The sequence below is a fragment of the Mesorhizobium sp. M00.F.Ca.ET.216.01.1.1 genome, assembly GCF_004010325.2.
In the GTDB taxonomy this organism is placed as follows: Bacteria; Pseudomonadota; Alphaproteobacteria; order Rhizobiales; family Rhizobiaceae; genus Mesorhizobium.
The window spans coordinates 1-54,276 of sequence record NZ_SADR02000032.1 but is presented as its reverse complement, the minus strand read 5'-3'; the positions used below and the strand labels follow the sequence as shown (position 1 = coordinate 54,276).

The window sequence follows — 54,276 nt, the reverse complement described above, 5'->3', positions numbered from 1 at the left end:
GTACGGGCTCGCCCGAACAGGTGGCTGAAAGCTGACCGCAGCAACATTCTGCGCGGCGCGTGACCATGGCTGGCTCCTTTTCAGACTCCTGAAATGGCATCACTACGTGCCGGCATGGGTGCTCAGCTGAGTCCTTTTCTCGTCGGCGACCACCGCAAGGTCGAGCACCTTCTGCAGCTCGGCCGCGTGGCGGAACGATGGCTCGGCCTGAACGCCGTTGCGCACCGCATCGACAAAACGCTGGTAGTTGGTCGGCACCGAGCCGGCATCGAGGACCTGCCATCTGGCGTTCTCGATGTTCTCGCCCATGCACGCTTTCAGCTCCGAGCCGTTCAAATTGTGCACGACCTCGATGCCGCCCTTCTCGCCATACATGCGCAACCGCAATTCGTTGAGATGGCCGGTCGCCCAGCGGCTGGCATGGACGACGCCGAAGGCGCCGTTGTCGAAATCCAGCGCCATGGTGAAGCTGTCATTGGCGTCGAGCTCGTATTCGCCGATCCGGTTTCCCGGCGCCTTGTCGAAGGTTCCCAGCCGGCAGAACACATGGTCGATGCCGAGCCCCGCGCCATAGCTGGCGAAATCGAGGATGTGGATGCCGACGTCACCAAGCACGCCATTGGAGCCGTGGCCGCGCGACAGGCGCCAGAGCCATTTCGGATCGGTGCGCCAGTCGCCCCAGAATTTGGAAACCAGCCAGCTCTGCAGATAGGACGCCTCGATATGCCGGATCTGGCCGATCTCGCCGGCCAGCACTATGGCGCGCGCCTTCTGCAGTGCGGCGATGTTGCGATAGGTCAGGTTGACCATGTTGATGATGCCGGCCCGCTCGGCGGCATCCGCCATCTCGTTGGCTTTCTCAAAGTTTTCGGCCAGCGGCTTCTCGCACAGCACAGGCTTGCCCGCTGCAATCAGCGCCATGGTGGTCGGATGATGGATGCGGTCCGGCGTTACGTTCGCCGCCACGTCGAACTTGTCCCACGCAAGGGCTTCCTGCAGCGACGTGAACCGATTGGGGATGCCGTAGGTGTCTGAAAATTCGTCGACACGCTTGCGGTCGAGATCGACGGCGCCGACCAGTTCGACGCCTTCCATCCTGCCGAACTGCCTGGCGTGCTCCTGCGCCATCCAGCCGGTGCCGAGTATCAAAAGCCGCATGATATCTGTTCCTTAGGGCCTGTTGTGAAACTTCGGATAGAGCCGCGCTGCTGCCGATGTTCGTCGCTTCAGGGAAAGCGGTTAGCGGTAACCGGCTTCGCCGGCGGCATGAAGTTTTCCGCCGCGCTCGACGATCGGCTCCAGCGCCTTTTCCACCGGCACGTTCGGTGCATCGAGGATGGCTGGACGGGAACCTTGCGGGTTGTGCGCCCATTTCACGGCGTTGCGCAGCACCTTCTGCACGGTGGCGTCGTGGTAGGTCGGGTAGGTCTCGTGGCCTGGCCTGAAATAGAAGATGTTGCCGGCGCCGCGACGATAGGTCAGCCCCGACCTGAACACTTCGCCGCCCTGGAACCAGGAGATGAACACCGTTTCCAGCGGCTCCGGCACCGCGAATTGCTCGCCGTACATTTCTTCGTACTCGATCTCGAAATACTCGCCGATCCCCTCGGCGATCGGGTGGTTGGGGCTGGTCACCCACAGCCGCTCGCGCTCGCCGGCCTCACGCCATTTCAGCGTGCAGGGCGTGCCCATCAGCTTTTTGAATATCTTCGAGAAATGGCCGGAATGGAGGACGATCAGCCCCATGCCTTCCCAGACGCGGCGCGCCAAGCGCTCGACGACCTCATCGGCGACGGCGCCATGGTCCTTGTGTCCCCACCACAGCAAGACATCGGTCTCGGCCAGACGGTCGGCCGGCAGGCCATGCTCCGGCTGCTCCAGCGTTGCCCAGGTTGCGGAAATGCCGGGATCGGCCTTCAGCGCATTGGCGATCGTCGCATGCATGCCCTCGGGATAGATGCCGGCGACCACCTCGTTGGTCCGCTCATGGATATTCTCGCCCCAAACGACAGCGCGTATTGTCATGACATCCTCGTATTTGCTTGAAGCCGCCCCGATCGGGTCAGTCATAATCCGCCCGGCCGCGAATGGAAACGTTTTCGAGGCCGATAATCTGTTGGAAAGGCATTGGGGCAGAGCTCAACGTTGTTCCGGTCAAATTCCGATGTCGGCGGGACAGCGCCCCCCTCTGTCCTGCCGGACATCTCCCCCACTTTGGGGGGAGATTGGCAGCTGGGGCGGCAGCGCTCCTCTTGCAAGCTTTGCGATTGGCGAAAGCGGCGGTGACGGCCAATCTCCCCCCAAGTGGGGGAGATGTCCGGCAGGACAGAGGGGGCGCGAATGATCGCTACAGAACGGGTTCTTTCTGCCGTCGCCTCGAAACGACCTAGGCGCCGCGCCCTTCCTGGGCGACCCGCGTCAGCGGCTTCGACAGGCGCGGCACCACGACCAGGCGCTTGATCTTGCCCTTCTTGTAGGCGGCGAGAAAGCGGGCATAGTCCTTGAAGACGAGGCAACCATTGGACTCGGCACGGCCGCCGCGCAGCATGTAGGTGTGCGCAAGCAGGCCGTCGCGGCCATATTTGTTTTTGCCGTCGACAGGGGTGAGCCGGATCGCCTCGACGCCGTGGAAGCGCGATTCGCGCAGCCTCAGGTCGTAAGTGTTGGGCGGCGTCGGGCCGACGTTCTTGCGGTCGACGTAGCGCGGCTGGTCGACCATCGAACCGTATCCTGAATGCGCCTCCAGGCGCGAGCCGTCAGGCAAATAGACGGTCTTTGCCGAGATGTCGTAGACGGCGACGCCATTACCCAGGGAGGGCCTGTTGAACAGGTTCTTGAAGGCGCCGCCAAGCCCGCGCTCAGGCATGTCGGGCTTGGCATAGGCCAGCACCTCTTCGGCCTGCGCCTTCGGCCGCTTGCCCGGTTTGCCAGGCATAGCCGCTTGCGAGGCGCTGCGAAGCGACAAAGTCCCTTGGGGCGCCTCGGCCGACGGGGCATCAGCGGGCTTGCCTGACTGGGTCTGGCCTGGCTGGGTTTGGCCTGACTGGGTCTGGCCCGACTGGGTCTGACTTGCCTTCGCCCTGGCCGCCTGCGACTTGGGCACCTGGACCTGGGGTGCCTGGACCTTTGGCGCCTCGACCTGTGGGGCCTCCGCTGGCTGGTCGACTTCCGCCTGCGGACGCCAGTTCGGCACCGGGGCGCTGTCTGGCATGTCGTCCTGCTGCGGCAGTGAGGCCATCTGAATCTCAGCCTGTTGCGGCTCTTGCTGAGGGTCGGCCGTCGCCAGTGCAACCGAGGGCGGCGGCGACAGCATGTCGACGGTTTCTTCAGGCAATGCATTCGCCAGCGCCAGCGCCAAGCGCGACGAGCGTTCGATCTCCGCGACCTCCGGCCCGAAGCGCACCGAGGCCGGGCCGTTCCGGTCGGGCAGGCGCACCGGTTCGGCAAAGCGGGCGGCCGCCGGAAGACTGGCAAGCATGAAGGGAGCGCCAGAAGCATGGCCAAAGGGGTGGGAAGAGGCGTTGGCAAAGGCGGCGGCCAGCTTTTGCGGCGACAGTTCTGCTTTCGCCACCACGCCGTCGAAGCGCGACTGGCGCGAAGTCACAAGTGCTACACTGTCCGGGTGCAGCGCCGGCTTGAGCCGCGCCATCTTGCCGTCACGGGCGAAGCTCGATGCCGCGCGCTGGCAGCCGGCATCACACCGATTGAGCAGCAACGCGGCCTGGTGCGGCCGGCTTCCGGCCATCAGCGACGGCGCCAACGGCGATCTCGCCAGTGTGCGTTGGGGATCGGCAAGCGCGATAGTGCGCGGCGCGAGCAGGCCTTGCGGCAGACCGTTGGACGCAGCGGTGAGCGATGTTCCCACCGAATGAAGCCCGGCCATGGTCGCCACCGACCACAGGGCGATCGCAACGCCGACAACGGGAACCGCGACCCAGCGCAGGCCGGGTCTCATCGAAGTCAATCCAACAGCAGGACTGTCCCCCCGGAATTTCGCACTCACAAACGCCATTCAACCACTCTCAATCGGCTTGCCGGCGTGCGGTGCTCGCATCCGTTACGATCACAGTTCGCCGTGCCCCCAGCACACTTCGCGTCTGTTGCCGATTGATTCAAAAGATGGACAAAGTTGGTTAACCAATCCCTCTACCGGTCGCCGATTTGGCGACGGTCATTCCGAAAAAAGCACCCTCCCCGACTATCAATTTGGCAAAATTTGCTCTCCGACTACGACTTTGCTGCCTTTTTGGCTGCTGAGTCAATCAAATGACGCTTTGGGCTTTTGTAAGGCAAGGGTCTACCGAGGGCTACAAAAGGGGAAAAGCCCGACATCCTGTGCCCGCGCTCCATATACGGCGCGCCGATTTTCTTTCGGCCGCAAATTCTGGTCCGTGCGGAACAAGTTCAACGGGGCGTGATGCTTTCTGTACTACAGCGCCGCGCGTGCTTTTGGGCGCGCGTAAGGACGCTGTAGCACTTTGATTTTACACAGCCAAAGACAGGATTTCGTTGCAGAAATGCTTCACCACGGCTGCAATCGGGCAAGCCGACCGGCCACGCTCATTTCTTTTTACTTTTATTACCCGCCGCGTGTTAGCTGCATCGATATCCGAAATGCTTGGGGTCACATGCAGCGTTTTCCAATTGTCGTCGCGTCATTGATCGTGGCGACGTCTGCCTACGCGGCGGATATCTTGCAGCCGATCGCAGAAGAGACAGTGGCCACGCCGCACATCTCCGGCTACGGCGAACTCTACCTTGGCGGACTTAGCTTTTCCGATGAGGACGACACGTTCTGGGCTGCCGGTGGCGCCGGCCGCGTCAACATTCCGGTTGCCGGGCGCTGGAACCTGCAAGGCGACCTCACTTACGACCGCGTCTGGGACGACAGCCTTTATCTGGATGGCATCGGCACCGCGATCCATGGCTATTATCGCGATCCCGACAGCTTTGCGGCCGGCGCTTTCGCCACCTACAAGTCCTACGGCAGCGGCAGCAACGGCCCGACCATGTACGACTATACGGTCGGTCCGGAAGCCCAGGTCTATTTCGGCAATTTGACTCTTTACGGCCAAGCCTATTACGGCAAGTTCCACATCAATACCTTTCGTCTCGACGAATGGGGTGTCCGCGGTATCGCGCGCTTTTTCGTCCAGAAAAATCTTCGCCTGGATGCCGAGCTCATCTTCGACCGAACGGACCTCCCGTTCGGGAACACCGTGGACATATACGGCGCCGCCGTTCAGGCCATGTACCGGTTCGATGATACGCCGTGGTCTGTTTTTGGACGCTATCAATTCGAGCGGACAAAGATCGACGCATTCGAAGACCGCGACACCCAGAAATTCGTGATCGGCCTGCGCGCCAGCTTCGGCAGCATGTCGTTGTTCGATGAGGATCGTAACGGAGCGACCATGGACACCTACCGGCCCAATACGCTGATAACCTTCATCGACTGAGACGCACCGGTATCATCGCCTTTATCGGCGCCAACAGCCCCGGCCTCGCGCCGGGGTTTTCGTTTCGTAGCCGACCATTCCGGCGAGTAGCCCTCGATATCTGCGGGCATTCCGCCCTCGGTTGCCGGGCTCCGTCGCTCGCGGGTTGAGCGATGGCGTCAGGATCGCGCAGTCGCTCTGCCTTGCCGCCCCGCCAAGACGAAGGCCGGCAGCGAGGCGAGCTGCGCGGCGACCGCAAAGACAATGAGCCCAACTAACGAGCGCTCATAGAGCAGCCCTGTCGCTATGCTGCCGATCAGCCAGCCGACGCCGTAGCCGGCATAAAACAGGCCGAAAGCGAGGTTTCTCTGCCCCTCAGGCAGTTCGCCGGCGACCACGGCCTTTAGCAGCGTATCCTGCGTCGCGTAGCCAATTCCCCACAGCAGCATGCCCGCGAGAGCGACTTGGAAGCCGCCGAGGAAGACGAGCGGCGAGAAGCCGGACGACAGAACGACCGCGACCAGCACGACAGGCAGCCCAACACGGTCGTACAGCCGGCCAAGGACGAGGCTCACGATCACGCCGAAGCCGGTGGCGATGGCTAGGAAAACCGGGATCCAGTGGTCGGGCACCGTCTTGCTGACGGAGAGGTGGTACGAGATCAGCTCGAAGCTCATCAAGCCGGCCGCAAAACAGGCACCGGCGAGCATGTAGAACCAGTAGGCTGCCGTGAACCCTTTTGCCTCGGCGGTGCGACCCTGTTCGAGGCGAGACGGAAGCGGGTACCTGATCCGGGCGACAGTGAGCGAGGCGAGCGCCAGCACGGCCGAGATCGACAGCAGGGCATAGCCCGTGCGGTAGTCGCCGTTCAACAGAAGGACCAGTGCAATGACGAGCGGCCCGACCGTCGCGCCGATCTCGTCGAGCGCGGTGTTGACCGCATAGGCCCAGCCTCTGCCGAGTTCGCCGGTGGTGTAGGACAGCATCGCCTCGACCGTCGGCTTGCGCATCGCGCGGCCGATACGCTCGGCAAGGATCAAAGCCGCCGCCGCTTGCCAGCTGCCGGCCAGGGCCATGGCCGGCACGGCCAGGAGGTTGATGGCGTAGCCGATGAAGGTGACGAGCCAGTACTTTCCGCTGCGGTCGGCGACGTAGCCGGCAACGGAGCGCAGTGCGTAGCCGAGGAACTCCCCGGCGCCGGCGGTTATGCTGATGATTGCGGCACTCGCCCCCAAGGCACCCATGAACGGACCATTGATGCTGGCGCCGCCTTCATAGGTGATGTCGCCGAACAGGTTGACGACGCCCATCGTCAGCACGAAGGTGAGCGCCGGCGATGCCGGTCCAAGCCATCCTCGCCATCCTCGCGATACGGCCATGGCGGTACCTTTGGCTCTCTAGACGCGGAAGGGAACTGGCCACATCGGCCATAATTGACGAACGAACGTTCCCCGAACAGAATCGGTTCCCGATGACGATAATCGAATACGGAAGCCTGCGCCGGGGGCAAAGGAACATCAGCAGATCCGTCCGGCCAGGCCCGCATGGAGGAATGTCATGACTGTCAGCGTGCGTTACATCGTCGACGACGTGGATGCGGCGATCAGCTTCTATACGAAGCATCTCGGCTTTTCCGTCGCCGCACATCCCGCGGCGAGTTTCGTGATTTTATCCAAGGGCGATCTCCGTCTGCTCATGAACGCAACGACCGGGCCTGGCGGAGCATCGCAGCCGATGCCGGACGGCCGCAAGCCCGAGCCCGGCGGCTGGAACCGGATCCAGGTCGAGGTCGCCGATCTCGAGGCGGAAGTCGCCGCCTTGCGCAAAGCCGGAGCGCATTTCCGCAACGACATCGTGCAGGGTGTGGGCGGCAAGCAGATCCTGCTCGATGATCCGGCAGGAAACCCGATCGAATTGTTTGAAGCGCCGAAGAAATAGCGCATCCAGCGATGCGGCCGGCGTGGTCCAGCGGATACGAAGCCCTACATGGTCTTAGGCTGCCAGCAGGGAAAGTCTGCGAATACCCCGTGTCATTGAGATGCTGCCGGATCATGACCAGTGGTAACGCAACTGATGCACGACCCGCTGCCTCCCCCGATGAACCGAAGGGAGCCACGCCATGAGCTTCTATCAGGACTACATCCTGCCGCATCTTATCAATCTGGCGATGCGCAACGCGCAGCTTGTGCCGTACCGGGAACGCACTGCTGCCGCGGCCGAGGGCCGCGTGCTGGAGATCGGCATCGGCTCGGGCCTCAATCTGCCCTTCTACGGCCCGCAGGTGCGAGAGGTCATGGGCCTCGAGCCATCATCGCGGCTGATCGAGATGGCGCGAGGCGTGGCAAGGGAGTCACCCTCGCCGGTGACTTTCATCGAGGGCTCGGCCGAGGCGATCCCGCTTGAGCGAGGAAGCATCGACACCGTGGTGACGACCTGGACGCTCTGCACCATTCCGCATGCGATCCCCGCACTTGAGGAGATGCGTCGAGTGCTAAGGCCCGGCGGGCAGCTTCTGTTCGTCGAGCACGGCCTGGCGCCCGAAGAAAGCGTACGCAAATGGCAGAACCGGCTGACACCCTTCTGGAGGCCGATTGCCGGTGGCTGTCGCCTCAACCGGCCGATCAGCAACCTGATCGAGACAGCGGGATTTTCGATCACGGCGCTTGAAAACAGCTATGTGCCGAAAGCACCGCGGATGATGGGCTACCTGTATCAGGGCAGAGCAAGTCCGTAAGTCGGGCGAGGTGATGTCCTGCCCCGTAATTTTGACCAAAGGGCAGCCCCGGGGAAATGGGCTTATGCCCATGTTGCGGGATGATGCGCGCTGCTCGCCCCGTTCGCATCCGATCTGGAACTCCTGTATGCTTGTGGAAGCACGGAGGTCGCAATGGGCGCGGAATGTTGCAGACTGGAGCACGAGCCGTCGCAGGAAGACGCATCATATCGGCGCGTTCTCTGGACGGTACTGGGTATCAACGCGGCAATGTTTGCGGTCGAGATCGGCGCCGGCGTCGCGGCGGGATCCGCCTCGCTCCAGGCTGACGCTCTCGACTTCCTGGGCGACGCCGGCAATTATGCCATCAGCCTGTTCGTAGTTGGCATGGCTTTGCGGCATTGCGCCGTGGCGGCGTTTGCCAAAGGCGCAACCATGGGCATCTTCGGCCTCTGGGTGATCGCTGTCACCATCTGGCAGGCAATGCATGCAACGCTGCCGGAAGCTTCTACCATGGGCGCGGTCGGGCTTGCAGCGCTGCTGGCCAACGCGACCTCGTTCGGGCTACTGTGGGCCTACAGGGGCGGTGACGCCAACATGCGCTCGGCATGGATTTGCACCCGCAACGACGTGCTCGGCAATCTGGCGGTGCTGTTGGCCGCGCTGGGTGTTTTCGGTACCGGCGCCGGCTGGCCGGACATCATCGTGGCAGCCATCATGGCTGGCTTGGCCCTCCAGGGCGCGATCGTCGTCCTGCGACAGTCGCTCGCCGAGCTCAAGTCGGGCAAGCGCGGTCTTTACGAAAAGCGCGCCGCCTGGATTTCAGACACATCATGATCGGCGCGACGCAACTCACGTCCATCCTTACCTGTCCCCACTGCGGACATCGGGTTTCCGAAGTGATGCCTACCGATGCCTGCCGGTTCTTCTACGATTGCAAGGGCTGCGGGACATTGCTTCGGCCGAAGGCAGGGGACTGTTGCGTCTTCTGCTCCTACGGCGATGTGCCGTGTCCGCCGGTCCAGGAGGCGCGTGCGGCAGGACAGGTCGCGTCCTGCTGCGACGGCGCTTGCCATGGCTGACGAATGCGACCCTTTTGGCTCGCGATTGCAGCGCTGGTCAAATACCTGCGAACCTGAAGGGGCAGACACGGTCAGGCCTTGAACTCCCCGGCTTGCTCGTCCCGCTGAGACGGTCGACCGAAGGCATAGGCGGTGAGCGGCCCGACGAGCAACCATTGCACGACCGTGAATGCCGTCTCGATCGCAAGGTAGTCCGGAACCGATGCCATCACGTTCTTTGCGGCGACGGCGAGCGTGGTGAAGCTCCACGACAGAACGGCGCCGAAGGCTACGTAGGTCAGTCCGCGCGACAGCAATGTACCGCTCCGCCGCGCAAATGCCTGTTCGTAGATCCAGGCGAAGAGGACCGCTTGGATCAGCATCGACAGGAAACCAAACGGGATGATGATGTCGCTGCGATAGATCGCAAGCTCGGCGTAGTAGCGCTCGAAAAGGACCAGATGCCAGACAAAGCCGAGCGCGAACGTCGGCACGACATAGGCAAGAACAGCAAGGAAAAATCGTGTCATTTGCGTTTTCCTTTCGTCTGCGCCGGCTTCTCGCCGGGCAGCTTTGGCGGCAGGGTTTGCACGAAGGCGATCGCCGTCTGCAGCCACCTGCCTACTGCTTCATCGGTTAGCGCCGGAGGATCGACGTAGATGTAGCCGTCCATCATCCTGCCCCTCATCTCCATCGGATGCGCCCCGGGCCAAGCAAGCGCTCCGTGCTGGCGGTCCTTGCCGACGCGAACCAACAGACCGCGCCGGGACGCACCCGCGACCATGTTGCCGTTCAGCATGAAACCTGTCCCGCCGAACATCTTGACTTCGCGGATATCACCGGCGCCCGCGAGGGCGGCACGCACGCTTGTGGCAAGCTCGTCAGCGGTCATGCCGTAACTCCCTGTGCTTCGAGCAACGCGGCCAGATGGTCCAGAGCACCACGCCAGCCCTGGGCGTGACGCGCGATTGCGTCGCTGCGCATGAGCTTCTCATGGCGGATGACGAGTTCACTACCTGCGCCATCCGGTGTGATGATCGCCGTCACCTCGGATGCGATGCCTGCATGCTCGTCTGGCGGCTCGATGACCCACGAAAAGACGATCTTCGCAGGTTGCTCGATCGATAGAAAAGCGCCACCGACGATGACAGCTTCTCCTAGCGGAGGCTGGTAGGCGAAGCGATAGGCACCGCCGATGTGAAAGTCGAACTGCAAGACGGTAAGCGTGATTTCCGGTGCCGGCTTCAGCCACCTTCCGACCAGGTAGGCGTCGGCAAAGGCGGCGAACACTTTCTCGGGCGCGGCGCTGAAACGCCTGCGCACTTCGGCAACGGTTTTACCGGCGGTCATCGCCTGCTGCCTCCGATAAAAGGCGATCGAGCAGCTCGACCGCACCCGTCCAGAACGCTTGATGACGCGCGATCCATCCTTGCGCATCCTGCAGAGGCTCCCGGCGCAGCCTGAACTGATGGACGCGCCCGTCAATGGCGCGCTCGACAAGCCCGGCCTTTTCCAGCACTTTCAGATGCTTCGAGATCGTCGGCTGGGCGGAGCGAAATTGGCGGCCGAGTTCGCCAGCACTTCTGGCCTCGCCTCGAGCAAGCGCCTGAATCATCGAACGGCGGGTCGCGTCGGCCAAAGCGTGAAAGGTTCGGTCGAGACTGGATGCATTTTGCATAGCCAAATGGCTATATATAATTCGAACGGCAAATGCAGGCGAAGCTGGCTGGATTGAAGGCGATGCGCCGATCCCGCCCCGTCAGGCGAAACCAGGAACCGGCTTTGTCTTGCCGCTCAGTTGCGCGCCCAGTGTCAGCACCTGCGGGAAGTTCCGGACCGTCGCGCGCATCAAGGCTGCGCTGCCGGGGCGAAGGGCAATTTTGGCGATGACTGCAGCGGCGTGGACCCGCGTTGAAAACAGATGCCTCCAGGCCGCCTCGTAGCGTCTGGCGGCAGCCTCGCGCCCTGCCCGGCCGCGTGGCGCATCTGCCAGTTCGCAAGCCAGCAGCCAGCCGGACTGAAGCGCCATCGAGATGCCCTCGGCAATGACCGGATGTGACTCTCCGGCTGCATTGCCGACGCGGAAGATATCCCGTTGGTAGCAGGAGCGGATTCCCGGCCGGATCGGACCGGCGGCAAGCCATGAACCTTTGAGCTGGGCTGCTTCCAGGGCATCGCTGACGCCCCGGCACGATTCCATGAGTTGGCGAACGACCGCATCTGCGGCCGACACATAACTATGGTGTTCGGGGCTATTGTGTATGTGGCCATCGTGGCCGTAGTGCTTGCGCAGCCGCGCCAGCATATCGCGCCGGATGCAGCACGAGACCGACAACCGGCCGTGATCCGCCCAGACCATGCCGCCATAGCCGCCGGGAAACGCCAGCAGAGGCATCAGATCGGGCGCCAGCGATGACCCGATGAAATGCGCCTTGAAGCCGAGCAGGTCCGACGGGCGGTTGGTCTTTGCGAGCTGGCTGGGCAGCGCTCCCGGCTCCCAGGAGCCGTGTGCGGCAACGATCACCGGCGCGCGCAACATCGTCGTTTCCTGTTCGTCCTTGGCCTGAATTTCCACCATTTGCATGTCGCCATCCGGCTCGATGGCGACGGCGCGGCAGGGCTGGAAGATTTCGGCGCCCGCCGATCTCGCCGCCTGCAAAAGCAGAAGGTCGAGAATGTCGCGGCCCAGTGCCCGGCCGAAGCCGTCCTTTCTGCTCGGCCCTTCTTTTGCGTGAGGCATTGGCGCCTCGACGCAGGCCTCGCCGGAAAAGAAGCCGACACGGCGGATTTCGGGGCCGGCACTGGCGCGCCAGGCATCGCCGATCTCCAGCCGGTCGAGAAGCGCAAGATTGCTTGCCGAGATGTATTCACCGCAGACCTTGCGGCGCGGGAATTCGCTCTTTTCGACAATCGCCACCGCCCATCCGCGCCGGGCCAGCGTCAGTGCGACGGATGTGCCGGCAGGGCCGGCGCCTATGATGATCGCGTCATGGGTCGATAGTCGCGTCATGGGGATATCAAACCAGTATCGGCGCTGGCGCTGGCGCCGACGAAGACGTGGCAGAAAAGGCCGGCGCGCCGCTCCTCGATCGGCTTGCCGTTCACTGCCCGCCAGAGATCGGAAAGCTCGCTGCCGCGAAAGCCGGCGCGCACGCTCTGGGCGGCATCGTTGCGCGTAACGTCGTTGGCGCCGATTGCCGGCAGCAGACGGGCAGCAGTCAGCGCCAGCTTCGCCCGCAGTGGCTCTGTCGCCAAGAGCAACGGGGCCTTCGGCATCATCAGCGTAAACAGCCGCACGAGCTGCGCATCATCGAAATGATGCAGGAACAGATTGACGGTGATCGCGTCGAAGCGCTCGTCCTCGGCCGCCTCCGCCCAATCGAAGACATCGGCGGTGATGCCTTCGATCGTCCACCCCAGCCTGTCAAAATCACTGCGCAACTCCGCGGTGACGAGGTCGACCCGGTCGAGCATCACCAGCTCGACCTCAGACCACTGTCCGGCCATGCGCCGGGCCACCGCGAGCATGAAGGAGCCGTCGCCGGCGCCGATCTCCAGGATGCGGCGCGGCGGCTTTGGCACGAATTTCCTGAGCAGCGAAGCCATGACATTCGCCTGAAACATCAGCGCATTGATGCGGCGGAGGTCGCGGCGCGAGGCAAGCGCTCGCGGATCGCCGGCGGCAAGTCCGTCGAGGATTTCGGGCACCAGCTGGCGGTGCTCCAGGCCGCTCATGACACGGTTCGAAACAGCATGGTTTCGGCCGTCAATCCGGGTCCGAACGACATGCCGCAGCCAAGCAGGCCTGGAGGCGCCTTCAGCATTTCTTTCATCACGAACATGACGGTCGCGGACGACATGTTTCCGTATCGGCGCAATACCTCGCGCGATGGCGCCAGCGCCGTGGGCGCGAGTCCCAGCGTACGTTCGACGGCGTCGAGCACCGAACGTCCACCCGGGTGCACGGCCCAAAGGTCGATCGCTTCCGCCGGCCGGCCGCCGAGGATGGCGTCCTGGTTTTTCCGCAACGCCTCGGAAATCGCCGCCGGGACCTGGCCGGAAAGGACCATTTCGAAACCGTGGTCGCGAATGCTCCAGCTCATCAGATCCCGCCGCTCCTGTGCAACGATACAGTGAAAGCTATCGAGCTCGATGCCGGACGGCTCGGCGGTGATCAGCGCGGCCGCACAGCCATCGCCCCAGAGGCAGAACGACAGCAGCTTTTCCAGCTCGCTGGTTTCCCGCAGATGCATCGTGCAAAGCTCGATATTGACCAGGAGCACCCTGGCCTTCGGGTCGGAGCGGACGATGTGGTGGGCAAGCTTGAGTCCGTTGATCGCGGCGTAGCAACCCATGAAGCCGATCATCGTGCGTTCGACCCTGTCGGGCAGGCCGCAGCGTGCAATCAGGTCGAAATCGATGCCCGGCGCTGAAAAGCCGGTGCAGGTGGTGACGATGAGATGGGTGATGCGGGAGACGTCATCGCCGAGCTGCAGTCCATCGACGCCTTTTTGCGCCAGGACAGGTGCGGCATCGCCGAACATCGCCATTCTCACAGCGGTTCCGGGAAACGCGCCGCGGACGAAGGTCCCGGCAAGATCGGCAGACGGTCCTTCGGGGTCGAGGGCGGGTGCAAAGCAGGAATAGCGGTGCTCTATGCCGGCAAGATCGGCCATGCGTTCGAAAATCCTTCGACGATCAGCGGCGAGCATGGAGGCGGCAAAACGCAGGTAGAATTGATGAACCTCGTGGTCCGGAACCGCTGTCGCGATCCGGTTGATGTAGGCTTTGGCGGGCATATTTCTGTCTCCTCGGCGTCGTGCACGGTGTACCGTGAGGCCACCGCCGGAGGGCTTTGCTCTGTGGGTGTCGGACACCAGGTTTTGAGCGTGTCAGTTCAGTAAACGCTTCTGAAAACTGATTTCTTCCCGAGATCCAGGATGCGGCTATTCCATTGGTCGCCAGGCGCATGAACATCGCATCAGCCTGCGCAGGCGGCGGCCTCGCGCCCCGATCGAGCCACCAGGTCGCACGCAAGCGCGCGGGAAGTCTAACCTATCCATCAATACCGATGGACGGCGGCGTGCGGAAACGTAAAGCAGCAGTCCAAGCGCTGCACGAGCATGATGCGGTCTCTTGCGCTATTCAATCAGATGGCAGGTTATACCAAACCGCCGCCGATGAACGCGGCCGGCGCAGCAATGATCCGCCGCCGGACTCTGCGCCAATATTTTGGACAGCACTTGACCTTCCAGTTACTAGAAGCCTTAGCTAGCGTCATGGCGCACCTCCGGCCGGTGCGACCGTGGCGCAGGAGACAACAGATGCATCGACGTGGTTTTCTGGCTGCTGGCCTTGCCACCGTTCTTGTGAACCGGCGCGCCGCCGCTCAGATGAAGATGGACAACATGCCCGGCATGGGCGGTCACGCAGGCCATGACATGGGCGCAGCGCCGCAGGGTGCGGCCACGCTGCCCGAAGGCGAGGCGCTGCGCGAGCTGCCGTTGCTGGCCAACGAAGCCAACACTCCCGGTCTGCTCAAGGCGAAGCTAACGGCCGAGCCTGCCACAGCGCGCTTTGCGGAAGGGATCGACACGCCGATCCTCGGCTATAACGGCATGAGCCCAGGTCCGCTGATCGAGGCGACCGAGGGCGACCGCGTCGAGATCACTTTCGCCAACCGGATTCCCCACGAGGCGAGCACCATCCACTGGCACGGCATGCCGGTGCCGGCCGACCAGGACGGCAATCCGATGGACCCGGTGGCGGCGGGCAGCGAGCGCAGCTACAGCTTCGAGCTGCCCGAAGGCAGCGCCGGCTCCTACTGGTACCATCCGCATCCGCACGGCAAGACGGCCGAGCAGGTTTATCGCGGCCTCGCCGGCGCGTTCCTGGTTAAGCCGAAGGCCGATCCCATTCCGGCCGAGTATGGCGATACCGTGCTGGTGTTCACCGACCTTCGGCTCGCCGCAGACGGCACCATGCCCGACAGTACTATGGTCGACCTGATGAACGGGCGCGTCGGCGACCATGTGCTGGTCAACGGACAGAAGAATCCAGCGCTCACGGTCCCCTTTGGTACGAGGCGGCGCTTCCGGCTCTACAATGCCACCAACGCACGTTTTTTGCGGCTCTCTTTCGACGGCGCGCCGATGACGATCATCGGTACCGACGGCGGCCTGCTGGAGGCGCCGGTGGCGGCCGACGACATCCTGCTCAGCCCGGCGGAGCGCCTGGAACTGGTCGTGTCATTCGACAAACCCGGCCCCGCCACACTTTACACGCTCGATTACGACCGCGGCTGGATGGGCGCAGGCCGCCCTGCCGATACAGGTCTGACACTGCTGACGGTCAATGTCTCCGAGACGCCCGCCGAGCTGGTCCCGCCACTGCCGGAAAAGCTCAGGTCGATCGCGCAACTCGACAGCCCGAGCGTCAACCGGCGCTTCGTGTTCACCGAGACGATGACGATGGGCGCGACCGACATGGAAATGGGCTTCCTGATCAACGGCGCCGCCTTCGACATGAACCGCGTCGATATCGTCGCGAAAGCAGGCGAGATCGAGCTGTGGGAGATCGTCAACAAGGCGGACATGGACCATCCGTTCCACGTGCATGGCACGCAGTTCCAGGTGGTCGAGCGCGAACGCGACGGCCAGGTCTCGAAAGCGCCCTATCTGGCCTGGAAGGACACCGTCAACGTGGCGCGCGGCGAGACGGTGCGGCTGTTGCTGCGGCAGGAGCGGCCGGGGCCACGCATGTATCACTGCCACATCCTGGAGCACGAGCAACTCGGCATGATGGGCATCGTCGACGTACAGGCATAGCTGCCGGATTCACTAACCGCGCCGAACCCGTCGGACGCTTGCGGCGGATATCCAGAATTGCCATATCAGGTTGACCTTCCAGCGACAGGAAGGTTTACTTCCCCTTCTGACCAAGGAGATTTCGATCATGAACATCGGCATCGCATCCGAGAAATCCGGCCTGCCGTCCAAGACCATCCGCTATTACGAGGACATCGGCCTCGTGCGTCCGGCGCGGACGCACAATGGCTATCGCGATTATTCGGTCGCCGATATCCATCGGCTGCGCTTCCTGCAGCGCTCGCGCAGCCTGGGATTTTCGGTCGACGAATGCCGCCAGCTGCTGTCGCTCTATCACGACAAGGAGCGTGAGAGCGCCGACGTCAAGGCCATTGCCGAAGCCAAGCTGGCAGAGATTGACCGCAAGGTCGCCGAACTTATGGGATTGCGTCATCTGCTGCATCATCTGGTCGAGCACTGCCACGGCGACGACAGGCCGGCCTGCCCGATCATCGACGAACTGGCGGGAGAAGGCATGGTGCAGTGAAGCGAGCCGCCACTAGCGCGATGCTGGCGCTTGCCTGTACCTCCGCGTTGGCCGCAGCTGCCGGCGATGCCATCGTCACCACACGCCAGGCCTCGATGAAGGAAATGGCGGCAGCCGCGAAAATCATCGCCGGCATGTTCGACGGCAAGCTGGCCTATGACGTCGTTGCCTTCAAGGCGGCGGCCAAGACCCTGCGCGCTCGCACCGGCCCTGCCCTGATCGCCGAATTTCCTAGCACGACATTGGGCGCGCCTTCAGGCGCCAAGCCAGAGATCGAGTACGCCCGCCCGGAATTCGAGGCTCTCGCCCGCCACATCGGCACGCTGTCCGGCGTTCTGGCCGCCAAGGCCGAGCGGGCGCCGGCCGGCATCACCGACGACATGAGGATGGGATCCGGCCTGATGATGGGCGGCGGCAGCCTGCTCGGCAAGCGATCGGGGGCGGCGGAAGCCGATCCCGCCAAGCTACCGGCGGAGCACCTGCTGCATCTCATCCTGCAGGATTGCTCGAGCTGTCATTCGAAGTTCCGGCAAAAGGTCGAGTGATGGGACGACATGCCGGCTTGCGGCGGCGCACGACCTTCAGGCCGATGCAATCTGCAAAACAGCAACGCAGGCAAGCACCAGCCCGGCGGCGCCCTCGATGGTTCGGGAAGCGGTTTCGAACAGCTTTGGCCGGCTGTCGAAAAAATGCACCAGCCGTTCGCGAAACAGGATCGACAACACCGCGACGCAGGACAGCGTCAGCGCCACGCCGACCATCATGGTGATGGCAAACAGAATGCCCGCGGCCGGCACGCCTCTGGATATCGCGAAAGTCATCGCGAACAGCGTCAGCGGGCATGGGATCAAGCCGGCCATGACGCCGACGGCCTCGCCCTCGTGCCTGTGGTGATGGCCGTGGCCTAGCGCGCGCCATACCATCCACAGGCCGATGAGGCCGAGAAGCGCGCGGCTGATATCCTCCAGCAGCGGCGCGCGTCCGACGCTGCCCAAGGCAAGCGATACGAGCGGCAAGGACAGGGCGGCAATCAGCACCGCCATCGTCACATGGGTTATGGACAGTGTGATAGAGAAGAGGAGGCCGCGCGAAACCTCTACCTCCGAACCCGCTAGATACGTCGCCAGGACGGCCTTGCTGTGTCCTGGCGTCAATGCGTGGGCAGCACCAAAGACGACGCCCATGGGCAGGAAGGCCGTGAACGCCAGCCAGCCGCCCCCGTCCGAAAGCAGTTTGATCTGCTCGGCGAGCGCGAGGTAGATCGTGCGTTGAAACTCGATAAGCGTTTGAAACATGATGGCGACCCTGCTCGGCTTCGGAACGGACAATCAAGTCAAGCCGCGCTCATCCCGACGTTCCTCGGGCGGACGCACCTTATGAAACATTGCAAGCAGGAGGATATCGTAGACGATCTTCAAGGCGCCGGCGATGAGCAGCGGCCAGCCAAAACCGGAAACAGCAAGCAACGAGCCGGCAAGCATTGGACTAGCCGCCGACGCGAGGCTTCGCGGGACTGCGGTAACGCTCGCAGCTGCGGCGCGCTCACCAGGCGTCACGACCGCCATTACGTATGAGGTGCGGGTCGGTACGTCCATCTGCGACAACGCGCTCCTGATCAGCAGAAGTACAATGACTGGACCGAGGCTCGTCATAAAGGGAATGAGCAGCAAGCAAAGGCTCGACGGGAGGTGAGTGAACACCATGGTGTTCACCAACCCGATCCGCTTTGAAACTTGAACAGCCACCAAATATGACAGGGCTGAAAGTACGCCCGTGCAGAAGAAAATCGCGCCCGTCGTAGCAAGGGACAGGCCAAAGCGTTGGTACAGCCACAGAGCCAACAACGACTGGACTACGAAGCCACCGGCAAAAGCGTCAAGGCTGAAAAGTGCGGCCAGTGTGAGTACGATAGTTCGAGACTTGCGCAATGGCTCTGCTGGCGCTGCGCTCGCCCCAACAGACTCGTCCGGCAGCCGCCGATACAGGAGCAACGCTCCCACTCCCAGGAAAGCATAGAGCAGAAAGGCAGTCTGGAGAGCCTGCTTGATCTCCAGGCCGACAACCTGTCGGAGGAAGTCGGGTGCGCCGGCCGCCAAAGCCCCGACAGCCCCAACGAGTGAACCAACGAGGCTGTAGCGGGCAAAGAGTGCAGTGCGGTCGCGATCCGTGACGCTATGGGCCAGTTGCGCGTGCTCCAACGGCAGAAACACACTTACGTCGCCAGAGGATGGGTTCAACGTTCCGACGAATGCAATCAGGAGCAGCGGCCAGAAATCCGTGGCCAGCGCGAAGGCGACTCCCGTGGCGACCATCAGCACGGCGGCTGCGATCAGCAGAGAGCGGCGGGAGAAATGGTGCGCGACAAACCCGACTGCCAAGGTGAGCGCCGCCGAACCCGCGAGCGTTGCGGTGGCGACGCTTCCGATCTCAAAAGCGCTGAAGCCGAGTGCTGCCAAATAGGCGGGAAGCAGAAGACTGACGAGGCCGTCGCCAAACGCCCGCAATCCTCTGGAAGCCAGCAGATAACCAGCAGCCGGGCCGGCCCCGGGAGGCAGAAGCGCAAATCTCCGCTTCGGATCGTGCAAAGCATCCATCGGTCTTTGGGCTGTGACGGGTGACGGCATGGCGTCCGCCTCAAAAAGAGAGCTTGGACGCGAACATTGGGCTGACGCCTCACGGGGTCGTCGCGATTAAACCCCTGCTCTCATGCTGGTTTGATCTCCGGTCTCTGTCAAGGATTGCCCGGCTCATCGCGCTGGTGACGCTGATCGTGAAACTCTCCGTGGCCGTGGTCATGAGGATGATCGTGCCCGTCACGCTCAGTCGAAAACCGCACGTTTGCCGCCGCCAAGGCCGGCAGGTGTTCGAACAGCTCGTCTTCGATTGCCGCCATGATCTTGTTCGCCTCGGAGAGCGGCAAGGTTTCGTCTGCGGCAATGGCAATGTCGGCGTGCAACTGGTGACCGATCCAGCGCGCCCTGGCGTCGACAATATGGGCTCCCGGCACATGCGCGGCGGCATGCTCGATTTCGGCGATCACGCCGGGTTCTATCCCGTCCAGCATGCGGGTGAGCACCGAGCGCGCCGACTGCCAGACGATGCCGAAGATGGCGATCGTGATCAGCAGACCGACGATCGGGTCAGCCAACGGAAAACCCAGCCAGACGCCGGCAGCGCCGATGACCACGGCAAGGCTGGTGAGGCCGTCGGTGCGGGCGTGGTAGCCATCGGCGATCAGCGCCGCACTGTTGATTTCGCGGCCGACACGGATGCGGAATACCGCGACCGCCTCATTGCCGAGAAAGCCGATAATGCCTGCCGCCGTGAGCCAGCCAAGATGCGTCACCGTCTGGTGATTCATCAAACGATCGATGGCCTGATAGCCGGCGACGACGGCGCTGAACAGGATGATCAGAACGATCACCATGCCGGCCAGGTCCTCGACCCGGCCGAGGCCGTAGGTGAAGGTCGGCGACGGCTTGCGCCGGGCCAGCATGAACGCGATCCACAGCGGAATGGCGGTGGTAGCATCGCCGATGTTGTGGATCGTGTCGGCGAGTAGCGCCACGCTGCCCGAGAGAAAGACCACGACCATTTGCAGTGCCGCCGTGATCGCCAGGATGACGAATGACCATTTGATGGCCCAAATGCCGCGGTCGGTCGTCGCTATGGTCGCATCGATGACGCCGTGGGTATGGCCATGCGGCCCGCTGCTATGGTGATGGTGATGACCGTGCGCGCCATGATCGTGCAAGCCGAAGCCAAACCAGTCGAGAACGCGCAACCCAAGACTGCTCATAGGTATTTCGCCAGCTGCTTGAGTTCTGCCAGGGAATCGCGGCGACCACCCGGTTCGGCGGTGTCGGTCAGGCAATGCTCGATGTGATCGTGGATCAGCTCGCGCTTTGCACTGCTGATGGCGCTTTCCACGGCATGGAGCTGCTGCGCCAGGTCAACACAGGGACGGTGCGCCTCGAACATGGACAGCACTGCCGCGAGGTGGCCCTGCGCACGCTTCAAGCGTTTCACGATGGTGGGGTGCGACGTGTGAATACCTTCTGACATGCTAACTTCATATCCTCCCCGGGAGGATATGGTCAAGCCAATTGGAAGGCGCACCGGCCGGAGCGGGCAACGCTCGGTCGCACCGCCGTCATTCGCAGAAAATTAATCAGCACGAGCTAATAAAGCGGATCAACCGGCCAGCGGACGATGACCAAGAACCTCGGCAACGCCACCCGCAACTCTCCGGCAAAAGAGCTGAAGCCGTCCAAGCTCGGCAGGCTGGCGCCTGCCCTGTTTCCCCTCGTGATCGCGGTGCTCTGCTATCTGATCGGCCGGCAGTTCTTCGGTTTCTGAGCACGATCCCGAACCGAAGGTCAGCGAAGCAAAAAGTGGAAACCGGTTTTCGGGAAAGATCATGCTCGAACGAGGAGCGCCAAGCCCGGTCTAGCCTTCTGCCTTGAAATTCCTGGCTTCCTTCTCCACCTCGGCGCTGTCCTTGCCGTGCTCACGCATCAGGTCCTTCGCCTGCTTCGGCGAGATATCGGTCGTCTCGGCCAGATGCATGGCTTTCTTGTCCTCGTTCTCGGTCTTCTGCTTCCTGGCGGTCGTCTTCCTGGCGGTCATGATTTCTTCAGCTCCCTTGCCGCCTGCTCCAGGGCCAGGCGGTCGTTGCCGATGCGATCGATCAGCGCCCGCGCCTGGTCGCCGGTGATGCCGGTTCGAAGGGCGAACGCTTCGACATCCAGCACATTGTCCGGATCGAGGGTCTGATCGTCTCTTGGGATGTTGTCCTCAGGGACCTTGTCGTTGCCCATGACGCATCTCCTGTTCGATACGGCATAACGACGGTGACGAGCGGGAAGTTCCCTGCCCCGGCTCTTCTTCCCACCCCTGGCCGTTCGCCCTAGCTCTCTCCCCGCAGGAGACTGGATATGGCCATCTATGGTTTGCGAGTGATCAGTTTCATCTTTGCGGCGCTGGCGTTCGTTCCGGCCGGGGCGCATTTCTTTTCGATGTTCAACAAGTTGAAGCTCGACGGTTCGAGCTATCTGGCCGCGCAACGCGCCTATGACGGCTGGAGCCTGTTCGGCATTGTGGTGCTGGGGGCGCTGCTGTCGACGGCCGCCCTGGCCGTGCTGCTTTATCGATCCGGTGGAGCTTTCGGCCTCGTCGTCCTCGCTTTCATCTGCATCGGCGCCACGCAGCTTGCCTTCTGGACCCGGACCTTCCCGGCAAACCAGGCGACCCGCAACTGGACCGTGCTGCCCGAAAACTGGGAAATGCTGCGGCGTCAATGGGAATATTCGCATGCCGTCGCCACGTGCCTCAATGCACTGGCGCTGCTGCTGCTGTTCCTGTCGGCGCTCCGCGTCGAAACGCGCTGACCGGTGGAGAGGTTTTCGTTGCTCTGAGGTCGACCAGCGGTAGCAAGCCGATTAGCCCGCGCCTCTGACCGAGGACGCGGGCCGATCGGGTATACGGGTACCCGATCCGACAGCGACATCCGGGAGATATCGCTGCCAAATGCTGAACTCCGATGGCGGGTCAGTGGGGCCCGCCATCGGAAGCGTGCCTCAAGCGGCCCGCTGCGTTTCCACCAGCCGCAAATTCTGGTTCATGCGGAACAGGTTCAGCGGGTCGTAACGCAGCTTGATTTCCAGAAGCCGCTGGTAGTTGCCGCCATAGGCCGCCTCGACGCGGTCGACCTCGTCCTCCGGCATGAAGTTCACGTAAGCCGTGCCGGCGGCATAGGGTCTGGCCGCTTCATAGAGGCCGCGCGCCCAGTCGATGCAGGCCTGGTCTATTGCCGGTTCGCGCCAGCGAGCGTGGACATTCATGACGTAGTGCGAACTGCGCTGCGGAAACGCCGTCGCGTCCGCCGCCACATGGCCCGCCACGCCGCCGACGTGGCCGATGAATATCTCGCATTCGGGGCCGGGAAGCCTGGATATCGCTTCCGTCACCACTGCGACCGCGCTGTCGGAAAGCTCGGTAAAGTCATGGCTCTTCCAGTAGTTGCGGGCGCCGGGCGTCAGCAACGGATCGAATCCCTGCTGCCAGCCGGTGAACGGGTTGGGACCGACCACGTCTGCAATCGGCGTGCCGATGGCGCGAAGCCTCTGTGTCGCCTTCTCGCCCTCCTGGAGGTCGCCGCAGTAGCACATGGCCAGAACCAGCACTTCCTTGCCATGCCATTCGGCCGGAAGGAACGGCAATGGCGGCGCCTGCCGCATGACCACCCAGCAGGTCAGTTCGTCGGGCGCCTCCTCGAGTGCTGCCCGGTACTCCCGCAGCACATTCTCGGCATCGGCGAACGGATGGACGACGAGCCCCGACAGAACCTGCGGGCCGAATTGGTGGAGCTGGAACTCGAACGCCGTGACGACGCCGAAATTGCCGCCGCCGCCGCGCAAACCCCAGAACAGATCCGGATTTTCGGTCAGGCTGGCACGCAGCAGCTTACCGTCGGCGGTGACCACGTCGGCCGAGAGAAGATTGTCGAGGGTCAGGCCGAATTTGCGGGTGATCCAGCCGAAGCCGCCGCCCAGTGTCAGGCCTGCTATGCCGGTGGTCGAGTTGATGCCTGTCGGCACGACCAGCCCGAAAGCCTGCGTTTCCTTGTCGACATCGGCAAGCGTGGCGCCGGGCTCGACCCATGCCCGCTGCACAGCCGCATCGACCCGCACTGATTTCATTGGCGACAGATCGATCACCAGGCCGCCATCGCAGACGGCACTGCCCGCGATGTTGTGGCCGCCGCCGCGCACCGCGACGAGCAGCCTGTTTTCCCTGGCGAAGTTCACGGCATCGATGACATCCGAGGCGCCGGTGCAGCGCACGATCAGTCCAGGCCGCCGGTCGATCATAGCGTTCCAGATGCTGCGTGCCTCGTCGTAGGCTGCGTCGCCTTCCGTCAGGACCGTGCCGCGCAATTGTGCCGAAAGCGCCTCTATGGCTGCGCCGTCGACGGTGATTGTACCGAGTTCAAGCGTGGTGAGGCTCATGCTGTTCATGGTTTCCTCCCAATTTGGTTATGAGCCGTTCTCCCCCTCGCTTCGAACTTTGCACTTATATTAGATGTAACGCAAGTTTGGCGCCGCCCGAAACTGTGGCGCGTGTTGGCGTATAGTCATGCCACCCACGGTATATTGCGCTTACATTAGCTTGAGCGCATGCTCTTGTCAGCCGGCGACCTCAGCCGGTGAGGCTCGGTGGCTGACTTCTGTGTCACACCCTTAGCCGCCGGGCCGCCGATCATGCCGGTGCGGATGTCGCCGCGGGCCTGAAGCGGCTCCATCCATTCGCCGGCAGGTTCAGACCTTGCGTGGCTGCGGTGGAAACGGCACGACGTTGTCTGTATCTGTCGTGGGCAGATCGAACAGCATGGGCAGACCGCGCGTCGCAGCCATCTCCACGATCAGTTCCTCGATGGACAAATCCGAAAGGCTGGTCTCGATCTTCTGCCGTAACGTACCGGCAAGTTCGTGCACCGGCACCGGGGCAGACCTCGCCCGTTCATCAAGCAATCTGTCGATTGCGATGACGACGTCCGCATCGACGTTTTTAGGCAATTCCCGCATGGCGCTCTCCCCGCCGCACCGAAAAAACCGCCGCACCGCGGCGCGGCGGACGATCAAGCGTGAACACCATGCGATGGATGGAGGTGGGCGTGCCTGGTGCGCAGATCGCAAGCTGATTCCATAAATCCGCTGGCCTCGTGGTGTCATTCGAAAACGTTTGTACGTTTTTTACCAAACAAGTTCGCCGGCGCAGAAAACCACGCCGGCCGAGCCGGCGGGGTCTTCCCGGACATGAGGAGGAGCTTGTCCAAGGGATCCGCGGGGGAGGATCGAAGCGGAAATGGATCACCGGCTGGAAAGTTCCGCCTGAAATACAAAGTTTTCGCCGGCAGGGCCAAAAATCGAAATTGCGGCACCAGCTCCGAAAAAACCCCGCCGTTAGCGGCGGGGCAAAAAATCCGAAGCCGACGCGAACGGCTTCCTGGTCGTTGGAGTAAGGACGACCACAGCTTCAATTTTCGTCGACGGAGAAAGTTCCACAACTTACTAATATATCGCGGCTTTCAGGCGGAGACGCCTCGGCATCCCGAAAGGGTGACTGGCTCATGCGCTTTCCGGCATGCCGGAACAAACTGGCACCTGTCCATGTTAGCGCAAGCAGCAACCTACCGGCGCCACGGGGCCAACGGAGGCAAGAGATGACGGACGACGAAAGAGCAATCCGGTGGCTGGTCGAGACCTGGATGAGGGCGAGCATGCGTGGCGACACCGCAACCGTCCTCAGCTTGATGACAGACGATGTGGTGTTCATGGTTCCCGGCCAGGAACCGTTCGGCAAGAAGGCCTTCGCGGCTGCCGCGGAAGGCATGGCCGGCGTTCGGATCGAAGGCACGAGCGACATCGTCGAACTCCAGCTTCTCGGCGACTGGGCCTTCATGCGTAGCCACATCGACATGACCGCGACCCCGCCAAACGGCGAGCCGGTTCGCCGTTCGGGGTATTCGCTAACGATCCTGCGCAAGCAGGCAGACGGCCAATGGCGGCTCGCGCGCGATGCAAACCTGCTGACCGCGCGAAGCTAGTTCCTCCGCAATCCGGCCCGCCGCCCGCTCCCTCAGGCCGGCTGGCGCTTCAGCGCCTGCGCCATGCAGTGGATGCCGCCACCGGTCTTGGAGATCTCGCTCATGTCGACGGCTGCGACCTCGAAACCGCGCGCCTTGAGCTGGCCGATCAGCGTCTGGCTCGAGGTCGGCGCGATCACCCTGTCGTTGCCGAGCGACATGAAGTTGCAGCCGAGCGCCATCGTGTCCTGGAACGGCACGTCGATGATCTCGTGGCCCTTGCCCTTCAACCAGTCGACGATGCCCGGCTCGGTGCAGGCGAGGCAGACAGCGGTCAGCTTCTCGGCGATCGGCACCACCATCAGGTCGATATGGACATAATATTCATCGATGAAGGCGATGCGGGTCTCCCAGCCTTCCTTGTCGAACCAGGCCTGCACTTGGCGGGCGCCCTCCTCCTGCGTGCGGGCGCCGCCGCAGCCGATCAGCACCACACCGTCCTCGATGACATTGAAGTCGCCGCCCTCGAAGGTGCCTGCGGTGACCATGTCGTAGATCGGGATGCCGAGCTTCTCATAGGTGCGGATCGCCGCGTAGTTCTCGCCACGCCGCCACCAGTTGGCCATGGCGGTGATGATGGCGCCATAAGGCGTCATGACGCTGGAATCGCGGGAGTAGACCTGCATCGGCAGTTCCGGCGTCGGCTGGTGCCAGTGGATGTTGACACCGAAATGCTCGTAGGCAGCGACCAGGTCCTTGTGCTGCGCCTGTGCGATCTGGACGTTGCAGGGCGCCTCGCGCAGATGTTTGCGCGATAGCGAGCTGGTCGAGAGATGACGCAGGAAATTGGACGAGCCGAGCAGCACGTCGGTCAGCACATCGGTCTCGTTGGCAAAGCCCCAGGCGGTCAGCGGCTTGGTGCCGCCGGCCGGGTTGCGGCGCTGCAGCGAAAACGGCTCAGTGACGATGCGGTCATGAACGCTCATGGGGTTCTCCTCGTGATAGGGCGGCTTGGTTGATCATGCGGCTTGGGGATTGCTCGGTATCCACCAATCCCGTCCGCGCGGGGTGGTGACATATTCCGGCCAGCGAAATCCAATCGGCGGTTCGTAGTCGCAGAGCGGCGCAATCCAGTTCGCGCCGCCGATGCCGCCGCCGGTTCGAGAGATGAATTCGTCCATTGCGGCATCGCGAGTGGCCTTGTCTTCCAACAGGCGAAGTGCTGCAAGCGCGATCGTCTTCGACGCACAGATGACCATCGGATCGATGGTTGCAGGAATGCCGCCCAGCGCATTCATCGCCCAGGAAGGCCAGGCATGACCGCTCTGCGAACGCAAAGCCGGCCGGGCGACGTAGAACCGCGCCGTCGGCGCGTGCCACGACATATCGGTGTAATCGTCGGAGGTCGAGTTGAGCTGCGAGGGCGGCAGCTCGCGGCGCAGCATCGCCTCCGCCTCCCGTGGCGCGATCAGCCGCTCCAGTTCGGCGATGAACGGCTCTTCGGTCGCCGTGCCGCCGGCATTGACCTGGATCTCGCGCGCGATCGCCTTGGCCGTCTCGTCCCAGCGCGGCGGCCCGATCGTCGACAGTGCGTCATAGACAATCGCTGCCATCGCATGATTGGCCAGCCCCGGCCGCGACTTAGATACCCAGTGCCGCTCATGGCGGCAGCCGCTCATCTTTGCCGCGGCTTCGGCATTGCGGTCGAGCACGGCGGTCACCTGCTCAGCCATATCAAGCGTCGGCACACGGATCATGTACTGGATCTCGGCCATCGCCGCCGGCAGATTGTCGGCGGTCGCCTGCCCTGCCGTCAGGATCGCCTCGCTGATCGACCAGCCGCCCTGATGCGGCAACATGGAATCGCGCAGCGCCTTGGAGGCCATGTACATCATGACAAGCGCGTCGTTGGCGCCGGGCGCGCGAACCGCCGAATGCGCCTGGGGGATGGGCACACCATCGCCGGCCGCCTTCGCCCAGTTTTCGGGCTCGTCGCAGATGAAGCGGTAGATCATCGCGTAGGCAGCGCCGCAATGCGTGTCCCAGCGCGCCGTGTTGCAGAGCGGCAGCATGTAGAAAGGATGGAAGGAGATCATGCCGGCGAGGCCGTCATAATAGCCCCTGGCGGCGTGGATCGGCTTCGACCCCCGCACCTTCTCCGCCGGCTCGCCGGTGAAGCGCAGCGTGCCCGATATGCCATGGCGCTGCATCGCCGCCTTGGTCGCCAGCAGGCCGCCAAGGCTGGCAATGCCGAGGCCGGAATGCGGATCGGTGTGGCCGCCGGCCTCGCCGCCAAGGCCCGGGCGCGGACGCTTCACCGTCGCCGCGTCCTGGCAGTTGCCGGGCACCGCGTCATACTCGGCATACATGCCGATGGTCGGGCCGGCGCCGTTGGTCCAGTGGGCGCAAAAGGCGGTAGGCATGCCGCCGGAACCTTCCTCGACGGAAAAGCCCTCGTGCTTCAGCAGTTCGACATACCAGGCGGCCGACTGGTATTCGCGCCAGGCGGTTTCGCCGAAATCGAAGATAGTCCGCGTCCACGCCGACAGCGAGGGCCGGATGTCGTCGAGACAGGCAAGCGCGGTTGCTTGGGCCGAGGTCGTCACCGGTTCCTCCATGACCAGAAGAAAGCAGTGAAGCGCTCTGCCAAAAAGTGATATGTTTTCCCGGCTCATGCAAATTCGGTTCACCTGAGGCCTCTTGCGAATACCCTCCACTCAAGCACTGCGCGCCCTCGACAGCTTCGCCCGCCACGGCAGCGTGTGGCGTGCCGCCGACGAACTGCATTTGACCCGCAGCGCGGTCAGCCACCAGCTTCGCCTGCTCGAGCGCGACCTCGGCTTCGACCTGCTGGAACGCATCGGCAAGGGCGTGGCGCTGACGCCGCGCGGCCAGCGCTATGCCGCCGACGTGCGCAAGGCGCTGACGGTGCTGGGCGACGCGGTGAGCCGTCATGCCGGCACCGGCGTCGGCGGTTCGTTTAGTGTCAGTTGTACGCCGGGCTTCGCCTCGCTGTTCCTGTGCACCCATATCGGCGAGTTCCGGCAGATGTATCCCGATGTGGCGCTGCGCATCCTGACGCCGCGGCGCCTCGACGATGTCAGCAATGCGGAGGCCGACGCCTTCATCGCCTTCGGCGTCGGCAACTGGCCGAACCGCGCGGTCGAGCTGCTGTGCGAGATCTCTTTCACGCCGCTGTGCAGCCCGACGCTGCTCAACAAGGTCGGCGGCTTTTCCAGGCCGGCCGACGTGCTGCGCGCCAATCTGCTGCATCTTGGCGACACCGAGGACTGGGCGCGCTGGCTGGCGCTGTCGAAGGTCGAGAACCCCGACACCGAGGGCGGCATCTTCTTTTCCGACATGAACCTGGTCTTTTCGGCCGCGATCGCCGGGCAGGGCATTGCCATGGGCGATGAATTGACCAGCCGGCGGGCGCTGAGCGAGGGCCGGCTGGTGCGTCCGTTCGACATCGCGATCAAATCGCCACGTTCGTATTTCCTGGTTTCCGAGCATGCCAAGGCAGCGCATCCGGTGCTGGAGGCGTTCGGCGGATGGCTGAGGTCGAAGCTTTCGGAGAACCCGGTCAGGCCTTATTGAGGGAAGGCTGGCGGGACAGCGCCCCCCTCTGGCCTGCCGGCCATCTCCCCCTCGAGGGGGAGATCGGATAGCACGTCGGCTTTCGCCAATCTCCAATGTCAGGAAACGGGCGAGACGTCGAACCCGCCAAGCTCCGCCCTTGAGGGGCAGATGTCCGGCAGGACAGAGGGGGCGCGAAGGAACGCCGAGGGATGTGATAGATGAATCAAATTTGCCGATCAGGCGAAAACTATTCGGTTGCGGTGAGCCGGCGCCGTGCCTACGATTTCCCCCAGGACTGAGGAAAAAGGCAGGATGCAGCAACCCGGCCGGGCCGCAGAGATCAAGGCAATCGGGATCGGCAAGAGCTTCGGCTCGTTCCGTGCGCTGGACAACCTGACGCTCGATATCGGCCGCGGCGAATTCCTGACCCTGCTCGGGCCGTCCGGTTCCGGCAAGACCACCTTCCTGATGATTCTTGCCGGCTTCGTACAGCCCACCGACGGACGGCTCTACAGCGACGGCGTCGACATCACCGACCGGCCGGCCGAGCAGCGCGCCGCCGGCATGGTCTTCCAGGGCTATGCGCTGTTCCCGCATATGAGCGTCGAGGCCAACATCGCCTTCCCGCTCAAGGTGCGCAAGAAATCGGCGGCCGAGATCAAGCGCCGGGTCGGCGAGATGATCGAGCGCGTCGGGTTGCAGGGCCACGAGAAGAAATTGCCGGCGCAGCTTTCCGGCGGCCAGCAGCAGCGCGTGGCGCTGGCCCGCGCGCTGGTGTTCGAGCCGGGCGTGCTTTTGCTCGACGAGCCATTCTCGGCGCTCGACAAGGGGCTGCGCGGCCAGATGCAGGCCGAGATGAAGCGGCTGCACCAGGAGACCGGCACCACCTTTGTCTTCGTCACCCACGACCAGAGCGAGGCGCTGGCGCTGTCGTCGCGCGTCGCCATCTTCGACCATGGCAGATTGCTGCAGGTCGGCGCGCCGGACGAGGTCTATGACCGGCCGGCCAACCGTTTCGTCGCCGAGTTCCTGGGCGAGATCAACATGCTGCCGCTGAAGGGCGTGCGCAACGCCGACAATGGCGCCATCGGCCTTTGCGAGGACCGTGCCGTCAGCCTGCGCGGCAATGCCGATACCGTCGGCAGCAACGCCATCCTGGCGATCCGGCCCGAGTACATGTCGATCGCGCGCGAAGCGGCAGCGGGCGAGAACGGCATCGCCGCCACCGCGATCGCCTCGACCTATCTCGGTGCTGCGACGCGGCTCGACCTGACGACGCGGCAAGGCGCCAGGGTGACGGTCTCGGTGCCGAACGAGGTCGCTGCCGCGGCACTCAGCAAGGGCAACTCCGTCTGGCTGACCTGGCCGGCGGAAAAGGGTTTCCTCCTTCCGGACGGAGGATGACGACCAAGGTGACGAATCCAGGATTCGCACCGACTACCGGAACGATCAACGACAAAAAGGGGAACTGACATGACAAGCAAGACCAAGAAACATTCCATCGAGAGCCTGTCCGCAAGGGCGGTGCGCGGCGAGATCTCGCGCCGGCAGTTCACGCAGCTGGCGGCACTGGTGCTGGCCGGCACGCCGATGCTGCTGCGCTCGTCCGGTGCCTTTGCCGCGGCGAAAGAACTGGTGCTGGTGAACTGGGGCGGCGACGCCATCACCGCCTATGATGCGGCCTATGGCCAAGCCTTCACCAAGGAGACCGGCATCACTGTAAAGATGGACGGCTCGGGTCCTACCGAAGGGGCGATCGCGGCGCAGTTCAAGAGCGGCGCGCCGACCTGGGACCTGGTCGACGTCGATCCGTTCTCGGCGATCACGCTCGGCGCGCAGGGCATGCTGGAGCCGATCGACTATTCGGTCGTCGACAAGAAGAAGATGCGGCCCGGCTTCGGCTGGGACTACGCCGCCTCGACCTACTTCTTCTCCTACGTCATCGCCTATGATTCCGCGAAATACGGCAGCGAGGCGCCGGCCGGCATGGCCGACTTCTTCGATGTGAAGAAATTCCCGGGCAAGCGCTCGCTCTACAAATGGGGCGTGTCGAGCTGGGAAGCGGCACTGCTTGCCGACGGCATCGCGCCGGCCTCGCTCTACCCGCTCGACCTCAAGCGCGCGCATGACAAGATCGCCGCCTTCAAGGAAAACGTTGTCGCCTATTGGGGCGGAGGCGCCGAAAGCCAGAGCGTGCTGCTCAACGGCGAAGCCTCGATGGCGATCGTCTGGTCGACGCGGGCCTCGCTGATCGAGCAGGATTCCGGCGGCCAGATCAAGTTCATCTGGGACCAGGGCCTGATCTCGCCCGGCGCGCTCGCCGTGCTCAAGGGCAATCCCGGCGGTAAAGACGCGGCGATGAAGTTCATCGCCAGCGCCCAGGACCCGCAAAAGCAGCTCGTCATGTTTGACAAGCTCGGCCAGGGCCCAGCCAACCCGGCTACCGATGCGCTGATCCCTGCCGACAAGAAGCGCATCAACCCGGTCGATCCGGAGAACATGAAAAAGCAGATTCCGCTCGACATGGATTGGTACGCCAAGAATTACGGGGCGGCGCTCGACGAGTACACCAAGATCATCTCCGCCTGAGCCGGGGCGAGACAACCGGCCGAGATGAAAGCATACCTTTCCGACAGGACGGGCGCGGCGCTGCTGATGGCGCCGCTGCTCCTCTTCCTTGTGCTGGCCTACGCCTGGCCGTTCCTGGGTGTCGTCAAATGGAGTTTTACGCTGCCCACGCCGGGAGTTGGGCAGTATGACGCGCTGCTGACCGACGCTCTTGTGCAGTCGGTGTTCATCCGTACGCTGCGCATCGCGGCAATCGTCACCATCGTTTCGGTCGCGGCTGCCTATGCCATCACCGTTGTCTGGGTGCGCGGCAGTCCGGTGCAGCGCGTTGTAGCCGAATTCTGCATCCTGGTGCCGTTCTGGATCTCGGTGCTGACGCGCGCCTTCGGCTGGGTGGCGCTTTTGTCCAATCGCGGCCTGATCAACACCTGGCTGCAGGGAATAGGCTTCATTTCCGAGCCGCTGGCGCTGGTGCGCAACGAGTTCGGCGTCATCGTCGGCATGACGCATTTCCTCATTCCCTTCGCCGTGTTTCCGCTGGCGTCGGCGATGCGCAGCCTCGATGACCGCGTGCTCTTGGCGGCACGAGGGCTCGGCTCCAGCCGCATGCGCACCTTCTGGTCGGTGTTCGTGCCGATGACGCGCTCCGGCATTATCGGCTCGGCGACCATCGTCTTCGTATTTTCGCTGGGCTTCTTCGTCACGCCGGCGATCCTCGGCGGCGGCCGCAGCGTGATGGTCGCCGAGCTGATCTATCTCAGGATCTTCCAGAGCCCGGACTGGGGGCTGGGCGCCGCGATCAGCGTCGTGCTGGTGCTATTCGTCGGCGCACTGATGGCGCTGCTGTTCCGCTATGTCAGGCCGAGGCAGTTGGTCTGATGCCGACCTACCGCCCCGGTCCCGTCTCGCTGGTCATCGCCGCCATCGTTGCGCTGTTCCTGCTGTTGCCGCTGCTTGCCGTCATTCCGGTGTCGCTGACGCCGAGCCGAATGCTGGCGATGCCGTCGGGCGAACTGTCGCTGCGCCACTACCGGGCGCTGGTCGAGGATCCGCGCTGGATCTCCTCGATCCTGCTCAGCATCAGGATCGGCGCCGTCAGCAGCGCCTTCTCCACGGTGCTGGCGCTGTGCTTCAGCCTCGGCGTCTGGATGTTCCAGCCGCGCTTCACCGCAGCTCTCGTCGGCTTTGTGCTGTTGCCGATGGTGGTGCCGCCGGTGGTCTCGGCAATTACGCTCTACTTCCTTTTGACCTCGATCTCGGGCTTCAGCTCGTTCTTCGGCTACGACACCTGGCTTGGTGTCGCCATGGCACACGCAGTAATGACGGTGCCCTTCGCCACGGTGCTGATGCTGGTCTCGCTCAGCCAGCTCGACCGGCGCATCGATCTTGCCGCGCGCGGCCTCGGCGCCACGGTGTGGGAGCGCGCCACCCGTATCATCATGCCCAACATCAAATTCGGCATCGTCACCGCAGCACTTCTGTCGTTCGTGCTGTCCTGGGAAGAGATCGGCGTCACCCTGTTCATCACCTCGGTCAACGCGATCACGTTGCCCAGACTGATGTGGATGGGCCTGCGCGACAACATCGACCCGGCGATCGCCGCGCTGTCGGTGATCCTGATCATCATCACGGTGCTGGTGCTTGCCGTACGCAGCGTCGTGGTCAGGCTGCGCGGGGCGCAGTGAGCCAAGGTAAGGTAGGCCGGGTCGTATTGCGGCTATTTGGCAACTCCGATTGTCGTCAGGAAGCGTCCAATCCCAGCTCGACAGTACGAGCTTGGCGAGCCTGCTGTCATCGGCTTAGAAGGCCGGTGCTCTGTCAGCTGGGTCCGTGCGGCAACGCCTCGCCGCGCGGTGATCAAGACTCGGCGAAAGCCAGCCCTCAGGCCGCTTGCGGCCGGCGCTGCCCTTCGGCGACGTCGCGGTCGGACCGCCATCTTGGCCCGGTCGCCAGCAAGTCCTCCAGCAGCAAGCCGTCGAGCAGGCTGAGGAGCTCGCGCGCGGCGGCGGACTTGCAGGAATAGTAGATCATCTGGCGGTCGCGGCGGGTGTCGACAAGGCCGAAGCCCCGCAGCTTGGCAAGGTGCTGCGACAGGGCCGACTGGCTCAGCTCGACCTTCTCCGCAAGCACACCGACCGACAGTTCACCGTCGGCCAGATAGTTCATGATCAGCAGACGCTTCTCGTTTCCCATCACAGTCAGGAATGCGGTCGCAGTTTCAGCGTTGGCGAACAGTTTTTTCGAGACCATCGATCTTCCCCATGGGTTTGGCTTCATCCCGGCGCCATGGGGGCAAATAGCACCGGATTTCCTAAGCGCCGTTAGTCCGGCACCATCATCTAAGACAGCCGTTGCGTTTCGCAACTGAACCGACCTTGCCAAGGACTAACAGCGTATCGTTCTTCCCACAAGACTATAACGGAATATGCTAATGGTGCGTTCACATACCTTGACGATTGCGTGACGACTCCGCAGGGCGGAAAATCAACGGCAACGCCGCCCTCACGCTGTGGTGATGGCGCGAATGAAACCTTGCGCCACGACATGCGTTAAGTGGTGTTCAACACACCAAAGGTTCCGCCATGAACCAAGGATGGTTTTCCAGGCCGGTTGCGGTTTCGGTCGGCATCGCGGGTGATATCCGCAACATTTCCAACGCGCAGCAGGCGGTCGAGTTGCTGAAAGGCCATTGGCGCGACGCCGGCAGCGCGAAACATGGTTCGGCGTTGCGCGCATGCCGCCGGGCCATGACCGGCGATGTTCCGGCGGAAGTCGCCCGGGATGCGTTTGTCGAGGCCGCGCGGGAGGCGCATGTCCTGGTCGAGCGAGCCGCCGAGGGAGAAGACCTGGCCCGGCGGGCGGCGCTGCAGGGCCGGCAAGCCTGATGCGTTTCAAGCTGCGTGCAGCATCGGGATGGCACTGACGTCCATTTCGCGCTCCGCATGCCAGGCATCATAACCGGTCTGCATCCTCAGCCAGACCGCGGCGCCATCGCCGAACATCTTTCCAAGGCGGGCGGCCACAGCCGGCGACACCGGCTTCTTTTCGCGGATGACGTCGTAAAGCTGCTGGCGCGAGATGCCTAGCAGCTGGGCGATTTCCACCTTGGTCTTTCCGGTTGCCGGGATGATGTCGTCAAGCAGCGCTCCAGGGTGGGATGGGCAGCGCTCCATCGGTGGCTTATGCATGCTCATAAATCGACTTCTCCAATCTGGCCGCCTCAATGATCGAGATCGACGCGGGCCGGCGCCTATCATAGGCGATAATCGCAGCGATCCAGAGCGGATCTTGAAACGCTGAGATCAGGCATCGTTCTATCCCATGGCGTGGCGGATGGTCTTGGACATGCGCGCAAGGAACGCTGGTCTCGACGATGCTTCCAGCTTCCACGACAGCACCGCCATCGCCATCTGCCGCGGCAGCATGCCGACCGACAGGAACCAGGCGGCAAGCACGGCGCGCCGGCGCAGCGACGCCGTCATCTCGAAGCTGGCGACGGCGCCCGCCGCCGCCAGCGCCAGCCTGGAATCATCAGCCACCGGATGCCGGCGCCTGTCGGCGCAGAGCGACGCCAGCCGCTCTTCCAGGTGGACAGGATCATGGCGGAAAGCCTCCGACGGCACGACCGCCATGCCGACCTCCGACGCCTGGTCCGAGAGGGCCTCCATGCGGCGGAAATCGTGGCTCACCCGCCAACGCGCCCGCTCGGCGAGCTTTTCGCCGAAGACCGAATGGTTGGCGCCGTGGATACGGTAGGCGCCGACGCATTCGTCGATGGACTGGACGTGCCCGTACAATGGCGCCAGCGTTACAAGATAGCCATCGGCGCCCTGGCGGAACTCCTTCTCCGGAATCGGCATAATCGATTCCAGGGTTGCGCGGTCAAACGCCAGCCCGCTCGTAACGGTCGTCTGGTAGCGGCCCTTGTGCAGCAGCTTCGGCATGACGTCGCCGCTGTCGAAGGGCAGTTCGGGCGGAGGAAAGACGTCCTTGATGCGTTGCCCTTCGTCGACGATGTGCAGCCTGGACTGCACCTGGGCTGTTGCCGCGTCCCATGTGTCGACGATCCTGGAGACGGCGTCCGGATAGAGATAGTCGTCGGCGTCAAGGAAGAGGACGATCTTGCCCGAGCTTGCCGCAAAGCCGGTGTTGAACGCGGCGGCATGGCCGCCATTGCCGCGCCGCAGGCATGCGAGGATCCTGTCGCCGTACGATTTTATGATTGCCGCGGAACCATCTTGCGATGCATCGTCGACGACGATGACTTCGACATCAGCGTAGTCTTGGCCGAGTGCGCTGTCGATGCAACGTTTGAGGAAACGTGCGTAGTTGTAATTCGGGATGACGATCGATACCGGAATTCCATTCGGGACAGAATGCATCGCATTTAACCTCGCATCTTGCTTTGGTTTCGGCGAACCCTGGTCGCGGGCCTGCCCTTTTTTCAAGCGCCTACGAGTTTCCCAACGAAAAGCCTGCGCTTTCCGTCAGGAGACGGGTCACGTCTCTCTTTGCGACTTCATGCGAGCGGCCGCTATCGCCTTCGAGGGCTGCGCCGGTCTCAACAGTGTGGCCGGGGACAGCAAAGGCTCCGACAGGTCAGCGCGGCGATGCTGCCACAACCGGACGGAAATGGCGCCGCCTTTCGGATCGCGAAGCGGGCGGGCGCCTTGAAGGCAAGAGGGATACTGATTGTCAAATAAGGCCGGAACAAGCCGAAGCGGCCTCAAAACTGCATCGCGAGGTTCGCAGCAATGCCGCCCTCACACTGGCCGATCCAGGCCGCAGTGCCCGGCTTCTCCAATCCGGCCACTTCAGCTTCAATTCTGATTGGCCCCATATTGCAGCACCTGGACCTTCTCCAGCGTCACCAGGCCGCTGCCCATGATCGTTTCGAGCACCGGCAGAAAGCCATTGATCTTGTCTTCGCTGTCGACGATCTCGACGACCAGCGGCAGGTCCTCCGAAAGCCGCAGGATCTTCGTCGTGTGCAGCCGGCTCGAATGGCCGAAGCCCATGCCGCCACGCACCACCGTCGCGCCGGCCAGATGCATTTCGCGGGCCTTGAGTACGATCGATTCATAGAGTGGGCGGCCGTTGTCCCGGTCGTCCTCGCCGATGAAAATACGCAGCAGCACCGCCTGTTTTGGTATCTGCATGGTTCAAGTTCCTCCCAACCGGTTGAGACGCGATGCGACGATGTGGCCGAGCCACACCGCAGCGAGCCAGGTCGTGATCGAGACGCCGACGTTCAGCCCTGCCATCGGCCAATTGCCTTTCTGGACGAGGCTGAACGTTTCAAAGCTGAACATCGAAAAAGTGGTGAAGCCGCCGCAAATGCCGGTCATGACGAACTGGCGCTGGTGCGTTCCGGCAAAGACGCGCCCGTCGGGACCGGTGAGCGTCGCATAAAAGCCGATGACGAACGAGCCGATGACATTCACCAGCAAGGTGCCCCAGGGAAAGGCCGTGCCGAACCAGGCAAGCGCGCCGATCGAGGCAACGGCGCGCAAGACGCTGCCGATGACGGAGCCGGCGGAAACCAGGAGATAGAGCCGCACGGTCTCGGGCATCGCCCACCACCAGGCCTTGCTTCGGCCTTTGGTTTGCGGTGGCGGCAGAGATTGTCCGTCGGCCCGAGTTCGTTCCGCTTGCTGCATTTGCTTCATGCGCTTCCACCCAGCATGGCCGAACCGGCCGCATAGCCGAGCGCCACCGCCGACAGGCACAAAAGCAGCGACAGGACGACATTGCCGCTGGCGCTCAAAAACTGGCCGTCGCGGACGAGCGCCAGCGTCTGCAGGCTGAACGAGGAAACGGTGGTGTAGCTGCCGAGAAAACCGGTGACGGCGAATTGCCAGGCGGCAGGCATCGGCGAAATCGCTCCGACTACTGCGGAGGCGGCGAGCAGCCCAATGACAAAGGCGCCGCTGACATTGACCGCTACCGTGCCCCAGGGAAACGTCTCGCCAATATGCCGGCCGATGAGGCCGGATATGAAGTAGCGGGCTGGGCCGCCGATGGCGCTGCCCAGAACGACCCACAGCAATCCCCGGAGGAAGTCGTTCATGCGCCGCTAGAGGTCTTGATTCAACTTGAGCATGGTTTTCTCTCTAGCATCCTTTTTCAGCCAGACTGCAGAGACCAGCCAGACATTTTCGACAGTACGCGTAAGGACGCAACTTCTCTCTAGCATCCTTTTTCAGCCAGACTGCAGAGACCAGCCAGACATTTTCGACAGTACGCGTAAGGACGCAACTGCTACTGGGTTGATAGGCCGGAGGGATAGCACCCATGCCTGCCTCCTTTGTTCGAGCTCCCGTTGCCCATGAGACCGTCGCCCATGAGATCATCCGACGCCTCTCCCATGCAGGAGCTATGTCATTGAAAAGACTGGCGATCCCGGCAGGATTCGAACCTGCGACCATCGGCTTAGAAGGCCGGTGCTCTATCCAGCTGAGCTACGGGACCGCTGGGCCGGACACCAAGGACCGGTGATTGTCGGCACCGGCCGCTTGCCCGGTCTTGCCGGTCAATGCGTCCAGGGCGTCCTGCGGTCATAGCGGAAATTCTCCGCATAGGAAATCTGCCGGCGCTTGGGTTCCTTCGGCTCCTCGACGCGGTAGGCGAGCCCTTCCCTCTCGGCATAGGCCACCGCCTCTTCGCGGGTGTCGAAGGTCAGCCTGATCTGGCTGCGCATATCGCCGGATGTGGTATAGCCCATCAGCGGGTCGATCTTCTTGCGCTGCTCGGGATCAAATTCCAGCACCCAATAGCCGGTCTTGGCGGTGCCGGATTGCATCGCGGTTTTGGCTGGGCTGAAAATACGCGCGGACATGACCACCTCGTTGCTGCCCCTGGCGCACCATCCCTAGGGATGCGCATTCCAGGCACTTGTAAATCGGCTCCGAAACCCTGTTACCAGCTTTCGGGGCCGTGCACTAACCCGTCATTACTGTGCAATGGCGCTGGCGGCAAGGCCGACGGTTCGACCTGCACGGCCGCGCCGTGCCAACCGCCGCCGCGCGCCCGCCGCAGCGGTTTGTTGCGTTTTCCTCGTTAAGGGGTTGCGCGGCAAGGCCCGGAACCTGATACGCCGCAAGGCTCGGAGTGTAGCGCAGCCTGGTAGCGCATCTGGTTTGGGAGCCAGAGCGTTAAGACACAGCACCGGTTCCAAGGGCCGGTTTTCGTTGTATTTCTCGGCCCTTCCAGCACTGCGGCTCTCGTCATGTGGGATTTCTTGTGGGACTTGCTGCTTCCATTCCAGCGCGCAGGTCCTTCTTTGTTACATATGCGTACCGCGCTGTCGTGGCGATGTCCGTGTGACCCAGCAGTTGCTGATCCGCCTTCAAGTTACCAGTTGCTCGCACGAGTCGCGCGCTGGCCGTGTGCCGTGTGTCGTGGAGGCGAAGAGGAGCATCTCGCTCTTGATAGTCGGGATGAAGTCGTCGCGGCCGCTGTCATGCGGCGGCAGCGCAGCGGCCGCCGCGAGACTCATCACATTCGATCATCCATGCGAAGGTTGGGCTACTCCGCCGCCGCGAGCCGGTTGGCCGCGATGATCGTGTTGATCTCGGCGCAGCAGGAGCCGCAATTGGTGCCGGCCTGCAGTGTTGCGCCGATCGCCTCGACGGTCGCGCAGCCGTCGCCGACGGCAGCGGCGATCTGGCTGGCGCCCACGCCGAAGCAGGAGCACACGATGGCGCCGTGGTCCGCCTGGCCCTTGCCGGGGCGGCCCGCGAGCAAGGCGAGGCGGGAGTGCGCTTGGTCGTCCGCGAGTTGCTCCACCAGCCAGTTACGAAAGACTGCGAGGGGTGCGCGCGCCAAGTAGAGTGCGCCCGCGAGTCTGCCGCAGGTGATCGAGACGAAGCGGTGTCGACCGTTCGCGGCGTCATGGTAGGCAAGCAAGTCGGCTGTCGGCTCATTGCCGAGCAGCGACCGCGCAAAGACCTGCCAGTCCTCGTGCTCGGCCGCCCACGCGAGCTCCAGGCGCCAGCCGCCTCGGCATCGCGCGAGACCCCAGTAATCGGCATCGATCAAGCCTGGCTTCGCGCGTAGCACTGCGAAGCCAAACATCCTTGCCGCGAAGCGCTCCGCCCGCACCGGCATGGTCTTCGAAGCGGGCTGACCCGAGATGGGGTCCGTGACCGGTGCCACGAGGGCATCGACGCGCGCCCTGGCCGAAAACTCGTCCGTCCAGTGCATTGGTACGAACGCCGACCCTCGCCGCTGGCGCTCCGTCAGCAGCGCCCTCGCCAGCATCTCCCCGTGACGGCTGGCCAGCCTGACGATGTCGGCATCGCCAATGCCGAACCTCGCCGCGTCTTCCGGATTGAGCTCGACGAAGGGCTCGGCGCTATGCTGCGACAGGCGCGGGCTCTTTCCCGTGCGGGTCATGGTGTGCCAGTGATCGCGCACGCGCCCGGTGTTGAGGATGAGCGGAAACTCGGCGTCTGTCTCGCGCTGCGGGGTTGGACGCACGGCAATAAACCGCGCCTTGTGGTCTGCCGTGAAGAACCTGCCGTCGGCGAAGAAGCGTAAGGCACCCCCCTTTGTCCTGCCGGACATTTCGCCGCGACGGGCGGCAGCCGAAAAGGGGGTGTCGGGTGAGAGCGCCACTTCGATCTCATCCGCCCGCACCGGCCACTGGAACGGTTCCATCTCTTCGTAGGAAGCTTCGTTGATCCCGCCATAGGCACCGATATCAAATCCGCGCTCGCCGTCATTCTCGAACCCGGACAGCGCCGCGTGTTCCGCGAATATCTCGGCCGCGGAAGCGTAGGCGAACGCCGCGCGAAAACCCATGCGCTTGGCGACCTCGCAGATGATCCACCAGTCCGGCCGCGCTTCGCCAGGGGCGTCGAGAAAAGGGCGCTGGCGGGAGATCCGCCTCTCAGAGTTGGTCACCGTGCCGTCCTTCTCGCCCCAGCCGGCGGCCGGCAGTTTCACATGCGCATGGCGGATCGTGTCGGTCTCGGCCGAAATGTCTGAAACGACGACGAACGGGCACGCCGCAATCGCCTCCCGAACCCGGTCCGCATCGGGCATGGAATCGACCGGGTTGGTCGCCATGATCCACAGCGCCTTGATGCGCCCGTCAGCCACGGCGCGGAACATGTCAACGGCCTTCAGCCCCGGCCGTGCCGCAATCGTCGGCGCGTTCCAGAAGCGCTGGACCCGCTCGCGATGCGCTCCATTCCCGATCTCCATGTGGGCTGCGAGCATATTGGCGAGACCGCCGACCTCGCGCCCGCCCATGGCGTTGGGCTGGCCTGTCACCGAGAACGGTCCCATGCCCGGCCTGCCGATCCGCCCCGTCGCAAGGTGGCAGTTGATGATGGCGTTGACCTTGTCGGTGCCCGAGATCGATTGGTTCACGCCCTGGCTGAAGACGGTGACCGTTCTCTCGGTGTGCGCGAACAGTTCGTAGAACGCCCGCAACTCGGCCTCGGTCAGCCCGGTGACAGCCGCAGTGTCGGCCGGCGACAGCTCTTCCGCGGCAGCCCGCGCGTCCTCGAGCCCGCTGGTGTGCGCGGCGATGAAGTCTCGATCCAGCAACCCGCTCCGAGCCAGCCAGGCGAGCAGGCCGGCGAACAGCGCGACGTCTCCGTCCGGCCGGATTGCCAGGTGCAGGTCGGCGATGTCCGACGTCATCGTACGGCGCGGATCGATCACCACGAGCTTCATTTCGGGCCGCTTTTCCTTGGCGGCGACGATGCGCTGGTAGAGAACGGGATGGCACCAGGCGAGGTTTGACCCGACCAGGACCACGAGATCGGCAAGCTCAAGATCTTCATAAGTGCCTGGCACGATGTCGGCGCCGAAGGCACGGCGATGCCCGGCGACCGAAGATGCCATGCAGAGCCGCGAATTGGTGTCGATATTGGCCGTCCCGATGAAGCCCTTCATCAGCTTGTTGGCGAGGTAATAGTCCTCCGTGAGCAGCTGACCCGACACGTAGAACGCGACCGACTCCGGCCCGTGCTCGGCGAGCACCGTCGAGAATCTTTGGGCGACAAGGTCGAGCGCCTCGTCCCAGCTGGCTCCGCGTGCGCCGATCTCGGGATGGAGCAGCCGGCCTTCGAGGCCGATGGTCTCGGCGAGCGCCGATCCCTTGGAACACAGCCGGCCGAAGTTTGCGGGGTGGTTCGGGTCGCCGCGGACGCTGACGCTGCCGTCCGCGCCGACCTCGGCCAGCACGCCGCAACCCACCCCGCAATAGGGGCAGGTAGTCTTCACCATGCGCGCTTCGTTCATCTCTCACGCAGCCCTTGCCGCCAGTGCATCGAGTGCTATGAACAGGCCGTTGCAGCCGCAGATCTGCGCATCATCCGGCAAGGCTCCCTGATAGGCCTGGCCGAAGATCAGGTTGTCGCGCAGCTCCGAGATGTCGACCCGTCGTTTCTTCAGATCGTTGAACCAGGCGCCATCGGCGGTCTCGCCGAACAACACGGTGCCGATGATGCGGTCGTCCTTCAGCACCAGCCGCTTGTAGACGCCGCCCGCGGCATCGCGCAGCACGAGCTCCTGGCGGTCCTGCCCGTCGGCGAAGTCGCCGAGAGAAAACAGCTCGATGCCCGTGACCTTGAGCTTGGTCGGCGTATCACTGTGGACGAAGGCGGCGCTCTCGTCGCCAGACAGTTGGCGTGCGGCGACCCGCGCCATCTCGTAGAGCGGCGCCACCAGCCCGTAGACCTGGCCGTTCACTTCGGCGCATTCGCCGAGAGCAAAGATGCTGGCGTCCGATGTGCGCATGCCGGCATCGACGACGATGCCGCGGTTGACGGCGATGCCCGCCTCCTTGGCGAGCCCTGCACTTGGCCTGATGCCGACGGCCATGACCACCAGCGTAGCCGGGACCACTGTGCCGTCGGCGAGCTCGACCCCTTCGACCTGGCCGTCGCCGACAATGGCCATTGTGTTGGCCTGGGTCATAACCTTGATGCCGCGCTCCTCCACAGCCGTCTGCAGGAGGTAGCCGGCGGCCGGATCGAGCTGCCGCTCCATCAGGGTCGGCATGACATGAAGGACTGTTACGTCCATCCCCCGCGCGTTGAGCCCGGCGGCAGCTTCGAGGCCGAGCAGGCCGCCGCCGATCACCACCGCCTTCGCCCGCGACTGCGCGGCGAGCAGCATGGCATTGACGTCATCGAGATCGCGGTAGGTGAACACGCCGGGCAGGCTGCTGCCGGGCACCGGAATGATAAACGGCACCGACCCGGTGGCGATGACCAGCCTGTCATAGGGTTCGGTCACGCAGCGGTCAGAGGTCACCGTCTTCGCTGCCCGGTCGATGGCGACGATCCTGTGGCCCTTGTAGAGCGTGACGCCGTTCTTGGTGTACCAGCCGTCGCAGTGGATGACGATTTCCTCAAAGCTCTTCTCGCCGGAGAGCACGGGCGACAGCATGATGCGGTCGTAGTTCACTCTGGGCTCGGCGTTGAAGATGGTGACCTGGTAGCGGCCGGGCGCTTGCTCGAACAGGTGCTCGAGCATTCGGCCCGGCGCCATGCCGTTGCCGATGATGACGAGTTTCTCGCTCATGTGCTCGCGCGCTCCGTGGCTCATTGTGCGGCGTGGGAGAGGGCTTTGGCGTCGCCTCGAGCGGCGCGCCCCATCCGGCGGATGGCAAGGCGCATCCACTGGAAGGCGACGCCTACGATGGCGAAGAGCCCCATGAAGCAGCTCGACCATAGGCCGGTGAGGTCGTTGAGTGCGCCGAATGCAATCGGCAGGATGAAGCCGCCGATCATGCCGACCAGCCCACCGACCGCGCCGACATTGGCCGGGTAATATGCAGGGATGTGCTCATAGACCGCCGCCTTATCGAGGCTCATGAAGAAGCCGAGCACCGAGACAACGGCGCTGAAGGCGACGGGCCCGATGGCGAAATGGAAGGCGATTGGCCCAGAAAAGCCGTGCACGACGTAGTCGGCCGCAGGCAGATGCAGGATGGCGGTCGCGACTGCCGAGACCGCAAACGTCCAGCAGGGCACGGTGCGCGCGCCGATATGGTCGGAGAGTACCCCGCCGTAGCCGCGGAAAATGCTGGTTAAGGACATCTCACCCCTCGCTGCCCGCCGAGGCAACGGCGGATCTGTGATTGTTCGTATCTCTCCTAGGCTCGCTGGGCGTCGCCCAAGGACCGGCTCAAGCTGCCGCCTTGCCATAAGCTTCGGCAATCATGGCGCCCGACAGTGTCGCGTAGGCGGCAAGCCAGGCATCGCGAACCTCGGACGTGAAAGCTGAGCCGAGACCCTTTTCCAGCGTCCAGATCAGCGCATCGCCAACGGGCTGATAGTGCTCCGCCCTCACTCCGTACGATACATGCTTGGCGGCGAGCGACTTGGCAGCGGGCAAGATCGCGTCAAGGTTCTTCAACCCGTTGATGACCAAGCCCAGGGTGGCCATCAACTTACGACCTTGTTCCTTCATATCGCGATTGAACAGAGGTTTCACTTCGGGCGCGATCTCGAAAAGCCTTTCGTAGAACAGGCTGGCAGCTGTCTCGGCGATCGGGGCGACCTTGACAAAGGAGGACTGCACGAGGTCGATCTGGCTGGGTGTCATGTCGAGTTCCTCGATTCTGTGGTTTTGAGCAGTTTGCCGGCAACGCCAATAAGTTCAGCGGTTGTTAGTCACAGTCCCCTGATCGCAGTCGGTGTGCGCCAGATCAGGCGCCACCGCCCTTGACTCGGGCTGATCAGGAATGTGGCGATATGTGCTTTTGTGATGTTTTCTGTAGCATGGTTGCCCTTAAAACGGGCAGAACTTGTCACTACGGTGTAACTGGCATGTGCCGCATACACATGGCAATGGTAACAACGCCTCACGCTCCTCGGAGACGTGATGCACACTTGGTTCGGACCACCTGGCAAAAAACCGAAAATTAGTTAGCTCTTGACCTAGCTTCAGGGTTTTGTTCGGCGGGCTAAATGTTCATACGTCACTTGCCAAGGGTCGCTCTCGGCAGATCTTTCCTCGCCGATCCAATGGAAGCTGTTGGCAGTGATCTCAGTGAAACGCCATCGAGTTTGCAGACCGCGCGAGTCATTGCCGAGCTGGACAATGTCCTTACCCTCGGCCCGCCCGATCTGGCGCGAGTGATCTCGGTTGAGCGGATCATTCCATATGATGTGCCAGCCATCGATCCCAGGATCGAAGATGCGCAAAGTCGTGCCATACATCTTCGACGGTGCAGGGCGCTTGGGCCTGATCCAAACGTCCTGAATCGCGCGGCCTTCGAGCACCCAGCCGAAATGGCATTCTCCATCCCATTTCTGGATTGTGCCGCCGTCGAGGTAGTGGACGGAATCCATTTCCCAGCTTCCAATTAACCATCCATACAGGTCCATGTCTTTCGCTCGGTCGGCTGGGGGACCTTCGGATCCGAGAGCGGTGAGAAACGGAGAAATCGTCATCGTCATCCTGCCTTTCGTTTCCAAGTAGACGAACTAAACTGCCAGCGCAGCCCCGCCGGCCGAAGGCGCTGCCTTGTGGAATTTTGCGACGGAAGCCCGTGTCGGCGCCGGAACATTGTCGCCACAACTTGCAGCGTTGCGGTGTCCAGGGCTTGGGGAAAATTGCTATAATGGCACCATGAATGAGATCGTTTGCGCACCACGGGATGGTCGAGGCCGAGATGATCGAAACAAGCTCGCGATGTGCTACGGCTTTGCTGATCTCTCATTTCTGAGTTAACGACTGAAAGCATGGCGACCCTAGCCCGCGTTGATTACGACAGCGAACTTCAGCGCCACAATGAGGTGCTGCATCGCGCCTGGGACATTCGTCCTCGCGACCACGTCCTTGATGTTGGGTGCGGAGCCGGACAGACTACGCGCGACGCCGCACGCTTGGCAGAGGCTGGTAGCGCGCTGGGCGTAGACATCTCCGCGTCGATGATCGGGCGAGCGCAGGAACTCGCCGAAGCGGAAGGACTCCGCAACGTAGCTTTCGTGCGCGCTGACGCCTCAGTTCACCAGTTCCAGCCAGAGGAATTCGACTTGGTGAACAGCCGATTCGGGACCATGTTCTTCGCCGATCCTGGCTGCGTTTGCCAATCTCGTGCGCTCATTGCGGCACAGCGGGCGTCTAGTGATGATGGTGTGGCAAGAGGCCGACCGGAACGAGTGGGAAGTGTCGATCCAGCGGGCACTAGCGATAGACGTGGCTGTGCCTGCTGCGTCGCCGGCAGTGCCAGATGCGTTCTCGCTTGCCAATCCGAGCACCATTGAGCGAATCCTCAATGCCTCAGGCTTGGCCGACATCACTCTCACCGACGTGCGGGAGCCGGTCTACTACGGAGCACACGTCGCAGCGGCGCTCGATTGGGTGTGCAGGTTTTCGTCCACGAACGAGGCATTGCGGCAAATGGCACCGGCCGATCGGGAGCGCTCGCTCGCTGCTTTGCGCGAAACTCTCATGGCGCACGAGACCGGTCGCGGCGTTTGGTTCGACTCGCGTGCGTGGCTCGTTGCCGCTCGCCGCCGCTGACTTCGAACCCAGTCTGCGAAGATAAGACGGAAACGAGCCTCGCATCGCCAGGAGCAATCGGGCGCGCCAGACTCCGCTGAATCTGCGATTTCCTGCGGTCCCAATGACGAGAGGATCGCTCTCCCAACCCGTCCTCCCCAGGAGTTCGGAATATTGCTTTCCGGGACAAAGATTGCCTGAGCTTGCGCAGCTCCCTCAGTCGCCTGGCCTGCCGCCGCTCGAGCACGGCGGCTCGCAACCAGCCAACGCGTGATACGAGATGGTTTTCACGACGTAGGCGGGCTCATCGCGTCACGACATACGCCGTGCGGCCGGCCGCAACATCCTGACGAGCACGTCCGATTTCAGGTAGAAATGCTGCCAAAGGGCGGCCGCGGCATGGAGGGTGACGACGACGATGATAACCGGCTTGGCGAGTTCATGTATCTCGCCCATGGCGTCCAGGTTGAGGAACCAGGCTAACGCTCCTGTAATAGGCATACCGAAAATGAAGAGATAAAGCAGGGAGTGGGTCGCGGCAGCGATCCGCTTCAACAGCACGCGTTCTTCCGACGGCGCAACCGGGATGCCGCGTTGCAGCCGGAGGGCAAGGCGCCAGATCGCCAGCACCAGAACGGCCAAGCCGGCATACACGTGAACATTTGCATTGAACATGTCAGCGGCTGCCGGCTCGGTGCCGCGCGAGAGCGCCCGATAGGCCGGCTTGATGTCCTCACCGATTACGAGCTGCAGGACAACCAGCGCAGCGATCGCCCAATGCAGCAGGATCTGCGTTCTGGTGTATCCTGCCGGCTCGTTGGCAACATCAGTCATGAGAGCTACCTCGTTTTGATGGCCCGCTCTATCTCGGCGTTAACCCGAGCGTCTTGATCTATGACAAATCAATCTTGGCCGGCGGCAATGCGCCTCTCGCAGCGTCGACGTTGCTGATCCCCGGAAAATGATTCAGATCAAGGCACGGCGCGGACAAGACCTCGATAACCAGCCGGATACTAAGAGGAGGTAGGCATGCAAGCCGAAGCCATAATGACCGCACCGGTTATCGGTATAGAGCCGACGGCGTCGATCGCCGATGCGGCAGGGTTGATGCTCTCCAAGAAAATCAGTGGCCTGCCCGTCATTCGCAACGACGGGACGCTGGTGGGTATCATCAGCGAGGGCGATTTTCTGCGCCGAGGAGAACTGGGCACGCAACGCAAGCGCTCGCGCTGGCTAGAGTTCCTTGTCAGCCCTGGAAGAGCCGCCGATGAATATGTCCACGCCAACGGACGGCGGGTCGAGGAAGTGATGTCGGACGAGGTCGTCACAGTATCTGGCAACGCGTCGCTCGCCGAGGTCGTCGAACTGATGGCACGACACCACGTCAAGCGCATCCCGGTCGTTGACGGCGGGAAGGTTGTCGGCATCATCACCCGCTCCGATCTTGTCCGTGCATTGCTTCGCATCTTCCCGGTATCAGGCGCGCCAACCGTCAGCGACGAAAAGATCCGCCAGAACATCGCTGCCGAACTTGCGGCTCAAAAATGGGCCGGCACCGAGACGATCAACGTCACAGTGGACAAAGGCGTCGCAGAATTGAGCGGCGCCATCTTCGACGAACGCGAGCGCCAGGCAGCTGTTGTCGCAGCCGAAAACGTCGCCGGCGTCAAAGCCGTGAAGGATAACCTCTTCTGCGTCGGGCCGCTGTCCGTTATTTTGGTTTCATAGCGATTGATGCGGCTATCGCGAGGCTATCGGCCATGTGGAAGATAGGCTTCGTTTCCGATCATTCAGCGCGGCTCGCTCGTAGCTGAGGCGCGCCGCGGCCTCGCAGAGGCCCGCAATTCTCTCGTCGCGCAAGCCACCATCATGCAGCAATTATTGCAGGTAGGCTGAATGAGACGCGTTTCCTCTGTCGATGATCCACCCCGCCCGCCGTCGATGCGACTGGTGGCTTTCATGTCCGAAGAACCAGCGCTTGGTTGCCTCTGAAGCCATTAGGTAGAGCGCGGTGATTGCGAGGAGCCCGGCAAGTATCGGGAGGGGCAGCGGCACAAAGCCGAACCACGCGGCGAAGGGCATGTAGGGAATGACGATTGCGACAACCGCGACGGCCAACGTAAGCCAGGCAAGCAGCCGGCTTGGGTGGCTCATCCAGAAGGCTTTGTGCGTGCGCACGATGAGCACGATGGCGAGTTCGGTCAGCAGCGATTCGGTAAACCACGCAGTTTGGAACGTGGCGGCGGTGGCGTGCGCGAAGAGCAGCAGGAAGGCGAAGGTCGCGAAATCGAACAGCGAGCTGACCAGGCCAAAGCTGACCATGAACCGCCGCACGAAACGGATGTCCCAGCGACGCGGCCGGCGTAGTTGGTCTGGGTCGACATTGTCGCTTGCGATGGCGAGCGAGGGAACGTCGGAAAGGAAATTGTTGAGCAGGATCTGCTTTGCCAAGAGCGGCAGGAAAGGCAGGAACAGCGAGGCGACGGCCATGCTGATCATGTTGCCGAAATTGGCGCTTGTGGTGATGGAGATGTATTTCATCGTGTTGGCGAATGTCTTGCGGCCGTCGTCGACGCCGCGCACCAGGACGCCCAGATCCCGTTTGAGAAGGATGATGTCGGCGGCCTCGCGGGCGACGTCGACGGCGGTGTCGACGGAGATCCCGATGTCGGCTTCGTGGAGGGCGGGCGCATCATTGATGCCGTCGCCAAGATAACCGACGACATGGCCGCGGCTTCGCAAGGCCTGAACGATGCGCTCTTTCTGGTTTGGATCGATCTCGACGAAGAGATCGGTGTGGCCGGCACGTGCAAAGAGTGCGCTCTTCGTCAGCTTCGACAGGTCCTCGCCGGTCATGATCCTGTCGGCGCGAAGACCCACCGCCTCGGCTAGATGGGCGGCAACGTAGCGATTGTCGCCAGAAATGACCTTCACGGCGATGCCGCGGTGGGCGAGCGCCGCCAGCGTCTCCCTGACGCCCTGCTTCGGCGGGTCGAGGAAAAGCAGGAAGCCGGCGAAGGCGAGATCCGTCTCGTCCTCCCTGACAAAGGCGTTGCGGCTTTCGAAACGCCGGATTGCCAAACCCAGGACACGATAGCCATCAGCACTCCAGCGCCGGAATTTGTCGTCGATCGCGGCGCGATGCGCGTCATCCAGGGGTTCCAGCCTATTTGCCGTTCGCACGAACCCGCAGACTTCGAGGACGTTCTGGACAGCACCCTTGGTGATCAGAAGGTCTTCGGCTTCCTTGGTTCTTACAGCAACGGATAGCCGCTTACGGACAAAATCGTAGGGAATCTCGTCGACCTTCGTGAATAGGTTCGACGTGGCGCCCTCGCCTTGAGCACCCGCTATTGCCTCGTCCAAAGGGTTCTTCAGCCCCGTCTGCAGCGTTGCATTGAGACGTGCCCAGTGCAAAACGTCCGTCGACGGATTGCCGTCGACGTCGAACCATCCGTCAAGGTGGATGACGCCTTCCGTCAGGGTTCCGGTCTTGTCGGTGCAGAGCAGGTCCATGCTGCCCAGATTCTCGATGGCATCAAGACGGCGCACGATGACCCCGTTGGCCGCCATTGTCCGGGCGCCACTAGACAAGGTCACACTGATGATGGCCGGAAGAAGTTCCGGCGTAAGGCCAACCGCGAGCGCCAGTGAAAACAGCAGCGACTCGATCAGCGGTCGATGCAGCATCAGATTGGCGAAGAACACCAGGATGACAATCGCCAGCATGATCTCACTCATCAGATAGCCGAACAGTCTGATGCCGCGAGCAAATCCCGTTTCGGGGATGCGTCGCTCCAGGGCCGCGGCGATGGAAGCGAATTCGGTGCGGGTACCGGTCTCTGCCGCGAGCATGCTCGCGGTGCCGCTGCGGACCGAGGTGCCGGTAAAGACCGCGTTGGGGCGCTGGGCTACCGAAGCCTCAGGCGCTGATCGGCCCGGTGACTTCACGACAGGGAAAGTCTCACCGGTCAGCACGGCCTCGCTGACATTGAAATCGCGCGCATCCAGTATGACACCATCCGCGGGAATGAGGTTTCCAGCCGAAAGCCGGATGACGTCGCCAGGCACGATGTCTTCAGCATCGATCGAGCATTCGACACCATCGCGCAGGACGATAGCCTTGCGGGATGTGCGCTGCTTGAGCGCTTCCATCGCACGCGAAGCGCCGTATTCCTGAGTGAAGGTCAGGACGCAACTTGCCAGCACGATCGCGCCTATGATGGCGGCCTCCTGGCCCTCGCCGACAAAAACCGACACGATGGCAGCGAAAATGAGGATGAGGACCAGTGGACTGCGGAACTGTCTGACAAACACGGCAAAAGCCGACGTGCCGGACCGCGACGCCGGCATATTTCGGCCGAATTTTGCAAGCCTCGATGCCGCCTCGGAGGCGGCAAGCCCCGAGGACGATGTCTCCAGGCGCCGCAAGAGTTCGCCGGTCTCAACTGACCAGTAGGCGCTTTCGCTGACAGCGCCTATTGGTGCCGGACTGGGTTGCATTGTGGTCCCTTTGACCGTCGTCCGGGCCCGCTGCACAGACTGGTCAATTACGCCGCCCACGATACGACAGCGCATCAATACGACATGAAGCGATTGATGCTGTCCTCCTCGATCAGCGTACGCGTGATACCGCCGAACGCCCATTCCCGGAGTCGGCTGTGGCCATATGCTCCGGAAACGATCAGGTCTGCATGGATCGAGCGCGCGAATGTCAACAGATGATCGCCGTCAGCCTCGCCGGTAATCAGTTCGGTGCGCGCCATGATGCCATGGTGTTCGAGAAAGACTGCGATATCGGCGAGGCTGACACGAATGCTTTCGTGGCGGTCAGTACCGACTGTGGCGACGACGACTTCGTTGGCCTTGGCTAAAAAAGGCAATGCATCTGCTACCGCCCGCCGCGCCTCCCTGGTGTCCTTCCAGGCAATCAGCACGGTTTTTGCCATGACGTGTTCGACATTGTTTGCCACCACCAGGACCGGCCGGCCGGCACCGAGTGCAAGGCTGCCGACATCCACCGCGCGAAAGACATTTTCTCCTTTCTCGCTGCCGATAACGATAAGGTCGGCCGCACGCGCGGAAACGCTCAGGAAGCGGGTCGGACTGCACACGTCCTGCCCCCATGCGCTCCCGATCGAAGCCGGAACCAGCCGTTCGAATTCGGCGCGCAGTTCGGCAAGCCGCTTTTCGATTTCCGTGCGCTGGATTTGCATGATCTCGCCTTCGTAGACCATGCCGTCGCCTGTCGCGACCAGCGGCGGGACATCCGCAGCCGCCAGGCCGATAAGATGGGCTCCAAACCTTTCCGCAAGCTCGACCCCGACCTTCACTATGGCTGCAGGATGTGCATCCACGGCGAGGTTCACGATAATTGACTTGTAGGACATGCAAGGCCTTTCGCTGGAACGATGGAATGCGTGATGAATTGCATTTGCCATCGCCCGACGCCTTGATGCGCGTCAAACATTGCTTGAATCCTACGATCCATAGCACTCGCACACGGTGTCATTGGTCTGATTGCGTGAGATCAATTCCAGGCGCGCCCTTAGCGCCTAGGGGTTGCGCCGACTGCCTGCGTTATCCATGGCACCGGTCATGGTTGCTGCAAGCTCCCGATATAAGCGATGATTGCCTCGATCTGATCGGGGCTCGCAACCCACTCAGGCATGTCCGGATGGCCGGTCGAAATGCCTTCGGCGAGTGCCTCTTCCAGATCGGTGAGCGGATAGCGCTGTGAAAGAATGCGGAATGCGGGTGCGTCGGGATGGCTGCTCCTGTCTGTTTTCCCAACCGCATGGCATCGCGCGCAATTGAGTTCGACCAGCGCTTTTCCGTGCGATATCGGATCGGCGCTCGCCAGCACGGTGGACAGGCCAAGCGCCACAGCGAAAATTGTCGCACGCGCAGAATACGCCGAAAGACAAGTGACGAACCTCAAGCTCATCGAGAATGCCTTTGCGGCCGGGTGTCCATCGCTTTGATTTCCATCAAGGTCGGTCAGGCTGCCGTGCTTGCTGCCATATCCTCGATCGTGGTCTCAGCTTCCCTGCGAATGCGCCTCGCGGTTTCCGAAGCAAGATTAGAGCCGATCGAGGCGACCTTGCCGGCTTCGATCGCGTAGTCTGAGGTCGCGTTCTGAAAGAAGTTGCTGAGCACATCAAAGGCGTCGTTGAATTCGTTGCCGGCAACGAGATCATCGACGAGTTTGACGTCCTGCTCGCAGCGATGTTTCAGGAAGGAAAGCGTCTCGATTTGGAAGCGCACCATTGCCTTGAAAGCATGAGCCTGAAAGCCCGCCGCCGCAAGGATCAGCTTGTGGCCGTTTGTTGCCATCGGCAAAGGCTTTAAGGCGAATTGTGACGGCTCAGATTGGATCTGCATGAATGTTGCTCCACTGTGAACTGCTGCTCGGGAGGTAAGCCGAACAATACTAACCACCGTCTTCGACGCGTCGTTGATCGAGATCAACGACGCGCGTGTCCTTTGACGAAAGCATGGCAACGATCAGCGCCGTCCGACTTTTCCGCTTTTGACGTGCATCAAGGCCCTTGATCCTTTCTCGTGGTGTTCTCGCGCCAGTCGAGAAGGAACTGGAGCGATGGCTTTCAAGACGATCATGGTTCAGCTCGACGTGGACGCCATCGCTGCTCCACGTATTTCGTTCGCATGGGATCTTGCTCAACGGCATGAAGCCGATCTGATCGGCTTCTGTGCGGCCGAGGCGCATTTCGTCATGCCGACGGGCACCGACGATGGAGCTGCCGCGCAGGCGATATGGTGTCAGGTGGAAGAAATAGAGGGCCGCCTGAATTGCTTGAAAGAAGAATTCCTAAGTACCGTCAACGGCAGCAATCGCGTCTCGTGGCGGTGCGAAATCGGCAATCCGACCCAGCAACTTACGCTCAACGCACGCGCCGCGGACCTGATTGTTACGGGGTCTCCAAAGTCGGATTTCATAGTCGACCGTCACCGCGCCGTAGACCTAGGCAGCCTGATCCTTTCAGCTGGCCGTCCGATTCTTGTCGCATCGGAAACGCTCGCTCCGATCAGGGCCGAAAGCGTTCTGATTGCGTGGAATGACACTCGCGAGGTGCGGCGCGCCGTAATTGACGCTATGCCGTTCCTCGTCAATGCAAGGGACGTTGTCGTCGCCATCGCTGACGGGGGCAAATTGGGATGCGCCAGGGAGAGCGCGGCCGACGTGACGCAGTTTCTGGCAATGCATGGCGTCGTTGCGCGAGCCGAGGTTATGGACGCGCGTCATGACGATCCGGCAGAAATTCTTCTTCAGATGGGGCAACAGATGGTGGCCGATCTCATTGTCTTGGGCGGCTATGGCCACAGCCGTATGCGGGAACTGGCCTTCGGCGGCGTGACACGCTCGGTTCTCCGGGCCGGATCGTTCCATCGGCTTATCTCGAACTGAGTGAAACACGCGATCGCACGCACGCCTGTTGACGTGGATCAAAGTGGATCTTGCTTACACGCGCATAGATGCAGTTCTTGGCAGGTTGAGCCGAACTTTGGTGAAGCGGGCGCGATGAACCGCGACAAACGCGGATTCGCGAAGCGATAGACCACCACACCGACGACACCTGGCAAGAGGGGCCGTCGTCCTCCGCTAACGTCTGGGTGACCAAGGTGGCGGAGCTGAGGCGACGGTACCTGCAATCAATTCACTGATCACAATCCACTGGTCAGGAAAGCAGCTCGATCGTACCCCTCGGCCAATCGGCCCGCTGAGGAAACAAATTGATCCGGCTCAATGCTCAAACGCTCTCGACGATCGAAAATGAAGCCGAAATCTTCAGGAGCACGTCATGACCCACATGTCTCATACCTCCTTTGCCGGCTTCACTCACGCTGCTCAGCAGGCACAGCATTGGGTAAACGAGCTTGCCAAAGATCTCTGCTGGAGCGAGCCCAGCGCATTCCGCCTCCTGAAATCCGTTCTGCACACGCTACGAGATTGGTTGTCGCCAGCGGAAATGGCCGACCTTTCGGCGCAATTGCCTGTTCTGGTTCGCGGCATCTATTTCGAAGGTTGGAACCCTTCGGCAACAACCGTTTGTGAGCGAAAGAAGCACGACTTCGTCATCAGCGTCAGAACGAGCTTCGGTTACGATGACGAAGTCGATTTCAACACCGCGATCAATGCAGTGTTCAAGCTCCTCGAGCGCCATATATCGCATGGCGAGATCGTGCAGGTAAGAAATTCTATGAAGAAGTCGCTTCGTCAACTCTGGCCGGCGGATTGACCGATGTTCCGCGACAGGCAGGAAGCTGGAGAGAAGCTCGGCATCGAACTGGGCAAGCTTCAATTGCGCCAGCCTGTTGTGCTGGCGCTGCCGCGCGGCGGCGTTCCTGTCGCCGTGGAGGTGGCCAAGGCCCTTGGGGCGCCTCTCGACCTGCTCATCGTCCGCAAGGTCGGCGCTCCGGGCAATCCAGAACTGGCCGTTGCCGCGATCGTGGACGGCGATCCCCCCGATGTGGTGCTCA

At 62.6% G+C, this 54,276-nt stretch carries 59 protein-coding genes, 1 tRNA gene and 4 pseudogenes (1 of these 64 only partly in view); 23 read left to right on the top strand and 41 right to left on the bottom strand.

Annotated elements, in window-relative coordinates; translation table 11 throughout:
* From EN859_RS30480 to EN859_RS30465, 4 genes are all read right to left on the bottom strand, one after another.
* Positions 1–67, bottom strand: partial view of a GFA family protein gene (locus tag EN859_RS30480; protein ID WP_127856967.1) — the beginning only. Its footprint begins 335 nt before the window's first position; 67 of the gene's 402 nt are visible here — the first part of the coding sequence; the start codon lies at positions 65–67; its stop codon lies beyond the left edge, outside the window.
* Positions 68–102: 35 nt separating this feature from the next.
* Entirely contained in the window at positions 103–1,158 is a 1,056-nt protein-coding gene (locus EN859_RS30475) for a Gfo/Idh/MocA family oxidoreductase (protein ID WP_127856966.1), read from the bottom strand.
* Positions 1,159–1,239: 81 nt separating this feature from the next.
* Positions 1,240–2,025 (bottom strand): ThuA domain-containing protein, encoded by a 786-nt coding sequence (locus tag EN859_RS30470; protein ID WP_127856965.1) that lies wholly within the window; start codon positions 2,023–2,025, stop codon positions 1,240–1,242.
* A 361-nt stretch (positions 2,026–2,386) separates the two neighbouring features.
* The gene (locus EN859_RS30465; protein ID WP_127856624.1) at positions 2,387–3,955 is read right to left on the bottom strand and encodes a DUF2778 domain-containing protein; all 1,569 of its coding nucleotides are present in this window, start codon (positions 3,953–3,955) and stop codon (positions 2,387–2,389) included.
* Positions 3,956–4,517: 562 nt separating this feature from the next.
* Between EN859_RS30465 and EN859_RS30460 the strand changes: the two genes are divergently transcribed.
* The gene (locus tag EN859_RS30460; protein ID WP_135913560.1) at positions 4,518–5,459 is read left to right on the top strand and encodes a hypothetical protein; all 942 of its coding nucleotides are present in this window, start codon (positions 4,518–4,520) and stop codon (positions 5,457–5,459) included.
* A 158-nt stretch (positions 5,460–5,617) separates the two neighbouring features.
* On the opposite strand, the gene EN859_RS30455 is transcribed toward EN859_RS30460, so the two are convergent.
* On the bottom strand, positions 5,618–6,817 hold the full coding sequence (locus tag EN859_RS30455; RefSeq protein WP_189502339.1) for an MFS transporter: 1,200 nt from the start codon (positions 6,815–6,817) through the stop codon (positions 5,618–5,620).
* 178 nt (positions 6,818–6,995) lie between these two features.
* Here EN859_RS30455 and EN859_RS30450 point away from each other — a divergent pair, with 178 nt between their 5' ends.
* From EN859_RS30450 to EN859_RS39735, 4 genes are all read left to right on the top strand, one after another.
* Positions 6,996–7,376, top strand: coding sequence for a VOC family protein (locus tag EN859_RS30450; RefSeq protein ID WP_127856622.1), 381 nt, complete (start codon positions 6,996–6,998; stop codon positions 7,374–7,376).
* A 181-nt stretch (positions 7,377–7,557) separates the two neighbouring features.
* Positions 7,558–8,172 (top strand): class I SAM-dependent methyltransferase, encoded by a 615-nt coding sequence (locus EN859_RS30445; RefSeq protein ID WP_127856621.1) that lies wholly within the window; start codon positions 7,558–7,560, stop codon positions 8,170–8,172.
* 153 nt (positions 8,173–8,325) lie between these two features.
* Complete coding sequence (locus EN859_RS30440; RefSeq protein ID WP_127856620.1) at positions 8,326–8,988, top strand: cation transporter; 663 nt, start codon at positions 8,326–8,328, stop codon at positions 8,986–8,988.
* Positions 8,985–9,233: a GDCCVxC domain-containing (seleno)protein gene (locus EN859_RS39735; RefSeq protein WP_127856619.1), complete on the top strand. Its 249-nt coding sequence runs from the start codon at positions 8,985–8,987 to the stop codon at positions 9,231–9,233. Before EN859_RS30440 ends, EN859_RS39735 begins: the two co-directional genes overlap by 4 nt.
* Positions 9,234–9,304: 71 nt before the next feature.
* Here EN859_RS39735 and EN859_RS30430 read toward each other — a convergent pair whose 3' ends face one another.
* From EN859_RS30430 to EN859_RS30400, 7 genes are all read right to left on the bottom strand, one after another.
* Positions 9,305–9,742 carry a hypothetical protein gene (locus EN859_RS30430; RefSeq protein WP_127856618.1) on the bottom strand — a complete coding sequence of 146 codons (438 nt, stop codon included), beginning with the start codon at positions 9,740–9,742 and terminating at the stop codon, positions 9,305–9,307.
* Complete coding sequence (locus tag EN859_RS30425) at positions 9,739–10,104, bottom strand: TfoX/Sxy family protein (protein ID WP_127856617.1); 366 nt, start codon at positions 10,102–10,104, stop codon at positions 9,739–9,741. The genes EN859_RS30430 and EN859_RS30425 overlap by 4 nt, the downstream gene beginning before the upstream one ends.
* On the bottom strand, positions 10,101–10,562 hold the full coding sequence (locus tag EN859_RS30420) for an SRPBCC domain-containing protein (RefSeq protein ID WP_189502336.1): 462 nt from the start codon (positions 10,560–10,562) through the stop codon (positions 10,101–10,103). Before EN859_RS30420 ends, EN859_RS30425 begins: the two co-directional genes overlap by 4 nt.
* A complete protein-coding gene (locus EN859_RS30415; protein ID WP_127856615.1) occupies positions 10,549–10,890 on the bottom strand; it encodes a metalloregulator ArsR/SmtB family transcription factor in 342 nt (113 codons plus the stop codon). The genes EN859_RS30420 and EN859_RS30415 overlap by 14 nt, the downstream gene beginning before the upstream one ends.
* 81 nt (positions 10,891–10,971) lie before the next feature.
* A complete protein-coding gene (locus EN859_RS30410) occupies positions 10,972–12,222 on the bottom strand; it encodes an NAD(P)/FAD-dependent oxidoreductase (RefSeq protein ID WP_127856614.1) in 1,251 nt (416 codons plus the stop codon).
* Positions 12,219–12,947 (bottom strand): methyltransferase domain-containing protein, encoded by a 729-nt coding sequence (locus EN859_RS30405; RefSeq protein ID WP_127856613.1) that lies wholly within the window; start codon positions 12,945–12,947, stop codon positions 12,219–12,221. Before EN859_RS30405 ends, EN859_RS30410 begins: the two co-directional genes overlap by 4 nt.
* Entirely contained in the window at positions 12,944–14,011 is a 1,068-nt protein-coding gene (locus EN859_RS30400; protein ID WP_127856612.1) for a type III polyketide synthase, read from the bottom strand. Before EN859_RS30400 ends, EN859_RS30405 begins: the two co-directional genes overlap by 4 nt.
* Before the next feature lie 525 nt (positions 14,012–14,536).
* On the opposite strand from EN859_RS30400, the gene EN859_RS30395 reads away from it, so the two are divergent.
* From EN859_RS30395 to EN859_RS30385, 3 genes are all read left to right on the top strand, one after another.
* The gene (locus EN859_RS30395) at positions 14,537–16,039 is read left to right on the top strand and encodes a multicopper oxidase family protein (protein WP_127856611.1); all 1,503 of its coding nucleotides are present in this window, start codon (positions 14,537–14,539) and stop codon (positions 16,037–16,039) included.
* A 127-nt stretch (positions 16,040–16,166) separates the two neighbouring features.
* The gene (gene cueR, locus EN859_RS30390; protein WP_127856610.1) at positions 16,167–16,565 is read left to right on the top strand and encodes a Cu(I)-responsive transcriptional regulator; all 399 of its coding nucleotides are present in this window, start codon (positions 16,167–16,169) and stop codon (positions 16,563–16,565) included.
* On the top strand, positions 16,562–17,110 hold the full coding sequence (locus tag EN859_RS30385) for a cytochrome c (protein ID WP_245525784.1): 549 nt from the start codon (positions 16,562–16,564) through the stop codon (positions 17,108–17,110). The genes cueR and EN859_RS30385 overlap by 4 nt, the downstream gene beginning before the upstream one ends.
* Positions 17,111–17,146: 36 nt before the next feature.
* Here EN859_RS30385 and EN859_RS30380 read toward each other — a convergent pair whose 3' ends face one another.
* The 4 genes from EN859_RS30380 to EN859_RS30365 all read right to left on the bottom strand — a co-directional run bounded on the left by EN859_RS30380 (position 17,147) and on the right by EN859_RS30365 (position 20,630).
* Positions 17,147–17,860, bottom strand: a complete 714-nt coding sequence (locus EN859_RS30380; protein ID WP_127856609.1) for an ABC transporter permease — start codon at positions 17,858–17,860, stop codon at positions 17,147–17,149.
* A 33-nt stretch (positions 17,861–17,893) separates the two neighbouring features.
* Complete coding sequence (locus EN859_RS30375) at positions 17,894–19,189, bottom strand: MFS transporter (RefSeq protein WP_245525783.1); 1,296 nt, start codon at positions 19,187–19,189, stop codon at positions 17,894–17,896.
* A gap of 107 nt (positions 19,190–19,296) precedes the next feature.
* A complete protein-coding gene (locus tag EN859_RS30370; protein WP_127856608.1) occupies positions 19,297–20,364 on the bottom strand; it encodes a cation diffusion facilitator family transporter in 1,068 nt (355 codons plus the stop codon).
* Positions 20,361–20,630: a metal-sensing transcriptional repressor gene (locus EN859_RS30365; protein WP_127856607.1), complete on the bottom strand. Its 270-nt coding sequence runs from the start codon at positions 20,628–20,630 to the stop codon at positions 20,361–20,363. Before EN859_RS30365 ends, EN859_RS30370 begins: the two co-directional genes overlap by 4 nt.
* A 147-nt stretch (positions 20,631–20,777) precedes the next feature.
* Between EN859_RS30365 and EN859_RS38365 the strand changes: the two genes are divergently transcribed.
* Entirely contained in the window at positions 20,778–20,924 is a 147-nt protein-coding gene (locus EN859_RS38365; RefSeq protein WP_189502334.1) for a hypothetical protein, read from the top strand.
* 90 nt (positions 20,925–21,014) lie between these two features.
* Here EN859_RS38365 and EN859_RS30360 read toward each other — a convergent pair whose 3' ends face one another.
* Both EN859_RS30360 and EN859_RS30355 read right to left on the bottom strand, forming a co-directional pair.
* A complete protein-coding gene (locus tag EN859_RS30360) occupies positions 21,015–21,194 on the bottom strand; it encodes a hypothetical protein (protein WP_127856606.1) in 180 nt (59 codons plus the stop codon).
* Entirely contained in the window at positions 21,191–21,385 is a 195-nt protein-coding gene (locus EN859_RS30355; protein ID WP_189502332.1) for a DUF3606 domain-containing protein, read from the bottom strand. Before EN859_RS30355 ends, EN859_RS30360 begins: the two co-directional genes overlap by 4 nt.
* 117 nt (positions 21,386–21,502) lie before the next feature.
* On the opposite strand from EN859_RS30355, the gene EN859_RS30350 reads away from it, so the two are divergent.
* A complete protein-coding gene (locus tag EN859_RS30350; protein WP_127856605.1) occupies positions 21,503–21,955 on the top strand; it encodes a hypothetical protein in 453 nt (150 codons plus the stop codon).
* Positions 21,956–22,144: 189 nt separating this feature from the next.
* On the opposite strand, the gene EN859_RS30345 is transcribed toward EN859_RS30350, so the two are convergent.
* The gene (locus EN859_RS30345; RefSeq protein ID WP_127856604.1) at positions 22,145–23,584 is read right to left on the bottom strand and encodes an FAD-binding oxidoreductase; all 1,440 of its coding nucleotides are present in this window, start codon (positions 23,582–23,584) and stop codon (positions 22,145–22,147) included.
* 300 nt (positions 23,585–23,884) lie between these two features.
* The gene (locus tag EN859_RS30340) at positions 23,885–24,208 is read right to left on the bottom strand and encodes a hypothetical protein (protein ID WP_245525782.1); all 324 of its coding nucleotides are present in this window, start codon (positions 24,206–24,208) and stop codon (positions 23,885–23,887) included.
* Between the two features lie 581 nt (positions 24,209–24,789).
* On the opposite strand from EN859_RS30340, the gene EN859_RS30335 reads away from it, so the two are divergent.
* Positions 24,790–25,173, top strand: a complete 384-nt coding sequence (locus EN859_RS30335; RefSeq protein ID WP_127856603.1) for an SgcJ/EcaC family oxidoreductase — start codon at positions 24,790–24,792, stop codon at positions 25,171–25,173.
* A gap of 32 nt (positions 25,174–25,205) precedes the next feature.
* Here EN859_RS30335 and EN859_RS30330 read toward each other — a convergent pair whose 3' ends face one another.
* The gene (locus EN859_RS30330; protein ID WP_127856602.1) at positions 25,206–26,138 is read right to left on the bottom strand and encodes a dimethylarginine dimethylaminohydrolase family protein; all 933 of its coding nucleotides are present in this window, start codon (positions 26,136–26,138) and stop codon (positions 25,206–25,208) included.
* Positions 26,139–26,171: 33 nt separating this feature from the next.
* A complete protein-coding gene (locus tag EN859_RS30325; RefSeq protein ID WP_189502345.1) occupies positions 26,172–27,770 on the bottom strand; it encodes an amidohydrolase in 1,599 nt (532 codons plus the stop codon).
* A gap of 82 nt (positions 27,771–27,852) precedes the next feature.
* Between EN859_RS30325 and EN859_RS30320 the strand changes: the two genes are divergently transcribed.
* From EN859_RS30320 to EN859_RS30295, 5 genes are all read left to right on the top strand, one after another.
* Positions 27,853–28,749 carry a LysR substrate-binding domain-containing protein gene (locus EN859_RS30320; protein ID WP_127856600.1) on the top strand — a complete coding sequence of 299 codons (897 nt, stop codon included), beginning with the start codon at positions 27,853–27,855 and terminating at the stop codon, positions 28,747–28,749.
* A gap of 294 nt (positions 28,750–29,043) precedes the next feature.
* Positions 29,044–30,135 (top strand): ABC transporter ATP-binding protein, encoded by a 1,092-nt coding sequence (locus EN859_RS30310; protein ID WP_127856599.1) that lies wholly within the window; start codon positions 29,044–29,046, stop codon positions 30,133–30,135.
* 69 nt (positions 30,136–30,204) lie between these two features.
* On the top strand, positions 30,205–31,320 hold the full coding sequence (locus EN859_RS30305; protein WP_127856598.1) for an ABC transporter substrate-binding protein: 1,116 nt from the start codon (positions 30,205–30,207) through the stop codon (positions 31,318–31,320).
* A gap of 24 nt (positions 31,321–31,344) precedes the next feature.
* On the top strand, positions 31,345–32,178 hold the full coding sequence (locus tag EN859_RS30300; RefSeq protein WP_127856597.1) for an ABC transporter permease: 834 nt from the start codon (positions 31,345–31,347) through the stop codon (positions 32,176–32,178).
* Positions 32,178–32,984 (top strand): ABC transporter permease, encoded by an 807-nt coding sequence (locus tag EN859_RS30295; RefSeq protein ID WP_127856596.1) that lies wholly within the window; start codon positions 32,178–32,180, stop codon positions 32,982–32,984. The genes EN859_RS30300 and EN859_RS30295 overlap by 1 nt, the downstream gene beginning before the upstream one ends.
* A gap of 196 nt (positions 32,985–33,180) precedes the next feature.
* On the opposite strand, the gene EN859_RS30290 is transcribed toward EN859_RS30295, so the two are convergent.
* On the bottom strand, positions 33,181–33,549 hold the full coding sequence (locus tag EN859_RS30290) for a metalloregulator ArsR/SmtB family transcription factor (RefSeq protein ID WP_127856595.1): 369 nt from the start codon (positions 33,547–33,549) through the stop codon (positions 33,181–33,183).
* 332 nt (positions 33,550–33,881) lie between these two features.
* Here EN859_RS30290 and EN859_RS30285 point away from each other — a divergent pair, with 332 nt between their 5' ends.
* Complete coding sequence (locus tag EN859_RS30285; protein ID WP_127856594.1) at positions 33,882–34,184, top strand: DUF982 domain-containing protein; 303 nt, start codon at positions 33,882–33,884, stop codon at positions 34,182–34,184.
* 6 nt (positions 34,185–34,190) lie between these two features.
* Here EN859_RS30285 and EN859_RS30280 read toward each other — a convergent pair whose 3' ends face one another.
* The 13 genes and pseudogenes from EN859_RS30280 to EN859_RS30220 all read right to left on the bottom strand — a co-directional run bounded on the left by EN859_RS30280 (position 34,191) and on the right by EN859_RS30220 (position 44,726).
* A complete protein-coding gene (locus tag EN859_RS30280; RefSeq protein WP_127856593.1) occupies positions 34,191–34,493 on the bottom strand; it encodes a HigA family addiction module antitoxin in 303 nt (100 codons plus the stop codon).
* 120 nt (positions 34,494–34,613) lie between these two features.
* Positions 34,614–35,681 (bottom strand): glycosyltransferase, encoded by a 1,068-nt coding sequence (locus EN859_RS30275; RefSeq protein ID WP_127856592.1) that lies wholly within the window; start codon positions 35,679–35,681, stop codon positions 34,614–34,616.
* A 438-nt stretch (positions 35,682–36,119) separates the two neighbouring features.
* Positions 36,120–36,458, bottom strand: coding sequence for a DUF190 domain-containing protein (locus tag EN859_RS30270; protein ID WP_127856591.1), 339 nt, complete (start codon positions 36,456–36,458; stop codon positions 36,120–36,122).
* A 3-nt stretch (positions 36,459–36,461) separates the two neighbouring features.
* The gene (gene crcB, locus EN859_RS30265; protein ID WP_127856590.1) at positions 36,462–36,872 is read right to left on the bottom strand and encodes a fluoride efflux transporter CrcB; all 411 of its coding nucleotides are present in this window, start codon (positions 36,870–36,872) and stop codon (positions 36,462–36,464) included.
* Between the two features lie 92 nt (positions 36,873–36,964).
* The gene (gene crcB, locus EN859_RS30260) at positions 36,965–37,369 is read right to left on the bottom strand and encodes a fluoride efflux transporter CrcB (protein ID WP_127856589.1); all 405 of its coding nucleotides are present in this window, start codon (positions 37,367–37,369) and stop codon (positions 36,965–36,967) included.
* A 324-nt stretch (positions 37,370–37,693) separates the two neighbouring features.
* Positions 37,694–37,770, bottom strand: a tRNA-Arg gene (locus tag EN859_RS30255).
* Positions 37,771–37,831: 61 nt separating this feature from the next.
* Positions 37,832–38,137 carry an ETC complex I subunit gene (locus tag EN859_RS30250; RefSeq protein WP_127856588.1) on the bottom strand — a complete coding sequence of 102 codons (306 nt, stop codon included), beginning with the start codon at positions 38,135–38,137 and terminating at the stop codon, positions 37,832–37,834.
* Positions 38,138–38,525: 388 nt separating this feature from the next.
* A pseudogene (locus EN859_RS30245) lies at positions 38,526–38,714 on the bottom strand (tyrosine-type recombinase/integrase); the annotation flags it as partial.
* A 112-nt stretch (positions 38,715–38,826) separates the two neighbouring features.
* Entirely contained in the window at positions 38,827–41,541 is a 2,715-nt protein-coding gene (locus EN859_RS30240) for a nitrate reductase (protein ID WP_245525780.1), read from the bottom strand.
* A gap of 57 nt (positions 41,542–41,598) precedes the next feature.
* Positions 41,599–42,843: pseudogene (locus EN859_RS30235) on the bottom strand (FAD-dependent oxidoreductase); the annotation flags it as partial.
* Positions 42,844–42,863: 20 nt separating this feature from the next.
* Positions 42,864–43,349, bottom strand: a pseudogene (locus tag EN859_RS30230) (MFS transporter); the annotation flags it as partial.
* A 100-nt stretch (positions 43,350–43,449) separates the two neighbouring features.
* Positions 43,450–43,869 (bottom strand): globin family protein, encoded by a 420-nt coding sequence (locus EN859_RS30225; RefSeq protein WP_127856586.1) that lies wholly within the window; start codon positions 43,867–43,869, stop codon positions 43,450–43,452.
* Between the two features lie 341 nt (positions 43,870–44,210).
* Positions 44,211–44,726: a hypothetical protein gene (locus EN859_RS30220; protein ID WP_245525779.1), complete on the bottom strand. Its 516-nt coding sequence runs from the start codon at positions 44,724–44,726 to the stop codon at positions 44,211–44,213.
* Positions 44,727–45,011: 285 nt separating this feature from the next.
* Between EN859_RS30220 and EN859_RS39730 the strand changes: the two are divergent.
* Both EN859_RS39730 and EN859_RS39725 read left to right on the top strand, forming a co-directional pair.
* A pseudogene (locus EN859_RS39730) lies at positions 45,012–45,335 on the top strand (class I SAM-dependent methyltransferase); the annotation flags it as partial.
* 64 nt (positions 45,336–45,399) lie between these two features.
* The gene (locus EN859_RS39725) at positions 45,400–45,795 is read left to right on the top strand and encodes a hypothetical protein (RefSeq protein ID WP_245525786.1); all 396 of its coding nucleotides are present in this window, start codon (positions 45,400–45,402) and stop codon (positions 45,793–45,795) included.
* Between the two features lie 291 nt (positions 45,796–46,086).
* Here the strand turns inward: EN859_RS39725 and EN859_RS30210 are convergent, their stop codons facing one another.
* Positions 46,087–46,608 carry a cytochrome b/b6 domain-containing protein gene (locus EN859_RS30210; protein ID WP_127856585.1) on the bottom strand — a complete coding sequence of 174 codons (522 nt, stop codon included), beginning with the start codon at positions 46,606–46,608 and terminating at the stop codon, positions 46,087–46,089.
* A 195-nt stretch (positions 46,609–46,803) separates the two neighbouring features.
* Here EN859_RS30210 and EN859_RS30205 point away from each other — a divergent pair, with 195 nt between their 5' ends.
* Positions 46,804–47,502, top strand: coding sequence for a CBS domain-containing protein (locus EN859_RS30205; protein ID WP_127856584.1), 699 nt, complete (start codon positions 46,804–46,806; stop codon positions 47,500–47,502).
* 150 nt (positions 47,503–47,652) lie between these two features.
* On the opposite strand, the gene mgtA is transcribed toward EN859_RS30205, so the two are convergent.
* From mgtA to EN859_RS30185, 4 genes are all read right to left on the bottom strand, one after another.
* Positions 47,653–50,277, bottom strand: a complete 2,625-nt coding sequence (gene mgtA, locus EN859_RS30200) for a magnesium-translocating P-type ATPase (RefSeq protein ID WP_189502330.1) — start codon at positions 50,275–50,277, stop codon at positions 47,653–47,655.
* A gap of 74 nt (positions 50,278–50,351) precedes the next feature.
* Entirely contained in the window at positions 50,352–51,164 is an 813-nt protein-coding gene (locus EN859_RS30195) for a universal stress protein (RefSeq protein WP_127857154.1), read from the bottom strand.
* Positions 51,165–51,370: 206 nt separating this feature from the next.
* Positions 51,371–51,721 (bottom strand): cytochrome c, encoded by a 351-nt coding sequence (locus tag EN859_RS30190; protein ID WP_127857155.1) that lies wholly within the window; start codon positions 51,719–51,721, stop codon positions 51,371–51,373.
* A gap of 53 nt (positions 51,722–51,774) precedes the next feature.
* Positions 51,775–52,245 (bottom strand): phasin family protein, encoded by a 471-nt coding sequence (locus EN859_RS30185; protein ID WP_245525778.1) that lies wholly within the window; start codon positions 52,243–52,245, stop codon positions 51,775–51,777.
* A 130-nt stretch (positions 52,246–52,375) separates the two neighbouring features.
* On the opposite strand from EN859_RS30185, the gene EN859_RS30180 reads away from it, so the two are divergent.
* From EN859_RS30180 to EN859_RS30170, 3 genes are all read left to right on the top strand, one after another.
* Complete coding sequence (locus tag EN859_RS30180) at positions 52,376–53,203, top strand: universal stress protein (RefSeq protein WP_127857156.1); 828 nt, start codon at positions 52,376–52,378, stop codon at positions 53,201–53,203.
* A gap of 394 nt (positions 53,204–53,597) precedes the next feature.
* Positions 53,598–54,035: a DUF2267 domain-containing protein gene (locus tag EN859_RS30175; protein WP_127857157.1), complete on the top strand. Its 438-nt coding sequence runs from the start codon at positions 53,598–53,600 to the stop codon at positions 54,033–54,035.
* A 3-nt stretch (positions 54,036–54,038) separates the two neighbouring features.
* The coding region (locus EN859_RS30170; RefSeq protein ID WP_281015638.1) for a phosphoribosyltransferase family protein at positions 54,039–54,276 on the top strand (238 nt) is incomplete at its 3' end.

Excerpts from the sequence above, each read along its gene's own strand:
- EN859_RS30345 (WP_127856604.1), bottom strand. The coding sequence starts at position 23,584 with ATGAACAGCATGAGCCTCACCACGCTTGAACTCGGTACAATCACCGTC.
- EN859_RS30425 (WP_127856617.1), bottom strand. The coding sequence starts at position 10,104 with ATGACCGCTGACGAGCTTGCCACAAGCGTGCGTGCCGCCCTCGCGGGC.
- EN859_RS30475 (WP_127856966.1), bottom strand. The coding sequence starts at position 1,158 with ATGCGGCTTTTGATACTCGGCACCGGCTGGATGGCGCAGGAGCACGCC.
- EN859_RS30460 (WP_135913560.1), top strand. The coding sequence starts at position 4,518 with ATGCTTCACCACGGCTGCAATCGGGCAAGCCGACCGGCCACGCTCATT.
- EN859_RS30280 (WP_127856593.1), bottom strand. The coding sequence starts at position 34,493 with ATGAGCATGCATAAGCCACCGATGGAGCGCTGCCCATCCCACCCTGGA.
- EN859_RS30370 (WP_127856608.1), bottom strand. The coding sequence starts at position 20,364 with ATGAGCAGTCTTGGGTTGCGCGTTCTCGACTGGTTTGGCTTCGGCTTG.
- EN859_RS30375 (WP_245525783.1), bottom strand. The coding sequence starts at position 19,189 with ATGCCGTCACCCGTCACAGCCCAAAGACCGATGGATGCTTTGCACGAT.
- EN859_RS30380 (WP_127856609.1), bottom strand. The coding sequence starts at position 17,860 with ATGTTTCAAACGCTTATCGAGTTTCAACGCACGATCTACCTCGCGCTC.
- EN859_RS30470 (WP_127856965.1), bottom strand. The coding sequence starts at position 2,025 with ATGACAATACGCGCTGTCGTTTGGGGCGAGAATATCCATGAGCGGACC.
- EN859_RS30330 (WP_127856602.1), bottom strand. The coding sequence starts at position 26,138 with ATGAGCGTTCATGACCGCATCGTCACTGAGCCGTTTTCGCTGCAGCGC.
- crcB (WP_127856589.1), bottom strand. The coding sequence starts at position 37,369 with ATGAACGACTTCCTCCGGGGATTGCTGTGGGTCGTTCTGGGCAGCGCC.
- EN859_RS30325 (WP_189502345.1), bottom strand. The coding sequence starts at position 27,770 with ATGGAGGAACCGGTGACGACCTCGGCCCAAGCAACCGCGCTTGCCTGT.
- mgtA (WP_189502330.1), bottom strand. The coding sequence starts at position 50,277 with ATGCAACCCAGTCCGGCACCAATAGGCGCTGTCAGCGAAAGCGCCTAC.
- EN859_RS38365 (WP_189502334.1), top strand. The coding sequence starts at position 20,778 with ATGACCAAGAACCTCGGCAACGCCACCCGCAACTCTCCGGCAAAAGAG.
- EN859_RS30210 (WP_127856585.1), bottom strand. The coding sequence starts at position 46,608 with ATGACTGATGTTGCCAACGAGCCGGCAGGATACACCAGAACGCAGATC.
- EN859_RS30395 (WP_127856611.1), top strand. The coding sequence starts at position 14,537 with ATGCATCGACGTGGTTTTCTGGCTGCTGGCCTTGCCACCGTTCTTGTG.
- EN859_RS30240 (WP_245525780.1), bottom strand. The coding sequence starts at position 41,541 with ATGGTGAAGACTACCTGCCCCTATTGCGGGGTGGGTTGCGGCGTGCTG.
- EN859_RS30355 (WP_189502332.1), bottom strand. The coding sequence starts at position 21,385 with ATGGGCAACGACAAGGTCCCTGAGGACAACATCCCAAGAGACGATCAG.
- EN859_RS30350 (WP_127856605.1), top strand. The coding sequence starts at position 21,503 with ATGGCCATCTATGGTTTGCGAGTGATCAGTTTCATCTTTGCGGCGCTG.
- EN859_RS30220 (WP_245525779.1), bottom strand. The coding sequence starts at position 44,726 with ATGACGATGACGATTTCTCCGTTTCTCACCGCTCTCGGATCCGAAGGT.
- EN859_RS30305 (WP_127856598.1), top strand. The coding sequence starts at position 30,205 with ATGACAAGCAAGACCAAGAAACATTCCATCGAGAGCCTGTCCGCAAGG.
- cueR (WP_127856610.1), top strand. The coding sequence starts at position 16,167 with ATGAACATCGGCATCGCATCCGAGAAATCCGGCCTGCCGTCCAAGACC.
- EN859_RS30360 (WP_127856606.1), bottom strand. The coding sequence starts at position 21,194 with ATGACCGCCAGGAAGACGACCGCCAGGAAGCAGAAGACCGAGAACGAG.
- EN859_RS30295 (WP_127856596.1), top strand. The coding sequence starts at position 32,178 with ATGCCGACCTACCGCCCCGGTCCCGTCTCGCTGGTCATCGCCGCCATC.
- EN859_RS30195 (WP_127857154.1), bottom strand. The coding sequence starts at position 51,164 with ATGTCCTACAAGTCAATTATCGTGAACCTCGCCGTGGATGCACATCCT.
- EN859_RS30190 (WP_127857155.1), bottom strand. The coding sequence starts at position 51,721 with ATGAGCTTGAGGTTCGTCACTTGTCTTTCGGCGTATTCTGCGCGTGCG.
- EN859_RS30410 (WP_127856614.1), bottom strand. The coding sequence starts at position 12,222 with ATGACGCGACTATCGACCCATGACGCGATCATCATAGGCGCCGGCCCT.
- EN859_RS30275 (WP_127856592.1), bottom strand. The coding sequence starts at position 35,681 with ATGCATTCTGTCCCGAATGGAATTCCGGTATCGATCGTCATCCCGAAT.
- EN859_RS39725 (WP_245525786.1), top strand. The coding sequence starts at position 45,400 with ATGATGGTGTGGCAAGAGGCCGACCGGAACGAGTGGGAAGTGTCGATC.
- EN859_RS30225 (WP_127856586.1), bottom strand. The coding sequence starts at position 43,869 with ATGACACCCAGCCAGATCGACCTCGTGCAGTCCTCCTTTGTCAAGGTC.
- EN859_RS30465 (WP_127856624.1), bottom strand. The coding sequence starts at position 3,955 with ATGAGACCCGGCCTGCGCTGGGTCGCGGTTCCCGTTGTCGGCGTTGCG.
- EN859_RS30270 (WP_127856591.1), bottom strand. The coding sequence starts at position 36,458 with ATGCAGATACCAAAACAGGCGGTGCTGCTGCGTATTTTCATCGGCGAG.
- EN859_RS30290 (WP_127856595.1), bottom strand. The coding sequence starts at position 33,549 with ATGGTCTCGAAAAAACTGTTCGCCAACGCTGAAACTGCGACCGCATTC.
- EN859_RS30420 (WP_189502336.1), bottom strand. The coding sequence starts at position 10,562 with ATGACCGCCGGTAAAACCGTTGCCGAAGTGCGCAGGCGTTTCAGCGCC.
- EN859_RS30175 (WP_127857157.1), top strand. The coding sequence starts at position 53,598 with ATGACCCACATGTCTCATACCTCCTTTGCCGGCTTCACTCACGCTGCT.
- EN859_RS30415 (WP_127856615.1), bottom strand. The coding sequence starts at position 10,890 with ATGCAAAATGCATCCAGTCTCGACCGAACCTTTCACGCTTTGGCCGAC.
- EN859_RS30310 (WP_127856599.1), top strand. The coding sequence starts at position 29,044 with ATGCAGCAACCCGGCCGGGCCGCAGAGATCAAGGCAATCGGGATCGGC.
- EN859_RS39735 (WP_127856619.1), top strand. The coding sequence starts at position 8,985 with ATGATCGGCGCGACGCAACTCACGTCCATCCTTACCTGTCCCCACTGC.
- EN859_RS30335 (WP_127856603.1), top strand. The coding sequence starts at position 24,790 with ATGACGGACGACGAAAGAGCAATCCGGTGGCTGGTCGAGACCTGGATG.
- EN859_RS30430 (WP_127856618.1), bottom strand. The coding sequence starts at position 9,742 with ATGACACGATTTTTCCTTGCTGTTCTTGCCTATGTCGTGCCGACGTTC.
- EN859_RS30205 (WP_127856584.1), top strand. The coding sequence starts at position 46,804 with ATGCAAGCCGAAGCCATAATGACCGCACCGGTTATCGGTATAGAGCCG.
- EN859_RS30440 (WP_127856620.1), top strand. The coding sequence starts at position 8,326 with ATGGGCGCGGAATGTTGCAGACTGGAGCACGAGCCGTCGCAGGAAGAC.
- EN859_RS30445 (WP_127856621.1), top strand. The coding sequence starts at position 7,558 with ATGAGCTTCTATCAGGACTACATCCTGCCGCATCTTATCAATCTGGCG.
- crcB (WP_127856590.1), bottom strand. The coding sequence starts at position 36,872 with ATGCCCGAGACCGTGCGGCTCTATCTCCTGGTTTCCGCCGGCTCCGTC.
- EN859_RS30365 (WP_127856607.1), bottom strand. The coding sequence starts at position 20,630 with ATGTCAGAAGGTATTCACACGTCGCACCCCACCATCGTGAAACGCTTG.
- EN859_RS30285 (WP_127856594.1), top strand. The coding sequence starts at position 33,882 with ATGAACCAAGGATGGTTTTCCAGGCCGGTTGCGGTTTCGGTCGGCATC.
- EN859_RS30180 (WP_127857156.1), top strand. The coding sequence starts at position 52,376 with ATGGCTTTCAAGACGATCATGGTTCAGCTCGACGTGGACGCCATCGCT.
- EN859_RS30450 (WP_127856622.1), top strand. The coding sequence starts at position 6,996 with ATGACTGTCAGCGTGCGTTACATCGTCGACGACGTGGATGCGGCGATC.
- EN859_RS30250 (WP_127856588.1), bottom strand. The coding sequence starts at position 38,137 with ATGTCCGCGCGTATTTTCAGCCCAGCCAAAACCGCGATGCAATCCGGC.
- EN859_RS30400 (WP_127856612.1), bottom strand. The coding sequence starts at position 14,011 with ATGCCCGCCAAAGCCTACATCAACCGGATCGCGACAGCGGTTCCGGAC.
- EN859_RS30405 (WP_127856613.1), bottom strand. The coding sequence starts at position 12,947 with ATGAGCGGCCTGGAGCACCGCCAGCTGGTGCCCGAAATCCTCGACGGA.
- EN859_RS30300 (WP_127856597.1), top strand. The coding sequence starts at position 31,345 with ATGAAAGCATACCTTTCCGACAGGACGGGCGCGGCGCTGCTGATGGCG.
- EN859_RS30455 (WP_189502339.1), bottom strand. The coding sequence starts at position 6,817 with ATGGCCGTATCGCGAGGATGGCGAGGATGGCTTGGACCGGCATCGCCG.